This window comes from Ruegeria sp. YTSA144 (assembly GCF_059610125.1).
Window position 1 is genome coordinate 1 of sequence record NZ_JBXWNA010000013.1, and the last position, 57,164, is coordinate 57,164.

Sequence of the window (57,164 nt, forward strand, 5' to 3'; positions counted from 1 at the left end):
AAGGCCGGACACACGTCTGCTTCTGACAAGTGCGAATTACTTCAAAAATGTCTTGCTATGCAGGAGCTATCCACACACGACATTTATGACGCCATGGAAAAGAACCGGCATCGCGTCCGGTTCGCCAATTACATCCCGACCGCGATCAGCATGTTATCCAAAATGGCGATCCGCAAACGCTGGCGCAACGACAATCCCGCGATTGATATTGAGCCGTTGAAGGTTCCGAAGGACCGCAAGAAACCGCATTTGCCGTGGACCGACTGGGCGGTTGAAAAGATGCGGGAAGAGGGCCAGCCATTGCCCCGCCTGATTTTTGAGATTGGTGTGGGGAGTGTGCAGCGCCCCGGTGACTGGGTGGACTTCCAGTGGGGCGACTATGACGGGGATACCCTCAAGTTGCGCCAGAATAAGACAGATACTGTTCTTTCACTGCCCTGCACGATTGCGCTCAAGGCTGCACTGGACGGAGCGAGGGCCGATCTGGGATTCGCGCCGCACCCATCGCGCCACATCCTGACGCGCGCTGATGGTTCGAAGATGGACTACCATGCAATGGCACGCGTTATGGTACGGGAGCGCAAGCGCTTGGGCCTGATGGCCTTTGATCAGCACGCCTTACGCTATCGCGGCGTGATGGAATTGGCGTGGGCAGGGTGCACCGATGATGAAATCGCCAGCTACAGGGGCCACACATCCAAAGAGATGATCATCAAATATGCGGGGGAGGCTCGTCAGATCATGCGCGCGCGACAGGCGGCAGCAAAGCGCAAATGACCCCGAACAGAACAGGCACAGAACGAGAAACTGATACCCGAGGTGATACCCAATGAGCAAAGAAATTCATAACCCATTGATTTTATTGGAGGCGAGTACCGGAATCGAACCGGTGTACACGGATTTGCAATCCGCTGCGTCACCACTCCGCCAACTCGCCTTTTCAAGTAATATCAAATACTTGCCGTGGTGTGCGTGGGTTTTTAGCAGCTTTCCCAAGGGGCGTCCAGAGGATTGCGCGCAATTTTGACGACGAGATTGAAATTTGCCGAAGCCCGCAACCGAAAACGCTCAGGCGCAGGGGGGTTGCGTCAACAGGGCCGTTGCTGGGCGGTTCAGGATGTGGCACAAGCCGGTTAACTTTGGGAATGACTCGAGAGATCCTATGACAGATTTCGCTGCCCGGCGCCGCACTATGGTTGATACGCAAATCCGACCTTCGGATGTTACAAAGTTCCCGATCATTGAGGCGATGCTGAATGTCCCGCGCGAAAACTTCGTACCTGACGCACAGCGTGAGGCGGCCTATGCCGACACTGTGATCGATCTGGGCAACGGGCGCTGTATGCTCGAGCCGAGAACGCTCGCTAAAATGCTGGATGCGCTCAACATTTCAAACGACGAGATGATTCTCGATATCGCTCCGGCGACAGGGTATTCCACTGCGGTTGCCGCGCGTATGGCCCAGTTGGTTGTTGGTGTGGAAAGCGACGACTCGCTGGCGTCCGAGGCGCAAAGCCTGTTGGCTGAGGCGGATGTGGACAACGCCATCATCCACGTCGGTCCTTTGGACCAGGGTGCGGCTGAACACGGTCCTTACGATGCGATCATGGTGCAGGGCGGTGTTGAACGGGTTCCCGATGCTCTTTTGGATCAGCTCAAGGAACATGGCCGGATCGCCTGCCTGTTTGTTGAAGGAAATCTTGGGACCGTGCGGATCGGTCGAAAGACCGGAGGCCGGGTCAGCTGGCGGGATGCCTTCAACGCCAGTGCACCGATACTAGAGAGCTTTTCGGCGGAGTGTGCATTTTCGCTATAGTTCGCCGATAGATTCGGCTGGCGCCTTGATTAGTTGAAAAGAAGACCGCAAACTGCCTTCAGGGCAGTGTAATTTCGTTTGAGAGGATTTCGGTATGCGTGGTTCAGCGACAGGCAAGCTGGTCAGGGCATTCGCAGTGACCGCAGGACTTGCCATCAGCGTTATGCCAGGGCGTCCGGCGTGGGCTGACAACATAACAGACGCCTTCATCGGCGCATACAACACAAGCGGCTTGCTGGAGCAGAACCGGGCGCTTCTACGCGCGGCAGATGAAGACGTGGCGATCGCGCTTGCCGCATTGCGGCCGATCATCAACTGGACCGTGCAGGTCAGCCAGGACTATACCCGGTCTCGGACCAACAATGTGGTCACGACGACCGAGCCGTCCAGATTTTTTACCGGGCTGGGGCTGACCCAGCTTCTGTATGATGGTGGTGCCTCGGTTCTGGGCAAGCAATCGGCGCAGGAAACGGTTCTGTCGACACGGCAAACCCTGATCGATATTGAACAACAGGTGCTTATCCGCGCTGTGAATGCTTACCTAGGCGTGCTGCTTCAGGAAGAAACAGTCGCAATTCGCCAGAACAACGTGGATGTTTCGGCGGAAGAACTTCGCGCATCGAATGACCGCTTCGAAGTCGGCGAAGTGACGCGCACGGACGTTGCGCTTTCCGAGGCGCAGTTGGCAAGCTCGCAGGCGGATCTTGCGGTTGCACGCGGTGAATTGAGCATTGCGCAGGCTGAATATGTCAACGCGGTTGGCAAGGCGCCAGGGCGGACGGCTGGTCAACCAAGTCTGCCCAATCTGCCGCGGAGCGAGGCAGAGGCGATCAGCCTCGCGCAACGCAACCACCCGGCGATTCTGGCGGCGCAGCATCAGGTCCGGGCCTTTGATCTGATTGTGCAGCAACAGCGGGCCAACCTTGGGCCGAATGTCAGCCTGAACGCGGATGCGGGCGTGCGGGAAAGCTATGACAACAACGACTATGTGAATGACGCAACCGTTTCGCTGGACTTTACACAGCCGATTTACGCCGGTGGCCGGTTGGCCGCCAATGTGCGGCGCGCTATGGCAAACCGGGATGCGTCTCGTGCGAACCTACTCAATGTACAGAAGAACATCACGCAGGGTGTAACGGACCGGTATGCGGCTTTTCAGGCGGCCAGTGCCAGCCTCAGGGCATCTACGGAACGGGTTCGCGCCTCGCAAGTCGCATTTGACGGCATCCGGGAAGAAGCGACCTTGGGTGCCCGGACCACCTTGGATGTTCTGAATGCTCAGCAGGATTTGCTGGACGCGCAACTGGCCGAAGTGGCGTCACGAACGGAACGATCCCGCGCAGCGTTTCAGCTGTTGCAGGCGCAGGGCCTTTTGACGGCGGAACGTCTGGGCCTGGCGGTTCAGATCTATGACCCGACTTTGTATTATAACCTGGTCAAGAAAGCCCCCGCGCGTGTCAGCAAACAAAGCAAGGATCTGGATCGAGTCCTCAAAGCGTTGCGTCGGGATTAACCGGCAATACTATTTGTTGTAGGGCTCGGATTGTTTGGCTACACTCGATCCAACGATAGAGCGGTAGAGAACAATGTCTGATAATGTCGTGAAAGCAGGGATCGAAGACGTTCTGTCTTCGGTCAAACGTCTGGTCAGTGAAGACAGTCGCGGTAAATCCTCCTCGGATCAACAGGGTGCAACGCGCAAGCCGGGGCGTTTGGTGCTGACGGACGCGCTGCGCATCAGCAAACCCGCACAGCCCAAGGTCATGCCCGCCAAGCCGTCAACCGATGTTGCCGGGTCGGCCAAGCCGATGCTGCTGCGGGCCTGCGATATTGTCAGGGCAGGTGATCCGGCCAACACAGCGGATGACGCGACCGAGGCAAATGCCGCGGAATCCGGATCGACTGATGATCGCGCGATCAGCCTGAGTGCCAAGATCGAAGCGCTGGAAGCGGCGATCGCGCAAACCGAGGACCAATGGGAGCCGGATGGCGACAGCGCAGACGCCTATTCCGGCACACCGACGCAATCCCTGCCGTGGAATGTCGAAGAGGAATTCGCGGCCGCGAGGACCGTCGTTCTGACTGACCGGGAAGATCCGGAGGATTCGCAGCCTGAGGCCGATTCGGCACAAAACGCAGAGTTCATCCGGGCAGCGCAACCGGCTGAAACCGGTCGTGACACTGAAGTGGTGGAAAACGTCGCGACAACCGACTTGGACGAAGAGACATTGCGCGACATGATCGCGGAAGTTGTCCGCCAGGAGTTGCAAGGCGCGATGGGCGAGAGGATCACGCGAAACGTGCGCAAAATGGTGCGGCGGGAAATCGCCCGCGCGCTCGCCGCGAAAGATCTGGGATAAGATTCAGCCACGCTGTGGTGGCTGCGCCAGGCTCAGCATCAGGTCAAGATTCATGTGGCGCTCCAGATGATCGGCCAGATCATCCAGCGCCTGCTCTACACCGTCTTCGTAGGCAATGTCCGACGTCACGCCCAGCGTTGACAAATAGCGGGCGCGAAATGCGTCTGACGAGAAAATGCCATGCAGATAGCTGCCCTTGACCCGGCCGTTGCTGCTGGCGGCGCCTTCTGGTCTGCCTTCGATCTCAAGCCATGCGCGGGCGCGGTCCGGGCCGTCGGTATGGCCCATGTGGATTTCGTACCCGCTGACCGGTTCCCGGTCGGGCAGGGCATGGGCCGAACGCAGGATGACCTGTTTCTGGCCGCCCATGACGGTATCGACGTTCAACAATCCCAATCCATCAACCTTGCCCGGTCGGCCATCCACGCCATCGGGATCGGAAATGGTTTTGCCCAGCATCTGATAGCCGCCGCACAATCCCAGGACATGGCCGCCCCGGCGAACATGGGCATAGAGGTCGATATCCCAGCCCTGTGCGCGGAAATAGCTCAGGTCTCCGATCGTGGATTTGCTTCCGGGCAGCAGAACAAGATCCGCATCGCCGGGCAGGGGACGTCCGCCGGGAATGACCTCGACGCTCACGCCGGGTTCGGCGGACAACGGATCGAGATCGTCGAAATTCGCCATACGTTCCAGCTGAGGCACAACGACCTTGCACGCGCCGCCTGTATGGGAGCGGATGTCCATCATGTCTTCGGCCGGCAGTTTCCAGGCGTCGTGAAACCATGGCACGACCCCAAGGCAGGGCCAGCCAGTTCGGGTCGAGATATCATCACGGCCTTCGTCGAACAGGGACACGTCGCCCTTGAAACGGTTGATGGCAAAACCCCTGATCTGCGCCACGTCGCCTTCGTCCAGCACGGCCTGAGTGCCAACGATCTGCGCAATCACCCCGCCACGATGAATGTCCCCGACCAGCACAACAGGTATGTCCGCTGCACGGGCAAATCCCATATTGGCGATGTCACCTTTGCGCAGGTTGGTCTCAGCCGGGCTGCCAGCGCCCTCGATCAGAACCAGATCAGCGTCGGCGCAGAGCCTGTCAAAGCTTTCCAGCGCTGCGCCCAGCAGCTTGGATTTGTCCCTGCGATAGTCACCGGCCTTCATCGTGCCAGCGCGCTGCCCCTGAACGATGATCTGCGCGCCGGTATCGGTTTCAGGTTTCAGCAGAATAGGGTTCATGTCCGTGTGGGGTGCCCGCTTTGCCGCACGGGCCTGAAGGGCCTGTGCGCGGCCAATTTCGCCGCCGTTTTCGGTGACGGCAGCATTGTTCGACATGTTTTGCGGTTTGAACGGCGCGACCCGAAGCCCCCGACGCGTGTAGGCGCGCGCCAGCCCGGCCACCAGAACCGATTTTCCGACATTGCTGCCGGTGCCTTGAATCATGATGGCGCGAACCATGTTTTGTCTCCTATAAGTCTGGGCGCAGATGATCTGATTTGAGCCGAAAGGGAAAGCCCCGGATGAATACGCCAGCGCATCTTTTGATCGGGGCTGCCGTGTTTGCCCGGCCGCCGCAAGGACGTATCCTCTGGGCTGCGCTCCTGGGAGCGTTATTGCCGGATCTGTCCCTATACGTGATGGCGGGCGTGTCCCTGTTTGTTCTGGGCGTTCCCGAACAGGTGGTCTTCGGGCAGCTTTACTTTTCCCCGGCGTGGCAGACCGTATTCGCCATAGACAATTCCTTTATCCTCTGGGGGCTGGCATTCCTGCTGGCACTCTGGAGAGGTTGGCAGGTTCTGGCTGTCGGTGCAGCGGCGGGTCTGTTGCATCTTGCGACAGATTTCCTGCTTCATGCGGGCGACGGACGGCCACAGTTCTGGCCCGTCAGCGACTGGGTGTTCCACAGCCCTGTCAGCTATTGGGACAGCGATCATCATGCCTTGTGGGTGGCGCCGGTGTCAGCCTTTGTCTGTCTGGCTGCATATGTTCTGCTGTGGCAGCGTGGATTGCCGGTCTGGGGCAAAGCCCTGTTCGCAACCATGCTGGCGGCTGAGTTCTGGGTGGTGCAGCAATGGCTGTTGTTCTTTTGAGCCATTGGCTTCATGCCTGACGATCAGGCATAGAAAAACGCGCTCTGATAGGCAGAGCGCGTTTGTTCAATCCAAATCCGCCCTGATTCAGGCAGCTTCGGCTTGCTGTGCAGCGTTGCGGCGTTCGCTTTCTTCACGCGACAGGGCAACCGAGGTGCGGACACCGCGTCCAACGAATTCCATCAATCCGCTGACAACCCGCTCGTTCGGGTCAATTCCTGCGCAGGACAGCACTTCGCGCCCATCGCGCGAACGCGCCCAGCGGGCGATTTGTTCGGGGCCGTTGCCGTATTTCTTGTCATCGGCGATAGCATCATCAAGCGCAGCCAGGACAACGGCCGCGAAAAGTTTGCGCGCACGATTGCCTTGCTCATTGTTAAAGGCAGTGCCGTCAACGAAATCTCTCATCTCGTCTTCCTTGTTGTTCTTGCTCTTGCATTTTCGGCGTGAGGGTCCTTATGACCTATTAGGTGCGATTCGGATACAGCTAAAATGCATAGTTGCGTTGCGTCACTTGCATGGCTTGCTGCAAGTGCAGCACTAGGTGTCGTTGTCTTGTCAGGTGTGATCCCGCCAGATATAGGGACCGCAACTGATGCATCAACCGTTTGTGAAGGATTTATGTAATGCCCAAGATAAATGGGAACGAAATTCGCCCCGGCAATGTGCTTGAGCATAACGGTGGCCTGTGGGCAGCGGTCAAGGTTGACCATGTAAAGCCGGGCAAAGGCGGGGCTTTTGCACAGGTGGAACTGCGCAACCTGCGCAATGGCTCGAAGCTGAACGAACGCTTCCGCTCGGCGGACAAGGTTGAACGCGTGCGTCTGGAACAAAAGGATCAGCAATTCCTGTACGAATCCGACGGGATGCTGGTGTTCATGGATTCTGAAACCTACGAACAGATTGAATTGCCAGCAGAATTGCTGGGTGACCGCCGTCCGTTTCTGCAAGATGGCATGACCATTGTTGTCGAATTCTACGAAAGTGAGGCGCTGAACGCGACGCTGCCGCAGAAAGTGACCTGCAAGATCGTCGAGACCGAACCGGTGGTAAAAGGTCAGACTGCGGCGAATTCGTTCAAGCCCGCGCTGCTGGACAATGGCGTGAAAGTCATGGTTCCGCCCTTCATCGGCCAGGACGAAATGATCGTCGTGAACACTGAAACTATGGAATATTCCGAACGCGCGTGACGTTTCGTCACGTTACGCATCAGACCGCGCAGGCACCCGCCGCGCGGTCTTTTCTTATGCGTTGGGTCGATGGCGATAGCGGGTTGGATCCGGGCCGAACAATTCCAGCATCAGTTCGTACTTGATACGATTGGCACTGACCTGACGATAGAATGCGATCAGAAAGGCAGTGGGCCCCTGAATGCGGCTGAGCCCACTGGTGGCGGCAACCACGGTGCCGACATCCGTTTTCCCTTGCAGGACCAGATATCCCCCCAGCATCAGGATGCCGACGGTGCCGGCCCCGTTGATAACGCTCAGCAGGAACTTTGCCGACAGCTTCCACAGGAACATCCGCCGACGCGTGTCGTAAATGTCATCGAACATGGTGTTGATGTCCCGCTCGACGGCTTCGATATCCTCGGTCGTAAGCCGGTCCGTGGCACTGCGCAGAATGCGAACGCGTTCCGCCACGAACGCGTTCACTTTGCGCTGCGAGGCCAGTACGATGATGATCTGCGGAACGATCATCGACAACGCAATCAGCCCCAGACCTGGTTGCGTGGATGAGATATAGCCGATGACGCTGATCAACGTTCCGATCTGAACGACCGGATCCGAGAAAGCGCCGCCCGCAAATTTCCCCAATTCTTCAGCCTCAGCCGAGATGGCTGTGGTCATGGTGCCCTTGCGAAGGTCTTCGCCGGTTTCCTTCAGGTCGGTCGAGCGCCAAAGCAAGCGCTGGCGGATCAGGCGTATCATATCTTCACCCAAGGTTCCGGCGCGAAACCCCAGCACCCATTTCAGTGCCAGGCTCAGCAGGATGACCGCCATCATGCCAATGCCCAACTGGATCAGTTTCTCGATCCCGACATCATCGGAGGTCAGGTGGTTGATGATGTCGCGCTGAAACTCCAGCGGCACGGCGGCAAGGCCTGCAATGGCAATGGACAGCAGGATGAGTATGATTTGCCGCCCGGCACTGGCGCGCCAGATCGCGGAGTAAAGTCGAAACATGCGGGTATCCGGTTTGCCCTGTTGTCCTGCACTGTGGCAGTGCAGGACAACGGGTTCAAACTTTACGATACAAGCTGCTGTGCCGGACGTGCCGTTTAGGCAACAAGGTTGGTTTAGTCCTCAAGGCGAACGGTGGCATCACCGGCCTGCATCTCTCCGCTTGCGCGATCAAATCGCAGGTACGCAATCCCGTGCCCGCCTGACTGTGTGAACAAAGTTCCGATAGGTTTGCCATTTGCCGTGATTTCGGTCCTTGCCGGAGCAGAGCCCTGAACGGCGACACGTCGCAGACCTTTGCGCAATTCGGTTTTGTGCTTCATACGCGCAGTCACTTCCTGTCCGACGTAGCAGCCCTTTTTGAAATCCACGCCATTCAGTGCTTCGAACCCGGATTCCAGGATATAACTGTCCGGGGTCAGCTCAATGCCTGACTCGGGAATGCAGTGCCGGACGCGCAGCGCATCCCAGTCGGATCCGTCATCGCCCTCGGGTTCGGTGGAATAGGTGCGCCAGCCCATGTCCGGGTGGCGGGGATCGGGCAGGGCGGTTTCCGGCGCAGCCTTGGTGCCGCGTTGCAGGTTCAGATCGGTTCCCTCGATCGTCACATCCGCACGCAGCTTGTACATCGTCAGACGTTTGACCAGATCATCCGCAAGATGTTCGGCCACATCCAGAAGAACGCCATCGCCATCTCGTTTCAGGAAGAAATCCGCCAGGTACTTGCCCTGCGGTGTAAGCAGAGCGGCGTAGACCAGCCCGTTGTCCAACCCTTTAATGTTGTTTGTAATCAGATCCTGCAAAAAGCTTTCGGTATCCGAGCCGGACAGGCGCAGTATGCGGCGGGTGGGCATGGCTTGGTCCTCGTCATTTCCTCAGGCCTCGTGATATAGGAAGTTCCGATGCCAAGACCAGAGGTTATCAGACGTGCCCGCACCCATTTCCGTTGTGATTCCGACCTTTGATGCCGCTGACGCATTGCCGGCCTGCCTCGAGGCCCTGATGGAAGGGCTGCATGGCGGATTGATCCGAGAGTTGATCGTCAGCGACGCATGCTCAACCGATCACACGCTGGATATAGCGGAAGAGGCCGGCGCGAAGGTTGTGACCGGCCCGCCCTCCCGAGGTGGTCAGCTGCGCCGGGGCTGCGCGCAGGCCAAAGGGGATTGGTTGCTGATCCTTCATGCGGACACAGTGCTGCAACAGGGATGGAGCGAGACCGTGAGCGCCCACCTGCCTTCGGGCAAACCGGCTGCTTTTCGGCTGGCGTTCCGCGCGCACGGTGTCGCTCCGGCCTGGGTGGCTGGCTGGGCCAATCTGCGCAGCAGGCTGCTGGGACTGCCCTACGGAGATCAGGGATTGCTCGTTCCGCGTCACGCGTATCAATCGGCAGGCGGGTTTCCGGACCAGCCGTTGATGGAAGATGTGGCTTTGGTGCGCGTGTTGCCAAAGGTAACGGTGCTGAATACTCGCGCCTTTACGAGTGCGGAGCGGTATGAGCGGGCGGGGTGGATTCGGCGCGGTGCTCGGAACCTGTGGACTCTTCTGCGTTACTTTCTGGGGGCTGATCCGCAGGTTCTGGCGCAGGCTTATCGACGTTGAACGTGGTGCGCAGCTCGACCACGGATTTGCCAAGCCGAAACGGTGCCGCAAAACTGACAAGGCATAGGGCCACGATTTGCAGGACAAGAATATGAGCATTGTCCTGTAGGTATTCCCATTCTTCTTTCAACTTCCCGACCTGCGCGATCAGGTCGTCGTAGCTCTGCGCAAGTATCAGATAGTCGCCCGCAATCGCGGGAACCTTGCGACGCATGTTGTCAATGGCGGTCTGTGTGCTTTCGTCCAGTGAAGTGAAGACAAGGAACTGGTCGATGTCAAAAGCATCGGCCTTGGCGGCCATGTCACGTATGTCGTCCATTTCGTCCTTGGACTGACCCCCAACCAGGAAGTGAAGCCCCTGTAAGGGCGCCACTTCGTTCGTAACCGCAATGAACAGGGGCAGTTCCGAGTTGCTGGCGGTCGAAGCTGAAAGGAATTCAACCTTTTCGCATAAAACGGCGGTGTCCGGATCATAGGCCGGATCACAGAACCGCAGGCGAAACCGGGCCGCATCCCTGTCAAATGCCAGCGTTGCGGCATAGGCCACGTCGATCTGTCGGTCCAGACGCGAGCTGTCCGACGAATAAAGTCCGGCCAAGACAGCGACCAACGCCCCGATGCCACCCAGCACAACCCATACCAGATCAGCCAACTTCCACGCCCGGTGCCCTGCCGGTTTGCGAAACAGAAAGGCAGTGCCGATTGAGCCGATGACAAAGAACAGGATCAGCAGGGGCAATTGATTGTCGGTCACAAAACTCATGGGTCCGATCTTAGGACCTGTGACCCGTCCTGCAACAGGGATCACGGGCTGTTGTAACGTCTTTCCATATCCCCATACTGGAAACAGCGCAGGGGGGACTTCGATGACCAAGGAAATCGTTCTTATCCACGGAGCATTTGCCGGACCTTGGTGCATGCAGGATTACGCGGCCTTTTTGCGTGACCGAGGTTGGACGGTTCACGTTCCTGCCTTGCGTTACCATGACGGTGATCCAAAAGCAGACCCCGACCCGGGTCTGACCGATACCAGTGTCATGGACTACACCAATGATATCGCCGATTTTGTTCAGGGGCTGGACCGCAAACCTGTCATTTTGGGGCATGCCATTGCCGGGGTGGTGGCACAGCAAGTGGCGTCTCGTGGTTTGGCCAGTGCCATCGTTCTGATCAATCCCAATGCGCCCTGGGGCACCTTGCCCGAAACCGATGACGAACGGGCTGTACCGCGCACCTTGATGGAAGGCGGCCCGTTCTGGAAGCAGCCGATGCGGGTCGGGTTCGATTTGATGGCCCCGTTTGCTCTGAACAAGATGGATGAGGCGCAGCAACACGCTGTATTCGACCGATTGGGCGCGGAAAGCGGGCGCGTGATGTTTGAAATGTTCTTTTGGATGTTCGATGACCATCACGCAATCAAGGTTGATTTCGACAAGGTTGACTGCCCGGTTCTGGTGGTCTCGGGTGCCGAAGACAGGGCTGTCAACCCCGATACCTGCCGCGCACTGGCAACGCGCTATGGGGATCGCGGAACCTTTTTGCTGGTCGAAGATCATGCGCATTTTCTGTTCATGGAATCGGGTTGGGAAGGGCCGGCCTCGAAAATCGAGACCTGGCTGACAACCCAGGTGACCTGAAACGGGCTTGACAACAATCCACCCTTTGCAGACATGGCGCCGAGTGAATGGGGCAGTTGACCCTTTTGGCGCGAAACTTATGCGGGAAAGGTCCGGACATGACCCTGTTCGTTGTCCTTGTTATTCTTTCGGCTGCTTTGCTGCACGCGGTGTGGAATGCAATCGTGAAGACAGCGGCGGATCGAACCACCATGCTGGGTTTGGTCGCTTTGGGTCAAGTGCTGCCTGCGGCAGTCATGGTGATGGTGCTGCCGCTGCCGAACCCAGAGAGCTTTATCTACATCCTGCTCTCGACCATTGTGCATTTCGGCTATTACTTCATGCTGGGTAAAGCCTATCAGCATGGTGATCTGAGTGTGGTCTACCCCATTGCCCGTGGAATTGTCCCGGCGCTGGTTTCGCTTTGGGCAATGTTCCTGGTCGGAGAAGTGCTGCCATTTCAGGCCTGGACCGGTATCGCCCTGATTGCCGCGGGCATCCAGCTGAGCAGTTGGAAAGCTCTGCGCTCGGGCGTTGGGCGCAGCGCACTGATGTTTGCGCTGGGCACCGGGTTCTGCATTTCGATCTATTCGGTCGTTGACGGGATCGGCGTTCGGCTGTCGGGCAACACGCTCAGCTATTGGGCGTGGGGGGCGTTTCTGCACCTGTTCATTGCCGGGTTTGTCGGGGTTCGGAAACGTGCGACCCTCAAAGACCTGCCAGCCAAAGTTTGGATGATCGGTATTCTTGGAGGGCTGGTATCGATGACGGCTTATGGTCTGGTGCTGTACGCCAAGAATTTCGCACCGCTGGGCGCGGTTTCGGCGCTGCGGGAAACTTCGGTCATCTTTGCCGCACTGATCGGGTTCGTATTCCTCAAGGAAGGCAACTGGGCGCGACGGTTGGGTGCCGCGGCGCTCATGGCCGTGGGCGTCGCCCTGATCGGATTGGCTGTCTGATCCGGCTGAAAAGCCTTGGGCGACAGTGATGTCTCTGGCTTAGCGGCCGACCTGAAACGTGCTTTGTGGCTTCCAGTGCATGGTGCCCTTGTCGCTGCTCACGCATCGCAGCAAGCGTTCCTCGCGCGTGTTGATCGTTTCTGTGACGGTGTTGTCGCCAAAGATCACGATGAAGGAGTCCGGGGAATAAGCCAGCCCCTTGTAATAGCAAAACCGTGTTTCCGCCCCGTCCGGGATCGGAGATGCCAGGCTGAGCGTCTGTTGCGCCGGGGCCTGGGTTGCCAGCATGGCAAAGGCCAGCCCAATAGTCAGTGTTTTCATGTCGTCCTCTCGTCCTGCAAATCTGTTGTCGATCAAAAAGGGTTTGGACGCCCGGACCTCAATCATGGTTTTTTGTTTCAGCAAGTTTGAACGGGATCAACGGGTTAGGCAACGAAAATCCTACAAGCACAGTGACAACCTCAGGGGCCGGTTTTTTCGATCGGTCATTTCTGTGGTAACATGGCCGCATTGTTTCAGGAGAATTGAGAGATGTTCAGACCCTCTGTAGAAGCGATTATGGATGTCATGTCCCAAAAGGATTACGTGGTTTTCGACACCCCAACTGTCGATTGGAACCTGAACATAGTGGGCATTCGCGCCCATCCGGTTTCACCCAAGAAATTCGATGATGTCATGACGGTGTTCCACCGGTTTCTTGGCGTTTGGGATATTGCCTATTACCCGATGACGGCCGATCCCAGCGATCACTACCTGAAGAACCCGATAAACCCGGATGGGACGGCCATTCTGGCGCCGGGGCAATATCGGTCCTGCTACAAGATCGATATTCATAAACGAGGGCGGCCCGGAGGCCACAAGGCGCTGTGTCAAAGGCTGGGAAACGTTACCGTGTTTCGGGACAACAACAGGGATGGAAACCTGAACCTTGTTAATCCTCAAATTGGGATGTTCGGCATTAATCTGCACAAGGGGCCAAACAATGGTGACGATGACACTGCGAATTCGATCTATTCCGCCGGGTGTCAGGTATTCGCGGATCAGCGTCACTTTGCCGAGTTTCTGCTGAAATGCGAAGCCGGGCGCGACGCGTTTGGCAACAAGTTCACCTATACGCTGCTGGATCAGGCAGATTTCGAATAAAACGATGCCTTGCGAAGGTTCCGCAAGCGCCGGGGCAGGTCAGGGGCTTTGGTCGTGCCCGGACCCCAAACTGGGCCTTGGCCCTAGGTCTCGACTTCGGCCTGAAGATCTCGGAAATACCGGATGGTTGCGTGCAGCCCTTCTTTCAGTTGCACTTTGGGTTCCCAGCCCAGAAGGGTCCGCGCCAGAGTGATATCGGGCTGGCGCTGTTTCGGGTCATCCTCTGGCAATTCCTTGAAACTGACAGGGGTTTCTGCCCCCACAAGGGCCTGCACTTCGTGGGCCAGTTCGTTCATCGAGAATTCGTTGGGATTGCCCAGATTGACGGGGCCGGTGACGTCCGGGCCGGTCTCCATCAGACGGATGAATCCTTCGATCAGATCATCCACGTAACAGAATGACCGGGTTTGCGTACCGTCGCCAAAAATCGTGATCGGCTCGCCGGTCAGGGCCTGCATGATGAAGTTCGACACGACGCGCCCATCGGCGGGGTGCATTCTGGGCCCGTAGGTGTTGAAAATGCGGGCCACCTTGATCTCAAGCCCCATCTGCCGGTGGTAATCGAAGAACAAGGTCTCGGCGCAGCGCTTGCCTTCGTCATAGCAGGATCGCGGGCCAACCGGGTTGACGTTGCCCCAATAATCTTCGGTCTGGGGATGGATGGTCGGGTCGCCATAGACCTCGGAGGTCGAGGCCTGAAATATCTTGCATTTCAAGCGTTTCGCCAGACCCAACATGTTGATCGCACCATGCACGCTGGTCTTGGTCGTCTGCACCGGATCGTGCTGGTAATGCACGGGCGAGGCCGGGCAGGCGAGGTTATAGATCTCGTCCACTTCTACAAACAGAGGGAAGGTCACATCGTGGCGCATGAACTCGAAACGCGGGTTGTTGTGCAGATGGTCGATATTGCGCTTGGTGCCGGTGAACAGGTTGTCGACGCACAACACCTCGTGCCCCTGATCCAGAAGCCGGTCGCACAGATGCGAGCCCAAAAACCCGGCCCCACCGGTTACGAGAACACGTTTTCGACTGTCATAAAGGCGGGCCATTGCAAATCCTTAATCGTTAAATCCAAGCCAGCTTGTCATGGGGAAGCCGGTTCTTGGTTTGATTTGTAAACCGAAGGGGTTTGAATTGCAGTAGATTTTGGTTTTTTGAGGGCGCGTGTGGTATGGGTGTGTCTATTGCTTTCCCAACGTAGGGCGTGAAGGTTCATGTAAGCGCCCGCCCCGTCTCAGCGGTGGGTTAGAGGTTAACCGAGCTAGGATGGATGTTTGTACCCATCTAGAAATACAATCAAAGATTGGTGCGAGCACTCATCCAACACAAGCTAAGCGATTTCCGATGGCATTGGCCGGAAATCGATCTAGTCAAAAGGGTCCTTGTCTGGTGCGGAGCTACTAAAGGGGTCATTTGAGGAGCGAACAGCGTCTCTGTAAGACTTAGTACAGGCCACGACTTCTTCAAAAGCTCGTGACGACCCGTTTAGTTTAAAGATACCTAATGAAGTACCTTCATAATTCCAAACCATCTTGGTTTCTCGCATGAATTCGTTAACGAAGTCCCCCGCTTTCTCCGAATTTGCTGGAACTGATAGCTTCAACGAGCCAAACCCGTCCGAGTAATCACCATCCATTTCTAGATTCCAGTGAACTTCGTTTCCGAACTTAACCGAAACTTCGTACTCTTTCCCAGATTCGAGAGATTTCCAGTTCGAGTTAAGGAGCAGAACCTCAAGGTACAGTTCATCCGTTCCGGATAGCCCAATGAAGAATGATGTCCCGCCTTCATAAGTGGCAAATGCTGAGCAACCCTGCATGTTATTATAGAATGAAACATCCCACCAACCTACCGTCTTCCAAAGAGTTGTGTCAGCGAGCGAAGTCTTTGATCCAAAGAGAACTAAAAAAGTAGCTAGGAAAGGAACTAGTTTGGTAGGATTCATAAGCAATACCCAATAAAACTCGCTTCAAACCTATCTGTGATGTTCATTTGAATCAATCTGATAGAGCGGCACTCAAACATCCAACTCCTCCACAAACCGCGCGTTCTCTTGAATGTACTGGAACCGCAGTTCGGGCTTCTTACCCATCAGGCGCTCGACCAGATCGCCGGTCTCGCCGGGTTCGTCCTCGTCAATGGTGACGCGGATCAATTTCCGGGACGCGGGGTCCATCGTGGTCTCTTTCAGGTCCTTGGCGTCCATCTCGCCCAGACCTTTGAAACGCGACACGTCGATCTTGCCCTTGCCGCCCAGACCTTTTTTCAGCCATTCGTCCCGCTCGGCCTCGTCCAGACAGTAGACGCGTTTGGCACCCTGCGTCAGGCGGTACAAAGGCGGGCAGGCCAGGTACAGGTGACCCGCGTCAATCATCGGGCGCATCTGGGTGAAGAAGAACGTCATCAGCAAGGACGCGATATGCGCCCCGTCCACATCCGCGTCGGTCATGATGATGACCTTGTCATAGCGCAGGTCGTCGAGGTTGAACTTGCTGCCCAGCCCAACGCCCAGCGCCTGCGTCAGGTCGTTGATCTCGGCATTGGTGCCCAGTTTCGAACTGGCTGCGCCCAGCACGTTGAGGATCTTGCCGCGCAGGGGCAGCAGGGCCTGCGTTTTGCGGTCGCGCCCCATTTTGGCCGAGCCGCCCGCCGAGTCGCCCTCGACGATGAATAGTTCGGTGCCTTCGCGTGTTGAACTGGAACAGTCCACCAGCTTGCCGGGCAGGCGCAGTTTCTTGGTGGCCGATTTGCGCTGGGTTTCCTTTTCCTGACGGCGGCGCAGGCGTTCTTCGGCCCGCAGGATCAGGAAGTCGAGGATCGCGCCGGCGGATTTCGTGTCGGCGGCCAGCCAGTTGTCGAAATGGTCGCGGACCGCGTTTTCGACCAGCCGCTGCGCCTCGACCGTGGCAAGGCGGTCTTTGGTCTGGCCGACGAATTCCGGTTCAGAGATGAAGCAGGACACCAGCGCGCAGCCCCCGGTGATCAGGTCGTCGCGGGTGATCTGGGCGGCTTTCTTGTTGTTGATCAGCTCGCCATACGCCTTGATCCCCTTGAGGATCGCGGCCCAGAACCCGGCCACATGGGTGCCCCCTTCGGGCGTCGGAACGGTGTTGCAGTAGGACTGGATGAAGCCGTCGCGCGAGGGCGTCCAGTTGATCGCCCATTCCACCTTGCCTGGGGTTCCGAATTTCTCCTGAAAGTCCACGGTGCCGGCAAAGGGCTGCTCGGCATAGGTCGACGATCCGTTCATCGTTTCTTTCAGGTAGTCCGACAGCCCGCCCGGGAAGTGGAAGGTGGCCTCGGTGGGGGTTTCGCCGTCGTCTATGGCGGATTTCCAGCGGATTTCCACGCCCGAGAACAGGTAGGCTTTGGAGCGGATCGACTTGAACAGGCGGGCGGGTTTGAACCGGTGGTGTCCGAATATCTGGTCGTCAGCGTGGAAGGTGACTGTGGTGCCGCGCCGGTTGGGGGCGGCGCCGGCCTTTTCGACAGGTCCCAGCGGGACACCGCGCGAGAAACGTTGTTCGTACAGTTGCTTGTCGCGGGCGACCTGCACGACCATCGAATCCGACAGCGCGTTCACCACCGAGGCGCCCACGCCGTGCAACCCGCCCGAGGTCTGATACGCTTTGCCCGAGAACTTGCCGCCCGCATGCAGGGTGCACAGGATCACCTCGAGCGCGGATTTGTCGGGGAATTTCGGGTGCGGGTCGATCGGAATGCCGCGCCCATTGTCGCGCACGGTCAGAGAATAATCTTCGTGCAGTTCGACCTCGATCCGGTTGGCATGGCCGGCCACGGCCTCGTCCATCGAGTTGTCGAGGATCTCGGCCACCATATGGTGCAAAGCGCGCTCATCCGTGCCGCCGATATACATGCCGGGTCGCTTGCGGACCGGTTCCAAACCTTCGAGCACCTCGATCGAGGAGGCGTCATAAGTTGTGGTCGCTTCTGGCGTCAACAGATCGTCGGGCATGGGTGCTGCTCTTGTTTTTGAGTTTCCCCCATTATGGCAGGTGATGTGGTCCGGGGGAAGAGGGGCGCGAGGTGTTGTGGGTGGTTTAAAGGCGCGGGGCCGCGGTTTGCTTGCACAATTTGGCGGACGTCACGATCGGCGGTCTTGCTTGAAACCACCACCCCCGGCCATGGCGCGGGAAGGTTCTGTACTGCTGTTATCGCTAGATGGTCGGGGCCTGTATTCCCTTTGCATTTTTCACGGCAAACCCGTCCGATACAACCAGCGACACGTCAAATACCGTTATGCGATCGGATGCAAGTCAGCCTTGCGACGCCTCGGGCTCATTGACGGAATCGCATTAAAAATATATCGTGAAGGCAGACTCCCAAATTATCTTTCTATTGGTTCCAAGCGTTCAAGAGTTACGTTTATTCGTAATTGGAAGGCTGCTATGGCTACGTTTCAGGACGTTCAGGCAGCAGTGCATGATATTGCTGCCCGTTTGAATGTCACCCCAGAGCTTGCTCGTGCTGCGCTGATTAACCCCGTGTTGGCGCTTGAGGAACTTGGGTTCGATCTGGATCTTTCAGGTCGGCTCGAGCTGGAGGACAGGGCGCGGTTTTCCAAGAAACAGATCGTCGAACGCAAAAGCTTGCGGAAAAAGATTTTCGCCGCGTCCGGGCATGAATTTGACCCCGGGCAAGAACAGGATCTGGCTGTGGTGCTTTTCGACGAGTTGAAGCTGGTCGATGATGCTTCAAAACGCCCTGACCTGTCTCCGTTGTCCTTGCCGACGCGAAAAGTGCGTTCTTCCACCTCCAAAGTGAAGGTGGCCAGGGTCAAGGCATCGGAAATCGCGCGCCGGTTTCCCGTGAAAGCCAAGAGCAAATCCGTCGCCGGGCTCGATCCAAGTCTGATCGAGCCCGCGAAGATTCCCGACCCGCTGGAAGCACTGGGCAAGGCGCACAAAATCATCTCTCCGCTGCTCGCCTACCGGCAACTTGATGCGTCGAAACCGCGTTTTGCGACCGAGGCGCTGTATCGTGCCGTGCGAACCGGGAAACGCAGGCTGGTCAATATCACGCCCCGCGCCGTTGTTACCGGCACTGCTTGAAGACACCCGGGCGCGATTCCCTCGCGCCGTCACACCGAGGACGTCAGGATGGCAAATACAAGAGGATATGAAGTTGTCGTCGAAGCCTCGGAAGAGGTCCTGCGAAAGGTCATTCGGGGGGCGTGGAAGTCCGCGGAATGCGACGATGATCCCGGCGATGAAGGCCGCATTCCCGAATTCATGGATGTTCCCGCAGGTGAAACCTTTGGCGGTTTCGTTGTAGCTGACGGGTCGGTTCAGATTCCCGAAGACCAGTTGGACGCCAGCCTGCGCCCGGACATCACCGGTGCCGAAATTCAACTTGGTGTCCTGATCCAGATCGAAATCGAAAATCCCCCGGTTCCTTCCGCGCAAATGCTGACGATGACGGCCGATCTTGCTGCGGCTGCGCCGATCGGTCTGATCCCCGGGCGGCAGGATGTGGGATGGCTGTTGGACGGTCTGCCTCGCAGCCAGGTGTCCGCAACGCTGACCAGCGGCGATCCGATTGCGTCCAACATCGAATTGTTCGCAAGTGAATTCGTGGACAAAGCCTATGAGAACGGTGGCCCCGGCGGACCGATTGACCCGGCCTTCCCATCCATTCCCCATGTCATCGATGAGACCGCGCTGCCATTTGCCTTGGGAGCGTTGACGACGGATGTCCATGCGGAAATCTTCAACGACGACTCGGTTGCGGCGCACGATATTGAAACCACCGTGTCCGGCGGTGACATAACCATTTCGCTGCCGGTCTATCTGCGGATGTTCAACATTGTTGTCGGTCCGGCCGTACAGCTCTTTTTCAATCCGCAGGATCCCATGGGGATCGAAACGCGGATCAACATCACGGCACCTTTCAGCCGGGTCGGTTCAGAGTTCCGCACGGATTTGAATGCGGCCATCGTCACCGTGGACGCGATCAATCCGGCCGGTCCGGAATATGGGCCAGAGGGTGACAACTATATCGACAACCGCGATCAGCTTGCGGCGATCCCGTTGGTCGCGATTGACCTCGACGCCCAGATTTCCAGCGAACTGGTGTCGCGTGGGCAGGAACTGGCCAGTGGCCTGGGCGAGATTTCCATTGCTGCCCCGACCGTGGCCGAGATCGAAGAATTCATCGGCGACTTCTTTCACCGGGATCTGGAAGCACGCGACTTCGTTTACATCTGGGGACCGGAGGCAACGGACGAAGAGTTTGAAGTCGACAGTATCACCGTCGGAGTGACAAACGAGTTTCTGGCCATCGCCTTGAACGATGATGGTGGCGGTGACGTAGGCGGGCTTGCCAATTTCATTCCGGCCGACAGGGATTTTGCAATTGCCATCAGCGCGGCCCAGGTTGAAGCATCGATTGAAACGGCGCGCATCGAAGCTGAATTGTCGGATGATGACCTTCCGAAGACGTTTACACCTGACGGGCGCGAAGTCCGGCTGACCGATCTGGACGTGAGCCTCAGGGCGGGGGCGATCAGAATATCGGGCAAAGTGACGGTCGTGGATGCGATCCTGGGCAGCATTGATGTGGATGCCGACTTTTTCAACGACGTCGGTTTGCGCTGGCAGCCGAACGGTTCGCTGGGCCCAGACGGCGGGCAGCAAATGGATCACTTTGAAATCGACAGCGATGTCGATCCCGAAGAATCCGTGCTGCTTTGGGTGCTGACGGCAATCGCCGCGATACTGTCGTTCGGCGCTTTCGGAATTCTGGGCGCACTGGTCGTTGTGATCGTGGCCCTTGTCGTCCGCGGTATTGCCGAAAGCATGGGCAGCGAAATCCTGTCAGATGAAGTTACGAATACGGTTACGGGCATCACCGGCTGGCCGGAAAACCTTGCCAGGATCGGGCGGGTCGAAGCGGTATTCTCGGACCCGATCGTGATTGATACGGACGGTCTTGAAATCGCCGGAGATTTCACTGTCATAAGCAGTTGCGAAGCAACGGATGTCGTCCCGGCGGATTCGGGTGGGGGACGGTCGGGTGCGGCCGCATCGGCCATGTCGCTTACGGCTGTGAATGAACATCCTGACGCGGGATACGAATGGTTGCCGGGTGACGGGACACCGGCCGCGGTCTTGCCCTCGATTCAGCATGTCTATGCGGCAAGTGGTGTATATACCGCAAAACATGCGCTGACGATGAACCAGCCGGGCGGCGCGCGCAGTCGCAGTTTCTCGCTTGTTACCGTCGAAAACGTGCCGCCGACAGTGGATGCCGGACCGGATCTGACGGTGCAGGAGGGCGAAGAGGTCACTCTGGTCGCGCGGTTCCGAGACGTCGAATACCCCGACACCCACGAATCCATGTGGTATTTCGGTGATCACCACGCGCCGAAACCCGGTGTGATTTCCGAAACCAATGGTCCTCCTGCGGCGACAGGCACGTCGACCGTGACCCATGCCTGGTGCGACAATGGCGAATACACGGTCACGGTGCGTATTCGCGACGTCAATGGGGGCGAAGCCATCGACACCCTGCGTGTCACCGTTACCAATGTTCCGCCCAAAGTCGAAGCTGGCCCGGATCTTTATGCGTATGTCTGCACACCGATCACGCTTGTCGCCGATTTCCGGGATCCCGGCTGGTGTGACACGCATACAGCCAAGTGGGATTTCGGCGATTGCAGCGAACCCCGCACCGCCCTGATCGAGGAGACGAACGAGCCACCGGCAGCCGAAGGCACGGCGACCGCCTCACATATCTATGAAAACTGTGGTGACTTCCGGGCCATCTGTACCGTCATGGATGACGATGGCGCCTTTGGTCAGGATGACCTGACCGTCCGGGTCGTGCATCTGCTGAATCCCGGTTTCGAAGATGGTTTCCGTTCGCTTCCGGCGGGCAATGTCGGTCGGTTCTGGACACCCTATGCATGGCTGACCGACTTGGCAGCCTTTCACGCCGGAAAGGGAAATCCCGTTCCGCAATTGGCCCCGATCCCCGCCGATGCCTTTGACTGCGAAGGTTGCATCGTCCGGACCGGCGACAGATCCCAACGGGTCATCGCGCAGCGCGGTCTTCGTGTTGGCCTGTGGCAGTCGCTGGGTTCAAACCCGGGATGGGATTATGAGTTCTCGTGTTGGTTCACAACAGAAGCCCGCAGTGCAGGCAGCTATGCTCTGGGGTTGGACCCGCGCGGTGGTGATGATCCGCGGGCACCCTGGGTGGAATGGTGGACTGGTGACCTTGACGGTGCCTGGCGCCAATTGCGGGGCCGCGTGACGGCGGAAGCCGAAGCCGTAACGGTATTTCTGGAATTCAGCGGAGATGATCCGCGCAACGATGTGCTTGGATACATTGATGATTGTGCGTTCATCGCGATTCAACCGCATTGCCCTGACCAGCCGAAGCCCGATCCGGAAATTCCCCCGCGTGAACGTTGCATTGATTTTCGCGGCCAGAAACTGCCTTCCCGCCATCCGGTATTGAACGTTGGCGGAGTGCGGTTCCTGCCGACCAAAGGCAGCCTTCTTCAGATCATTGGTGGGTTCCAGCCGCAAGGCACACCCAAACTGTTGCTTTCTATCGCCGGTGTTTTTGCCCATCTGCCGGTCGTCGCTGACTGGGCCCGCCTCAAGCTGAGCTTTGCTGGCGGTAAGCCCATAACGGTCATCGCACTTGATGCGGCGGGCAATGTCCTGACGACCCAGACAGGAACGCAGCAGCAGGGAGTACAGGTCATCGAGGTTCAGGCAAGCGGCATGGTTACAATCGCCATGCGCGCGCAGGAAGCAGCGTTGATCGAACTGTGTTTCCGGCCGGAACACCCGCGCAGTACGCCTTCGGCAGAGCCTGAACCGGGGCCCGGCATTGTCGTTAACCCGCGCTTCGATCGTGCCGTCGCCCCGGCTATGTTCAGCGTGGCGGCGACCGAGGAGGACAAAACCTTGACCGAAACCAACAGCAACCGTCCGTTTGGTTTGTCCGAGGCGGCGTGGGGCAAGCTGGACACGCAGCTGCAATCGGAATTGGCGAAGGCCGTAACAGACGGTGATGATGGGCACTCGGTGCAGGTCATATTGCGCTTGGCGCCAGACACGGAAGGCAATGCGCCCTCTTTCCGGCGCGCCGAAACAAAGGCACGCGAAGATTACTTCCGCCGACGCACACGGCCCCTGGTCGGTACTCTGGAAAACCTGGGCGGGGTCGGGATAACCGAACTGTGGCTGATCGACAGTGTTGCCGTTGAACTTTCGCCCGGGGCCATCGCGACAATGGCCAACGATCCTTCCGTGGTGATGATCACCCACTCCACCGAGCGCCAGGCCATTCCTGAAAACCCCATAAGACCATGATCCAAAGGAGCACGAAATGACCGAGTTAAGCCGGGAACACGTTGATCGCTTCGAAAGAGCGGAACGTCGTGAAATCGAGAAGCTTCGTGCCGAGTTCGGCAGCGAGTCCATCTCCAAAATGGACAGCATTGTTCTGCGTGACCTCTTGGCCAACCGAAAAGAGGCGCGCCTGAACGCCCTGCTTGGGCAAACGGAAACCGCCCAGCTTCCCCGGCATCGTGTGCTGGTCTTGCTGCGCAGCGGCAGGACATCACCTGATCGCGCGCCCCGTGCGTTCGACCGACGCCAGCGCCGCCGTTCGATCATGCAACATCGCCGCCATGGCGAAGACGTGGTGGGAAAGATTGCCAAGAGCTTTGGCGAGCGTGAAATCGAGGTCGAGCAGACCTTTTGGCTGAACCACAGCCTGGTGGTCTGGGCCGACGACCAGCGCCTGACAGATATTGCCGGGCGCGCCGATGTTCTGAAGGTGGCTCATTGCAAGAATCAAATCCTGATTGATCTGGATAACAGCCGTCCGCTGATCAATGCCGATGTCGTGGAAGCCAGCGGGATCAACGGAGGCGAAGTGGATGTTGCCGTTCTGGATACGGGGGTGGACCAGACGCATCCTGAACTTGCCGGGAATTTTGGCACGCAACAGGATTTTACCGGCGAGGGGCTGGGAGACCTGAATGGGCACGGGACCCATTGCGCGGGCGTTGTTGCCAGCAATGGCGCGACGTTCCGTGGTGTCGCCACGGGGGCGGTCATTCACGATTACAAGCTTTTGAACCAATTCGGCAGCGGCAACGCTCCCAACTGCGTTGCGGCAATTCAACAGGCCGTGGCGGACGGGATGGATGTTCTTTCCAATTCCTGGGGCTTTTCCCACAGAAACGGCAATTGGGTCGATCCGGACGGGACATGCGTTTTATGTGTCGCCGCTGATGCGGCTTCGACCGCCGGGGTGACCTTCGTGGTGGCCGCGGGCAACGAGGGCAATGACAGTTGCGGCACCTATGACACGCGCATTCGCTGTCCGGGTATTGCGCAGAGCGTGATTACCGTCGGGGCAAGCGATGATAGTGACAACATGGCCGGCTTCTCCAGTCCCGGACCAACGCCGGATGGGCGCGACAAACCGGATGTCACCGCCCCCGGCGTGGATATCGTGGCATCGCGATCGGCGACCGGCAATGACATGAATGGCGGCGCGACGGTGATAGATCCGCTTCATCTCGAGGCCAGCGGCACCTCCATGGCGTGCCCTCATGTCGCCGGGGTCGCGGCGCTGATGTTGCAGCGAAACCCGACGCTGCTGCCGGCTGACATCAAGGCAGTTCTCATGGCCACCGCCGTCGATATCGGCGCACCGACCACGCAGCAGGGTGCCGGGCGTGTGGATGCTCGGGCGGCGGTCGGCTCGGTCTGATTTGGATATTTTGGAACGGAGGATACGAACGTGGCAGACTATGAACAGCGGATGCAGCCGGAAGAGGGTGCAAAGGCAGTCGAAAAACTGGCCGAAGATGCTTTGGCGGGTTTCAAGGCGGACGCCAAGAAGGAATATGCTGAACTGGTCAAGCAGTACGAGGGCGCCAGTGCAACGGTTGGTGTTTTTGGTATGGGGTCGGTCGAAGTTTCGGTGATGAGCGGTGAAGTTCATATCAACCCGAACCAAAAACACAAAGGGAAGGGCCGGGGCGTCGGCGCGATCTCACCGGAAGCACTTGTAGCCATTTCCGAAGGCAGGATGACCGTAATGGACGCCTTCCACCGTGGAGAGATTGTTGTTCGCGCCGAGTCCGCAGCGTTGCACGAAGGCTATGACAGTTTCATCAGGAACTCCGAAGCGGCGCTCAGGTCGAAGCGTTTGCAGAAGACGCTGGCGCAGTTCCGCAAGATCGCGGATGTCTGACTGGTTGCAAGACGAACAGGTCCGGGCCACGATACCCCAGGTTGAAGCATCCATGTTGGATGCCGTCGCCTCGGACCGGCCGGGGTTCGAAGAGATTGCACACTGGCTTATCGGGGCCGGCGGAAAACGGTTGCGGCCAATTCTTCTGCTGCTTACAGCACGAAGCCTCACCGACACAGAAGGCCGCAAGCGGGCAATTCAAGCGGCGGCGGCTGTTGAAATGATCCATGTGGCGTCGCTCTATCATGACGATGTCATGGACCGGGCCGAACTTCGGCGTGGAGCGGAAAGCGTGAACCGTCGCTGGTCTTCACCCATCGCCAGCTTCGCCGGAACATTCATTCTGGCCCGTGCAATAAACCTGTTGGATTCCGTCAGCCCCACAGCCTCTGAGCTGGCCGGCAAACACTGTGCCGCGCTGTGTCTTGGGCAGTTGCGCGAAGCAGAAAACGCTTACAACGCCGATTGGACCATTGAAGAGCATCTTGAAATGCTTGAGGGCAAGACGGCCGAACTGTTTGTCCTCGCCGCATCGCTGGGGGCGCTGTTGGCTGACGTAAGTGATCAGGATCGAGACGCACTGATCACCTATTCAAAGTGCCTTGGCCTGGCGTTTCAGCTTCGCGACGATGTTCTGGACTACATTGCAAGCAGTGCGGAACTTGGGAAAGGGTCCGCCTCTGACCTGCGCGAAGGGGCGTATACGATGCCGGTGCTCCTGTGCCTGGGTCAGAACGGTCAGGCCGCCGATGAATTGCGGGCCAGGTTGAGGCTGGCCGACATGCAGGATGCGGATATTTCGCGTGCTGTAGAGATCATTCGCAATTCGGGCGCGGTCGAAGCTACGGAACAGTTGGCGCGGCACAAATCTGAAGCAGCCGTCAGGGTCATTGCCGGGCTTGACGATCATGTGCTGCGCGACTCGCTGGCAAACCTCGCCCGGCTTTCTGTCGAAAGGCGGGCCTGACATGGACGGCTACGGCCCTTTTGCCGACGATCTGCCGCTTGCGACGCCCAAGGAGGCCGCGGCCGAGACTTGGGACGCCATCATTGTCGGTGCAGGGCCCGGCGGCAGCGCTGCCGCCATCGAACTGGCACGCAGAGGTCGAAAGGTCATTCTGGTCGACCGTGAGGATTTCCCTCGGGACAAAAGCTGTGGAGACGGAATCACCCGGTCCGGCATCTCTCAGTTGAAACGCCTCGGCATTCTGTCCGCGCTAACCGATCAGCAGGAGGTCGAAGGTGTGCGCGTCCATATGCGCAACAGGGGCCACCGGGATTTTCGATACGAGGGCGAAGACGACTATGGGCTGGTTGTGCCCCGTTTGATACTGGATGACTGTCTTTTGCGTCAGGCCCGTGCGGAAGGTGCGGCTTTCATGCCGAAATGCCGCGCCGACGATCTGGTAACGGATGAAAGCGGGACTGTCACAGGCGTCAGCGCGCACATGCAGGATGGCACGACAGTGGTTCTGACCGGGTATACGGTCATCGCCGCAGACGGGGCCGCGTCTCGATTGGCGAAAGCGGCGGGATTGCGGGAAACACCCGAGCAAGGCTATGGCACGGCGCTTCGCGGTTATGTCGACGGCTGCGGTGATACTCCGCCACTGCTCGAAATAATGCTGCCGTTGACTGATGTTACGGACCGGTATTTGTTGCCGTCCTATGGCTGGGCGTTCCCAACGGGGAAGGGAACTGCAAATGTCGGTGTCGGACTGTTCTGTCGGGCGTTTGACACCAATGTCAGGACCCTTTTCGATCAATTTCTGGACGTGCTCCGCAAGGATTATCCAGAATATTCGGGCATTCAATTGTCCGGTATGACCTTGGGGGCACCGCTGAGGTTCGATTTCGCACCGGAACGTGCCGCCAATTCGGGTCTGTTGCTGGTTGGGGACGCCGCCGGACTTATCAGCCCGTTTACAGGCGAAGGAATCAGCTTTGCGCTGGAATCCGGTGCGCTTGCGGCGCAAACCACTGATCGGTGCCTCCGCACCGGGGCAGGCCCCTGGGTGGCAGCGGAAGACTATGCGCTTCTGCTGGGGGATCGCTTTGCCGGGTACTTCACGCTCGGGAACCGCGCAAGCCGCCGATACGAGTTCATCTGGCGCGTGTTGGACGATACGTTCGAAAGCGAAAAGCCGGTTCACAACATGCTGCGCCGTGCCGTTTTGGTGCCTGAAGGCACTGGCGGTGATGTGGAAAGCGCCATGTTGGATGACGTATCGCCCCTTGTGCGAGTGCCCGAGATGCCGCTTGGGGACGACCTGCGCGATGTGGGCGCACGCCTCAATCACATCGTGCGCACCGATTGGCCGTTTCTGACGCGCATGTCCTTCGCGGGCAAGCGGGCTGACATGGTTGCCTTTCGACCTTCGCTGTTGCTTTTGCTGACGTCCTATCTGGGTGATGTCGAGGCAAAAAGACGTCGTGCCGCGGCCACGGCGCTGGAACTCGCGTATTTGGGATTTCTTGCCCAAAGCGGCATTCGAGGGATCGAGGCTGCCGCAGTAACAGCAGACGCCACGGCCAACTGGGGCGACAAGCTTGGGATACTGACAGGCGACTACTTGTTGGCGAAGGCGCACGAAGTCGGCGCACGGGACTGCCCGGATCTGGTGCCATCAATTCTGAGCGCCATGGCATCGGCATGTGAAGGCCGAGTGTCCGAGCTTCGGACCGCATGGCAACCGGATCTGGCGGTCGAAATGCGCATCGCGCAGATGCGGCAATGTATGGCTGCATTTTTTCGACTGCCTTGCGAACTCGGTGCGATGCTTGCCGAACAAAACGATCTGTCAGCCGCCCTTCGCGATTATGGCGAAAATCTTGGCCTGGCTTACCTGCTGACCGAGGATGAACTTGCCCTGGACCGCCCTGCGGGCAGCACACCTTTTGCGTCAGACCTTTCCAGCGGGCTATTCAGCGTGCCTGTTCTTGAGGCAGCCCAGCGGCAAACGGGGGGCGCGGCAGCCCGTGCTTTCCTCAGTCACCGCGACCCCGCGCGGTTTTTGGCAGAGCTTTCCCCGGCCACGCGCCATATCACGCGCCATATCAAGAGGCAGCAATTGCCAGAAGAATACCGCGATCAGGCAATCGCAGCGCTCAGCCCCGTGCCACGGGGCGGCGTGGCAAAATCGCTTTCGGCGCTCGCAGGCTACGCGGTCAGTCGGCAGGTTCCGAAACGCCGCGTGCTGTAAAGGTGAGATGCAGGTTCCGAGGTGTCCCGTCTTGGTCCGAAGCGCGATCCAGTCCTTGTTGGGCACTTAATTCGTGGGGCGAGATATCCGTTGATTGCACACACTTCAGAGGGGCAGTTCAGGTCCTGTTCTGATGCCGTTTGAATTCCGCCTGTGACGATTTCCAGCCGTGGTACAATTTGGTTCGATAGTGCCGACACAGCGCCTCAAGGATAACCGCCTCTTCTGCGGCAGTTCCCCAGTGAAGGATCCGGTTGATGGACATATGAGCGAGGCTTCCCAGAATGTCGGCCAAGCTGCTTCCCAACCGGCCATCCTGTTCTTCTCGTTGGAGACGTCCGAGATCCGGATGAAGCCTGGCCGCACGTGCGTTCCAGCGCGATGGCCGCGAATGAATGCCCTTGCCCACACCAAGTTCACTCAGAACAACGCATGCACTTTTCCATTCCTTTCCAGTGGCCCGCCGCGCAATCCGGCGCGACGCCGGGCCGCCGCCGTAGTATTGTGAACAGCGCTCGGAGATCGCCAGCCGAACACCTGTGGGCAGTTCCAAATCCTCAAACATGGCATCGATACTGGCGACTGACGCCATCCATCGCCGGGATCGGCTGATCTTCGGATCGTTAAGCACGTCAAGCGCAGCGATCGAGTCGGCGCCGAATATCCTCTCGCAGGCGCCGAGCCCCAGTTCGGGGCTCAGCACCACGCGGTTGAAGGCCTTTGCGTTTCTGACCAGCGCGTTCATCGCCGGTCTGGGTGGGGCGTTCTATGTCCATTACCTGGGCTCGCTTGCACCGCGGGCCCTGTTCGACATCAACTTTCTCTTCACCATCATAGTTGCGGCATTGCTGGGCGGAACATCGACCATCATCGGCCCCATGATCGGTGCGTTCTTCATGACGTTTCTTCTGGAATACCTGCGCCCCGTGCTTCCCGGGGCTGAACGGTATTTCGTCTACGGTGCCATCGCACTGCTTCTCTACATGTATCAGCCAAAGGGATTGGTTGAACTTGCTCAACGCGGCTTTCAACGGCTGCGGAAAGGGGGGCTGACATGACCGTTGCGCTGAAAGTTTCCGGTCTTGTCAAACGGTTTGGCGGGCTGGTGGCCACGAACGATCTGTCCTTTTCCCTGCAAGAAGGAGAGTCGCTGGGCCTGATCGGACCGAATGGCGCGGGAAAGACGACGGTTTTCAGCCAGATCATGGGTGAGCTGCGGCAGAACAGCGGTACGATCGAGCTGTTCGGGCAAGAAATCTCGGCGCTGTCGACGCCGCAACGTATTCGGGCCGGGGTCAGTAGGACCTATCAGATACCTCGGCCGTTCGGCGACATGAGTGTTGCAGAAAACATCAGGGTGGGCCTGATGCCGGACGATATCTGGCGCATGATCGTTTCGCCGCCGGATACGGACAGAGAAAAAGAGCTCGCGCTGAGTGTCGGGTTCACGGAAACCGATCTGAACCGCTCACCGTCCGAATTGGCCATGGGTGATTTGCGCAAGCTCGAAATGGCCCGAACCATGGCCACGGCACCGCGTGTCATGTTGCTGGATGAGGTGTTTGCAGGTCTGACAGTCGGTGAAATCGCGCAGATTTCCGATCTCATACAATCCATGCGCAAGGACGGGATGACCTTTTTGATCGTCAGCCATGACTTGCCGGCGCTGGAACCGCTGATCGACCGCGCCATCGCCATCGAGCGGGGCACCATGATTGCCGAAGGCGCGTTCAGCGACGTGATGAACGACACGGCCGTTCAGGCCTCGTACTTGGGGAGCGTCTGATGTCCTATCTGGAAATCGAGAACCTGTCCGCGTTTTACGGCAAGGCGCAGGCGTTGACCGATATTTCGATCACGGTGCAGCCCGGCGAGATTGTCGCCGTGGTCGGCCCGAACGGCGCAGGTAAATCCACCCTGTTGGACAGCATCATGGGCCTTGTGAAAATCGAAGGGGACATCCGGTTGCGCGGGCACAGCCTTGCTGGTCGTGCCCCTTCGGAAATCGTGCGTCACGGGGTTGGCTATGCGCCCGAGCGGTTCAACCTGTTTCCCTATATGTCAGTGCGCGACAACCTGATGGTGGGGGCCTTCACCGCACGAGACGACATCGAAAGCAACCTTGAGATGGTGCACAAGCTTTTCCCGCGTCTGCAAGAACGGGAAGGACAGGAGACATCGACCCAATCCGGCGGGGAAAGGCAGATGGTGTCCTTTGGCCGGGCCTTGATGACCAGCCCGGAACTGCTGCTTGTCGATGAGCCCACAATTGGCCTGGCCCCGAAAATCTGTCACGAGATTGCCGAGGTCGTGCGTCAGCTGAACAAGGAATACGGGCTGACCGTTGTGATCACCGAACAGAATGCCAATTTTGCCCTGTCGCTTGCCAGCCGCATTTATGTGCTGGAGTCCGGGCGGATGCAGACGTCGGGCACGGCTGACGAATTGAGAAATGACAAACGCTTGCTCGAGGCCTATTTCGGCGGCCAATGAGCGGCGTGGTTGGCAAGCCGGGCAGGTGCTGTCCGGCCATTCGATGGCGGGTGATTTCAGTTTCAGCCAAGCGCGTCCAGAACCTCGGCGCTCACTTCTATGCCATGGGCTTCGGCGGCTGCCCGTTTTTCAAGGCGACCGTCGCCCGGAACCCGGGCGGACCCGTTGCCGGAAATCTCGGCGCAGATGCGGGCGACATATTCGTTGAAGGCCGCGTTGCCGAACCGGCTGGGATCAATTGCAATCAGGGTCGCTCCTCCTTTGATGTTCAGGGCGCCGAAGGACTCGCGTTCTTCGTTGTCCACGGACAGGGTTCCACCGGCCAGTGCTGCGCCCAACACCTCAACCATGAAAGCGATCGCTGCCCCCTTATGCTCTCCGAATGGCAATAGGCTGCGGGTTTCAAGGATGGCATTCGGGTCTGTTGAGGGCGCGCCTTGGGGATCAAGACCGGCAGGGCGGGGCAGGTCGTGCCCCTCGGCAGCGGCCATGCGGATATCCATAAGGGCCACCATGGACGAGGCCTGATCCCAGACCACGGGCGCGTCGCCGTCACGCGGGCAGGCAAAAGACATCGGGTTGGTGCCAAAAACCGGGCGAACCCCACCTTGCGGAACCACCATGGACAATGAGTTGATCACGGCAAAGGCCACCAATCCGGCTTCGGCCAAGGGTTCGGTGTCAAACCGCAAGGCACCCAGATGGTGGCAGTTTGCACAGGTGAACGCGGCAATCCCGTTCTCCCGGGCCATCGCGATCAGATCCTCGCGGGCTTCTGCCGCTGCAACCTGATAATACCCGTTGTCGGCGTCACAGCGCAAAACGCCCGGGGCAACCTTTTCGGTCTTGGGCTTCGCGTGCCCGTTGGCATAGCCTGACATGAAGCTTTGGACATAGACCGGCAACATGCGCAACCCGTGACTGCGCGGGCCGTCCCGTTCAGACCGGGTGACGATATCGGCAAGTACATCACTGCTGCGCGAGTCCGCTCCGGCAGAAACAAGAACCGATTTGGCCAAGTCCCGAACTTCGGCAAGAGAAAGCGTTTTTGTCGGTTGTTCGGTCATCCGTTCGAGTCCAGTCTTTCTGTTTTCGCACTCAAGCGCGCGGGCGTGTGTTTGCGGGATCGACAGCACATGTGTCGATGACCACGGCGTCGCGCATCTCATTGTGGACCAGCACCTGCATTTTCGTTCCGGGCGCCATCATGTTCTGTGGCACTAGTGCCATCGCAATGTCGTGGTTGCAATAATAAGAGAACCCGCCCGAGGTGACACGGCCGATCAGCTTGCCCCGAGCGTAGACACCCTCGTCAAACATCACCGATGTTTCGCCAAAGGGCAGTTTCAGCGTGACCAGCCGCCGGTACGTGCCTTCCTTTTTCTGTTTCAAAAGAGCGGCCTTGCCTGTGAAGTCGCGACCTTCGGTTACCACGAACCGATCAAGGCCGGCCTCGTATGGGGTCATGTCCTTGCAAATCTCGCGATTGATGGCACGATATGATTTTTCAAGGCGCATGGATTCCAGTGCCTCAAGCCCGAAAGGTTTTACACCGGCCTTCAACAGCAGGTCGACAAGATGGCGGTTGTAACCGACCGGGTGATGCAGTTCCCACCCCAGCTCGCCGGTATAGGACACGCGAAGCAAATGAACGCCCTTGGCGTACCCCACTTCACCCATTTGCGCAGAAAGCCAGGGGAAGGTTCCGTTCGACAGATCATTGTCGGTCAACGGTTGCAGGATCTCTCGTGCCATGGGGCCTGCCAGAGCGATCACGCCCAGTTGTTCTGAAACATCTTCAAGAATGACAGAGCTGTCATCGGGCAGCAAACGTTGCAGTTGATCCCAGTTGTAGGCGCGCCAGTTCGGGGTGGAAACCAGGAAAAAATCATTCTCGGCGTAGCGGGCGACCGTGTATTCCGCATCCATGCCGCCCTTTTGGTTCAACAAAAGCGACAGGGTCATTCGCCCCACTTTGGGCAGCCTGTTCGCCATAAGGCCATCCAGCCATTTGGCGGCCCCCGGTCCGCGCACGGTGAACTTGGTCATCGGCGACATCTCGATGAACCCGGCCACGTCACGGGTGGTGCGCACTTCTTCCTGAACGCGTTCCATGTGGTTGGTGCGACGGAAGGAATGTTCCGGAACAGCTTCCTTGCGCGATTTGACGAACCAGCGCGGAAACTCATATCCGTTGAAGCTGGTCCAGACGGCGCCATGCGCGCTCAGCAGGTCGTAGGACCCCATCGTTTTCATCGGGCGCGCGCCGGGAAAATCTTCTCCGGGGATGTGCGCGTTCATGTGGGTGCCCCACGTTTCGCGCACCTTGTCCATGGTCCACCGTTTGGACGCGTAATCCGAAAAACGGCGGGGGTCGAGTTCGGACATGTCCATGCCCGGATCCCCATCGACAATCCAGCGGGCCAGACGTTCACCAACGGTTCCACCCCACAATATGCCGCCGGGCATGCCTTCGGCCAGCCACAGGTTTTCATGCCCCGGTGCGGGTCCCGCAAGCGGCAACTCGTCCGGTGTCATCTGGAACGGACCTCGGGTGTTGGCCTTGATACCCACCTCACCAAGTGTTGGAACCCGCTCGATGGCACTCTCCCACTGCGTTTGGACCGCGTCGAAATCTTCGGGCAAGAGGTCGGCGCCAAAGTCAGGCGGCACGTGATCTTCGGCGAATAGCTTGAGGTCTTTGGTGAACTCATAAGGGCCGAACTGAATGCCGCCCACATCTTCGCGCAGATAGGCGCCGTAATCTTCATCCCGCAGGATCGGGAACTCGGGCAACCCTTGTGCACGGCGTTCTTTCAGCAGCGGAACGGTTTCCGTTGTCCAGTATTGGTGAACGATTGGAATGCAAGGCAGATCCAGGCCAACACGGCGCGCGTTTTCGCGGGCATAGTTTCCGGTCGCGAAGACAAGATGTTCGCAAGTGATCTCACCCTGATTGGTTGTCACCTTCCAATGACCGTTTTCCAGTTTTTCATAGGCCAGCGCTTCGGTGTTCTGAAACACTTTGGCGCCTTTCTCGCGCGCCAGCTTGGCCATTGCCATGGTAATGTCGGCCGGGTTCACATAGCCGTCCTCGGTATGCAGGATGCCGCCGCGAATATGTTCCGATTGGTTGAGCAGAGGGTGAAGCTCGGCGATTTCTTCTGGCGTCAGCAGTTTGCAGGGTACACCGGCAGCTTCGGCAATCGAGACATAGGACAGGAACTCGTCCCAGCGTTCCTGCGTATTGGCGACGCGCAACTGACCCACCTGGCGCAGCCCGACCGAAGCGCCGATCTTCTTTTCGACTTCGGAATAGATGCGGATGGTCTCCATCGTCATCTTCGAAACGTTGTGGGACCGCACAAAGGTGACCAGCAGACCTGCCGCGTGCCAGGTGGAGCCGGAGGTCAATGTGGTTCTCTCAAGCATGACCGCATCGGTGCAGCCGTGCTGCGTCAATCCATAAAGAACCGAAGCCCCGACGCATCCGCCGCCAACGACGACAACCTTGGCATGTGATATCATTCGCTGAATTCCTTCTTGCGACTGATTTCGTTTTCAGACGGACCGTCAGCATGAAATCAGTAAACCCAGAACTGCTTGAACTGTTTACGTCAAGTCAGCGTCAGACAATTCGAAAAATTTTCGGGCCCAGCTTAGTTGAATTAAACCTTGGTCGTGTGTGCTGATGATTCCACGCGTTCTGTGAGGGTTTTCATAAAATTAAGTGCCATCTCTTGCTTGGCCTTGTTATGTTAGCGCAAACTGTGCTGATAAGGTCTGACATGGGTTCAAAGTGCTTGGTGGCACCATCAGCCTGTGCTGCATTTAGGGGGAAAACGCGTGTATCTCGGTCTGGATTTGGGGACGTCAGGTCTTCGGGGAATTGTGGTCAGCGAAGAGGGCAACGTCGTTGCCGAAGCCGAAGCAGGTGTCGTGACATCTACGCCGCGCCCCGGTTGGTCAGAACAAAATCCGTCCGATTGGGTAGAAGCCTGTCAAAACGTCGTTGCCCAATTGCGTGCGTTGAACGGTTCCGCGTTTTCCGCGGTGCGGGGCGTCGGTCTGAGCGGCCACATGCACGGTGCCACGTTGCTGGATCGGGATGGCAATGTGCTGAGGCCCTGTATCCTTTGGAACGACACGAGATCAGCACAGGAAGCCGCGGAGTTGGATGGTCTGCCATCGATGCGCGCGATCACCGGGAATATCGTTTTTCCGGGTTTCACCGCACCCAAGCTGGAATGGGTGCGCGGGCATGAGCCTGACATGTTTGCGAAGACATCCAAGGTGTTGCTTCCGAAAGATTATCTGCGTTTCTGGCTCACCGGTTCCTATGTCAGCGACATGTCCGACAGCGCCGGTACGGCGTGGCTGGACGTTGGAAAACGTGAATGGTCAGACACTGCGCTGGATCAAAGCCATATGCGCCGGGATCAAATGCCAGAGCTGGTTGAAGGCAGTTCGGCAGGCGGAGAACTGCGATCAGAGATCCTTCAGCAATGGGGCCTGACCGGGCCGGTCGTGGTTGCCGGCGGGGCCGGTGACAACGCAGCAGCGGCCTGCGGCATCGGAAGCATCGGTGAGGGCAGCGGATTTCTTTCATTGGGCACGTCGGGTGTGTTGCTTGTCGCAAAGGAAAGCTATGCGCCCGCGCCGGAAACAGCCGTTCATTGTTTTTGCCATGCGGTGCCAGATCGCTGGATTCAAATGGGTGTGATCCTGTCGGCCACCAACAGTCTCAACTGGCTGTCCCGTCACCTCGGTCAACCCGTCGGCACGCTGGCATCGACCCTGCCGGATTCGGTGAAGGGGCCGTCAAAGATCACCTTCCTTCCGTACCTGTCCGGTGAACGGACGCCTCATAACGACAGCGCCATACGCGGAGCATTCCTGGGCCTGGATATTGCATCGGAACCCGCTGATCTGACCCAGTCCGTGATGGAAGGAGTTTCCTTTGCCATGCGCGATTGTTTGGAAGCACTCAAAAGTACGGGCACCAAGCCCGAAAGTCTGCTGGTCGTCGGTGGCGGGGCGCGGTCGCGATTTTGGCTGGAGACACTGGCCACAGTTCTGAACACACCGCTTGCTCTGCCCAAGGGAAGTGAGTTCGGTGCCGCCATCGGCGCGGCCCGTCTTGCTGCCTGTGCTGTGCAGGGCGCCGACCCCGGGGATGTCATGCTTTCCCCGGAAATTGCTGAGCGTGTCGAACCTCGGGTCGAGCTGTCCAGCGCATATGAGGCGGAATACCAGCGGTATCGCGAGTACTATGCTGCTTTGTCCCCTCTGGCCGCGCGCTGATGGCTGATCCCAAATCCATGCCTGTCGAGCAGGTCCTTCTGGAAGACGGCAACATGTCCGTTTCCCTGTTGAATTATGGCGCAATCACGCAAGGATGGTGGCTTGGCAAAACGCCTTTGATATTGGGCTACGATAATCCGCAGGATTACCTGTCGGACCCGTTTTACCTTGGCGCGATAGTTGGGCGAGTGGCCAACCGCATCGGCGGGGCGCAGTTTGCATTGCAAGGGCGCGTTCATCACCTGACAGCAAACGAAGGGCCGACCACGCTGCATGGTGGTCCGGGCGGGCTGTCACGCAAACACTGGGATATCGTGAAAACCTATCTGAATCAGGCGGTTCTGTCTTTGACTTCGCCTGACGGTGAAGGTGGTTTTCCCGGAGAAGTCGAATTCGAGGTGCATGTCAAACTGACCTATCCGTGCCTGACTTACACGATCACGGCGCGACCGGATCGCCCCACGCCGATCAGCATCGCACAGCACAATTATTACTCTCTGGGCTGTCCAGGGGATATCCTGGGCTGTCGGCTCAGGCTAAGATCGAACCGGGTGCTGGAGTTGGACGCGCGTTCCGTTCCTTCCGGAGATATCGCCGCTGCCGGCGAAAACGTGCCAGATTTTGCGTTGTCCCGCACCGTCGGGGCAGAGGGGCGCGAGCTGGACCATTATTTTGTATTTGAGGAAAGTGGAAACCATGACCACCCGGTCGCACAGGTCAGGGCACCTTCGGGATTGAGGATGAATGTGTATTCAGATCAACCCGGGGCACAGGTCTATACCGGGGCTCATCTGTCAGGCCGATTTAGCCCGGGTGCGGGGCTGTGTATTGAACCGTCAGGATATCCAAACGCCGTGAATATCCCTGCGTTCCCATCCGTCATCCATACGCCGGACAACCCGTATCGACAAACACTGACACTTGAGATTTCCGAGGGACGATCATGAGATTTCAGATCGCAGCAACTGCCGTGGGCATCTGGATGTCTCTTTCAGTTGCTCAGGCGCAAGACCTTGGTTCGCGCCCTGAATTCATCGAACCTGACCTTTCCAGCGTAGAGTTGGGGCAACTGCTGTTTTATGATCCGATCCTGTCGGGGAACAGGAACATCAGTTGCGCAACCTGTCATCATCCGAAACTGGGAACGTCCGACGGTCTTTCGCTGGGTATCGGCGAAGGTGGGGTCGGCTTGGGGGAAAACCGCAAGCTCACTCAAGAGAACAAGCCCGAGCAGCGCATTCCCCGAAACTCACCCGCGATGTGGAACCTCGGAGCGCTGGAATTCACGACGTTTTTCCATGACGGCCGCCTCGAGACGGATACGTCACAGCCCAATGGCATCAGAACCCCGTTGGGGACGCATATGAGGCCGGGGTTCAAATCGGCTTTGGCGGCGCAGGCGATGTTCCCGGTGCTGTCACCTGACGAAATGGCGGGGCACTATTCTGAAAACGAAGTCAGCAAGGCCGTGCGTCTCGGCTTGCTGACCCAAGAGGGTGGCGCCTGGGATCTGATTGCCGCGCGTGTGGCGGCGATACCAGAGTATCAAAGGCGATTTGATGACATTGCGCCCGGAGAAGACATCACCTTTATCGCAATCGCCAATGTCATTGCCGATTTCATCGCGTTTGAATGGCGGGCTGACAACAGCCTCTTTGACCGAGCGATGCGAGGCGAAGACGCGCTGCCCGAACAAGCGCAACTGGGGATGGAGCTGTTCTACGGAAAGGCTGGATGCAGCACCTGCCATTCCGGCTGGTTCCAGACCGATCACGGATTCCATTCCATCGCCATGCCTCAGATCGGTCCCGGAAAAACAGCCCGTTTCGAAAATCATGTGCGGGATGACGGGCGACTGCGCGTCACCGGTGACAAGGATGATGCGTTCGCATTTCGCACGCCTTCGCTGCGCAACGTGACCCTGACGGCGCCATATGGCCACAGCGGTGCCTACACACGGCTTGAGGATGTCGTGCGCCATCATCTGGATCCGGTTTCCGCATTGCGGAACTACGCCATCGAAATGGCTGATCTGCCAGAGTTTGACGGGGCAGAGGATCAAAAGGCTTTGCTGGACCCCCGGCATGTCGAAGCCATAGCAGCGTCAAACGATCTGGCGCCCATCAATCTGAGTGAGGGCGAGGTTGACGCCATCCTGAGTTTTCTGGGCACGCTGGAAGATCCGTCAGTGCGACTGGGTGTTCCTCAATCGGTTCCCAGCGGATTGCCTTTGGATCAGTGATCAACGGCTGAGGCGGATCACCTGATTGGCATCTACCATCTGCCAATCTCCATGTTCTCCATCAGGCCAGATCACCCTTGTTTCCGCGGTTTCGAAGTCTCCTAGCCCAAAGTGGTGGAACCCGGCAATTCCGCTGGCGTGCCCCCCGCCAATGGTCACTTCACGGGTTTGAATGCCCTCGGTCGTCCTGACTTCGATAAAACTGCCGACTGCCTGTCTGTTGGGATGGCTCTGGCCGAGATCAATCATGAGCCAGTTGCCGGTCGTCGGTTCATTCTGAAAAACCTCAAGGTCCGAGCCACGATTGACCACCACCAAATCCAGCCATCCATCCCCGTTGAAATCCGCCAGGGCCCCGCCGCGGGACTTTGCCATGGACGCGACACCGGCTTGTGACGCTGTTTCGACAAACTGACCGTCGGCGGTCTGCATCAACAGGTTGTTGGGGTCGTCCTGCGCCGCGTCGGGCATCTGCTCAACATTGCCTTTGGCAACGAAAATGTCGTCCAGCCCGTCATTGTTGACGTCCCCGAACTGTGCATGCCAGCCGGTCGAGGGGCGGCCGTCTCCTCCCGCATGCGGCCTGTGTGCGGTAGTGCCTCGGTCATAGGTTGCATCCCGCCATGTCGGCCCATCCGTTGCGGGATCGAAAACCTGGAATTTCTGGTCCCCCATGGACGTCAGATAAACATCGGGAAACCCATCACCGGTCAAATCCCGCGAGGCAATCCCCATGCCCCAGATCGAGTAGGGCAGCCATCCATCGTCCTCGCTGTACAGGCGCGGGGGGTCTTCCATGGCCCACAGTTGCTCTTGTCCGCCACGCACATAGTAGTGGCGGTCATTGCTGACGCGCAGATCCGCGCGACCCGTGCGGGCCCAGTCGGAAAACAGGATGGACAAGGAACAATGACCGGGTTCCAAACGGATAGGATCGCCATATTCGCTCCCTTCCGGGCGGTACAGAAGCGTCGGCCCGCAAGCCTCGAAAGGTCCATCCGGATTGCTTCGGTCGACATAGGTCCCAAAGGCCAGCGTTGGCAGGGTTTGCCCGCTTTCCCAAGTGGCGGAAAAGCCGGTGGTCCAATGGTCCTGAGATTGAAAACTCAGTGCCGTGAAAGGCTCGAACGCGCAGTTCGGTTTGCCGCGCAGCAACAGGTCTTTGCCTACGCGCAAAACCGCAAGGTCCAGGATCCCATCGCCATCAATGTCTACCGGGTATGCGCCGGTCACACCGGTCAAGGATAACGGGCCGGGCGTATCCGGAAGAAAACTGACCTTTGTGTCGGATGTGTTGATGAACAATTGCGCTGGGTTTGATCCGCCTGCCACGAACAATTCAGGGCGGTCGTCATCATTGCAGTCGAAGACCGCGCCCCCCCCGCCGACGAAATGTTCCCAGCCGCCTTCGTAAACATGGCTGGGGGTTTCCACCTTTTGAAAGCTTGGAGGAACGGTTTCCGCAGCAGCAGCGGAAGCCACCGCAAGCAAGATTGTCATCTTAATTCGCATGAGCCGCCAGTTCCCTGACCTTCAGGATAGAGACCTGTTCAATTCCATAAGCCGCTGCCCCTTTTGCCCACATTGAATCACCCCAGTGGTTGACCTTGATTTCGGGCAAAGGCGCGTCGACGCTGACGACACCGTTTTGGACACGTGCCATCACCTCGTCTGAATGCAGGTAGTCAAAGCGGCCTCTGGCGCCGGACAGGATAATGCATTCGGGGTCGAACAGATTGATCAGGTTCGAAACCCCCATGCCGAACATTTGGCCCGCGCGGGCCAGAACGGAAATGGATCGGGCGTCGCCGGCTTTTGCTGCTGCGAGTATATCGACAAGAGTGCGGGGGTCCGTCGCTTCACTGGCGATCGTCGCTTCGCGGATCAGGGCGTATTCGCCCACATAGGCCTCGAGGCATCCGCGCTGCCCGCACTGGCACAACGCACCGTCCAACTGAACTTTGAGGTGCCCGAATTCTGCTCCGCATCCGCGTTCGCCGCGATAGAGCTTGCCGTCAAGAACGATGCCCAGGCCGATGCCGTGCTCGATCGTAACAACCAAGAAGTTCTTCAGCCCCTTTCCCAATCCGAAAAGCTGTTCCGCTTTTGCGACCAGATTGGCGTCGTTTTCGATGAAGGCAGGGCAGGGGAGCACCTTGGACAACAGCGGGCTCAAATCCACATTTCGTTCCGTCAGGGAAGATGACCAATGCACGAAGTTCTGATTTGCATCAATAAGGCCGGCGATGCCGATGCAGACACCGGACAAATCGGCAAGGGATCGGTTTGCCGAGGCGCAGGCCTGATCAAGCACGGCGCGGATCTTCGCGGCAAACGCATCCGGGGCCATGCGGGCTTGGTCCAGCGGATGCGTGTACGAAGTGATTTCGGTTCCTTCGAAGTCCACGAGAATGACTGAAACCTGCTGGCGGGCGACTTTCACGCCCGCGATCAGATGTGACGCGCCATTCAGTTTCAGCTGTACCCGCGGCCTGCCGCGGCGCGCTGATTTGGAAGGTGTTTCGCTTTCTATTTCCTCAATCAGACCAGCGGACAGCAGATCGGCAGTGGCGGACGTGATGGTCGCTGGGCTGGTCTCCAACGCGCTGGCGATGTCGATTCGTGAAATGGCCCCCCTGGCCCGGATTTTTTCCAGAACGCGCAGGCGAGTGATGTTCCTTTGGTCCGTGGCATTTGAAGAAGCTTTGCTTTTCAGCATCTTGCCCTCGCGAATCTAATCCCTGTTTCAACCTAGGTGGTTTTTTCTGTTACCGATAGCATAAATATTTTACCGACTGAAATAAATATGCTACTCAGAATTGTCGGGGCCACGAATCATGAAACGATGGCTCATTGAAACCGGGAGGAAATCATGAAACGAATTCTCAGCGCCTCTGCTGTGGCGGTCCTGATGGGGACAGTTGCATTCGCAGAGCCCACGGTCGGTGTAAGCTGGTCGAATTTCCAGGAAGAGCGTTGGAAGACCGACGAAGCGGCGATCAAGGCTGCACTGGAAGCGGGCGGTGCGGAATACATCTCGTCTGATGCCCAATCTTCTTCCGCCAAGCAATTGTCGGATATTGAAAGTCTGATCGCCCAGGGCGTTGATGCGCTGATCATTCTGGCGCAGGATTCCCAGGCCATCGGCCCGGCAGTGCAGGCGGCAGCAGACGAAGGCATTCCGGTCATCGCGTATGACCGTCTGATCGAAGATGACCGTGCCTTCTATCTGACATTCGATAACGTTGAAGTTGGCCGGATGCAGGCGCGCGCGGTGTTCGAAGCGATGCCCAAAGGCAACTATGTGATGATCAAGGGCTCGCCCACGGATCCGAACGCGGATTTCCTGCGCGGCGGTCAGCAAGAGATCATTCAGGCCGCCGTTGACAGCGGCGATATCGTCATCGTGGGTGAAGCTTATACCGACGGCTGGCTGCCTGCGAACGCGCAGCGCAACATGGAACAGATCCTGACTGCGAACGAAAACAACGTTGATGCCGTCGTGGCCTCGAATGACGGTACTGCCGGCGGCGTTGTCGCCGCGCTGACCGCGCAGGGCATGGAAGGCATTCCGGTCTCGGGTCAGGATGGCGATCACGCGGCGCTGAACCGGGTCGCCAAGGGCACGCAGACCGTTTCTGTCTGGAAAGATGCGCGTGAGCTGGGCAAAGCTGCCGGTGAAATAGCAGTTGCGTTGAGCAACGGAACCAGCCCCGAGGACATCGAAGGTGCCATCAAATGGACGTCGCCTGGCGGAACCGAGATGAACTCGGTCTTCCTTGCGCCTGTACCGATCACCAAAGACAACCTGTCCGTTGTGGTCGATGCTGGCTGGATTCCGTTGGAAGACCTGTGTCAGGGCGTCGAAAACGGCCCTGCACCCTGTAACTAATCCAAGTTCCAAACCATGATATCTCTGGCCCGCAAGGGTGGGCCAGAGATCATAGCTGAACATGAAAGATCGGATATGACCGAAACTTCGTCTCAGCCGGTACCCCAAAAAGCAAAGTCCAACCTGTTTCAGCAACTGGAACTGGATATGCGGCTATTGGGCATGATCGGCGCCTTCATCATCCTGTGCATCGGCTTCAACATCTTTACGGACGGCCGCTTTCTGACGCCCAGAAACCTGTTCAATCTGTCGATCCAGACCGTCTCGGTCGCCATCATGGCCTGTGGCATGGTGTTCATCATCGTCATGCGCCACATCGATCTGTCGGTCGGCGCACTTCTGGCGACAACATCTGCCGTCATGGCGATGACACAGACCGAGCTGTTGCCGAACGTGTTGGGGATGGGATTGAACCACCCCGCGACATGGGCGATCACGTTGGTGGTGGGTCTTGCGGTCGGGACAATGATCGGTGCGTTCCACGGTTGGATGGTGGGGTATCTGACCATCCCAGCCTTTATCGTGACGCTTGGTGGGTTTCTGGTCTGGCGCAACGTTGCCTGGTACATGACTGACGGCCAGACAATCGGCCCGCTGGACAGCACGTTTCTGATGTTTGGCGGCACCAACGGAACCTTGGGAACAACCGTCAGCCTCCTGTTCGGCCTTGCCGCCACCGCTATCGCGATCTGGGCGTTGTGGAGCGGTCGCCGGTCCAAAGCGGCTCATGGGTTCCCTGTCAAGCCAGTCTGGGCCGAAGCGACACTTGCCGGGATCGTTGGCATTGCCATCATGGGCTATGTCTTTATCGTCAACAGCTATGCCATCCCGACACGTCGGCTTGAACGCATGTTCGAAGCGCGCGGCGAGACCATGCCGGAAGGGCTGGTTGTGGGATACGGCATCCCGATTTCGGTCCTGATCCTGATCATTGTGGCGGTGACGCTGACCGTTGTGGCCCGCAAAACCCGCTTTGGACGCTATATCTTTGCAACTGGCGGCAACCCGGATGCAGCCGAATTGTCGGGCATCAACACCCGTTTGATGACCGTCAAGATCTTTGCCCTGATGGGGTTCCTGTGCGCGCTGTCGGCGGTCGTGGCCTCGGCCCGTCTGGCCAATCACTCGAACGATATCGGAACGCTGGATGAGCTGCGCGTGATTGCCGCCGCCGTGATCGGTGGAACGGCGCTGTCCGGCGGCATCGGAACGATCTACGGCGCAATCCTTGGCGCGCTGATCATGCAGGCGCTGCAATCCGGCATGGCCATGGTTGGCGTGGATGCGCCGTTTCAGAATATCGTCGTCGGCACCGTCCTGGTTCTGGCCGTCTATATCGACATCGTCTATCGCAAACGTCTGGGGGCGAAATGATGCAAGCACAAGAAACACAAAACCGGGCTTCGGGTCGCGGATCGGGCCAGCCTCCGCTGGTGGAAATGCGCGATATCTCGATTTCCTTCGGGGGCATCAAGGCGGTAGACCATGTGTCGGTTGATCTTTATCCGGGCGAGGTCGTGGGCCTTCTGGGGCACAACGGGGCCGGCAAATCCACCCTGATCAAGGTGCTTTCGGGTGCCTATCAGATGGACCACGGCGAAATCCTGATCGACGGCAACAAGGTCGAGATCAACAATCCCCGCGACGCGCGCGCCAACAATATCGAGACGATCTATCAGACGCTGGCGCTGGCGGATAACCTGGATGCCAGTTCGAACCTGTTTCTGGGCCGCGAAATGGTCACGCCCTTTGGTTTGGTCAACGACGCCGCGATGGAGGCGGAATGCCGCAAGATCATGGCACAGCTGAACCCGAACTTTCAGAAGTTCAACGATCCGGTCTCGGCCCTTTCGGGTGGTCAGCGTCAATCGGTGGCCATCGCGCGTGCGGTGTACTTCAACGCCCGTATCCTGATCATGGACGAGCCAACGGCTGCGCTTGGCCCGCATGAAACACAGATGGTGGCGGACCTGATCCAACAGCTCAAGGCGCAGGGAATCGGGATTTTCCTGATCGACCACGATGTGCACGCGGTGATGGAATTATGTGACCGGGCCTCGGTCATGAAGAACGGGCAACTGGTTGGAACGGTTGATATTGCAGACGTCACCGATGACGATCTGTTGTCGATGATCATTCTGGGCAAAAAGCCCGGTGAAAAGACGGAATGAGGTAAATGAAATGACGAGCGGTTTTTTTCAGGGAATTGAAAAAGTCCAATTTGAAGGCGAGGACAGCAAGAACCCGCTCGCGTTCCGTCACTACAACCCGGACGAGATCATCTTGGGCAAGCGCATGGAGGATCACCTGCGGTTTGCCGTGGCGTGGTGGCATTCCTTCGCCTGGGAGGGTGGAGATCCCTTTGGCGGCCCCACTTTCGAGCGCCCTTGGCACCCACAAGATGATATGGGCCGCGCCAAGATGAAGGCCGATATCGCCTTTGAAATGTTCCAGATCCTCGGACAGCCCTATTTCTGCTGGCATGATGCCGATATCCGCCCTGAGCAGGGGAACTTTGCCGACAATCTGCGCACTCTGAACGAGATCGCCGACTATATCGGTGAAAAGATGCAGGCGTCCGGTACCAAGCTGCTGTGGGGCACGGCCAATATGTTCAGCCATCGTCGCTGGATGGGAGGGGCCAGCACGAACCCTGACCCGGATGTCTTTGCCTTTGCCGCCGCCACGGTGAAATCCTGCATGGATGCCACCCACAAGCTGGGGGGCGAAAACTATGTGCTTTGGGGCGGACGTGAAGGGTACGAGACGTTGCTCAACACCGATATGAAAACCGAACTGGATCACATGGGCCGGTTCCTGAACATGGTGGTCGAGTACAAGCACAAGATCGGATTCAAGGCTGCAATCCTTGTCGAACCCAAGCCGCAGGAGCCATCGAAACATCAATATGATTTCGACGCCGCCACCTGCATCGGTTTCCTGCGCAAATATGGGCTTGAGGATGAGGTCAAGCTGAACCTTGAACAGGGGCACGCGATCCTGGCAGGTCACAGCTTCGAACACGAAATCGCTGTGGCTGCGGCCGAGGGGATGCTGGGATCCATCGACATGAACCGGAACGACTATCAGTCAGGATGGGATACGGATCAGTTCCCCAACAACACGCCCGAGGTTGCGTTGGCCTATTACCACATCCTGAAAGCGGGCGGGTTCACAACCGGCGGCACCAATTTCGATGCCAAGCTGCGCAGGCAGTCGATTGATGCCGAAGATCTGATCGCCGCGCATGTGGGCGGTATGGATATCTGTGCCCGGGGCCTGAAAGCAGCGGCAGCGATAATGGAAGATGGCGGACTGGAACAGGCGCTGGCTGATCGGTACGCGGGCTGGAATACGCCCGAGGCGCAGGCGATGCTGACCTCTGGTCTTGACGAGATCACCGCACGGGTTCTGGCCGAGGATCTCAATCCAAAACCGCGCTCGGGGCGTCAGGAAATCCTCGAGAACTACGTGAACCGTTTTGTCTGATCCCTGTGGGTTACGCCGGTCCGTAAAATAACTTGTGTACAATGCCCCGGAAACGCGTGAGTTTGCTTCAGCGTTGGCCGGGGTTTTTCCTGGCCGAGCGCAACGGAATCAGAGGCCCGTCCGGGTCGAACAGGTGGGGCGAACTGGGTTTTGGCGGATCGATCGGCAGGCAAAGCGGTGTTTTTGAGCGGCAGCCTGATGCTGCATGTGACCCGCATGTCGCTGACCACCAGCATTGGCCTGATGGCCATTTTTGCCGTCGACTTTGTCGATATGATCTTCATCTCGATGTTGGGCAAAGACGCCCTTGCGGCGGCAGTGGGCTATGCCGGTACGCTGCTGTTCTTCACCAACGCGATCAATATCGGATTGTCGATTTCGGCCGGGGCGCTGGTTGCGCGCGAACTCGGGGCCGGGCGGGCTGAACAGGCAAGGCATTACGCGTCCAGCGTGGCCGTTATCGGGCTGATTGCCGGGCTGATGACATCGGGCCTGGTCTTGTTGAATCTCAGTTACCTGCTGTCGTTGCTTGGCGCAGAAGGTGAGGTTCTGAGGCTGGCGACGCGATATGTGTCGATCATCCTTCCCACCATGTGCGTGATGTCGATTGCGATGGCGGCAATGGCGGTGCTGCGCGCCCACGGCGATGCGCGACGGTCGATGATGGCAACGATTTACGGCGGTGTGGTGAATGCTGTTCTGGATCCGATTTTGATCTTTGCTATCGGGTTGGGGCTGGACGGGGCCGCGATAGCCTCGGTCCTGGCGCGGCTGTGCATGTTGGGGGCGGCATTGTGGCCCGCGCTGCGGGTGCATCGGGGATTTGCACGCCCTTCACTGAAGCAGGTAGGACAGGATTTGCGCCCCGTGCGGGCAATAGCAATTCCAGCTGTTCTGACGAATGTCGCCACGCCGATCGGGAATGCCATCGTGGTGCGGGAGATCGCGCAATATGGTACGGATGCGGTTGCGGGCATGGCTGTGATTGGGCGTCTGTTGCCAGTGGCGTTTTCGGTCATCTTCGCGCTGTCTGGCGCGATAGGGCCAATCATCGGGCAGAATTTCGGGGCCGAAAAGTTCGATCGCGTGCGTGCTGCCTTTTTGGCTGGAATCAAGTTTACGGCCATTTATGTACTTTGCATGTCGGCCATTTTGTTTTTGCTGCGCGCACCGATTGCGGACCTGTTCGCAGCCGAGGGCGAAACCCGAAGTCTGATATATCTGTTTTGTGGCCCGCTGGCATTGGCTTCGTTCTTCAATGGTGTGATTTTCGTGACCAATGCCAGCTTCAACAACTTGGGGCACCCGGTCTATTCCACATGGATAAACTGGGGTCGCCACACAATCGGAACATGGGTTTTCGCGACGATTGGTTCACAGATCGCCGGGGCATCCGGCGTTCTGTTGGGTCAGGCCTTCGGAGGCGTCATCTTTGCGGTCATAGGTTGGGTTCTGGTCGCGCGGGTTGTGGCACGGTTGGAGCGCTCACAAGCGCTGGAGCCTTTTTCCGATCAAGGTCGACTCCATTCACTGTTCGGGCGTCGCGGATGGTGATCAGGTCGGATCAGTTCCCCTGATTGCGCGCTTCCAGCCGTTCCAGGTTGACCACGGTCGACAGCATCAGGCGATCATGGCTCCAATCCTGTGTTTGCTGTAGCGACGCAGACCCCAGTGCAAGAAGGGTGGCAAAGGTGAATGCCATCCCCAGAAACAGAGCGGGCAGGGTGGGCACCGTCGGTTGCGCATCAGTCAGCGCAAGCACGCGCTGGCGCAGCACACGCTTGGCCTTGCCGCCCGTCACAAAGGCAACATTCAGAACGCGGGGATTGTTAACCGAGATGGTACGTGCGCAATAATCCAGCAGGCACGCGGTGTACTCGCGCGCATCGATCCGTTTGCGGGCCACCACGGACTGGTCGCATGCCAGTTCACGCAAGCGGCCGAACTGATACTTGAGCATCAGATAGGCAGGGTTCCAGAACAACAGCGGGCGCAGCATTTCAAAGCCTAGTTCCCATTCCACGTCACCGGCCCGAACATGCTGAAGCTCGTGCGCCAACGCAAAGCGCAGTTCGTGCGGGGTATCCAGCAGGTGGCTTGGCAGAACGACATGGCGACGGCGCAATCCGCGCACGGCGAACGGTACGGTGATGCGATCAGAAAGACGGATGTCAACCTTGGCCGACTGCCGCCAAAGAAAGCTGGACTTGACTGTCTGACGGATCATTGCCGCATCCCGCAGCGCGCGGGCCGCAAACACGGCGGCGACCATAACAAGCAGGGTTGCAAGGGCAGTGATCACCGGCTGTTGCCCTGACAATGCAAGATCAACCCACCTTTCGCGGGTATTCAACAGGGCCTCGAACTGCGTGGCAGGCATGGCGATTTCGCCGCGCAGATAGGCGGCAACGGCGATGTCACCAAGCGCCATGGCGCTGCCCGGCCATGCGTAAGAGGCGAATGATGACACGCCGAACGCAAGAAACGGGCTGATCAGTACGCAAACGCACAGCGCCTTGAGCGCACGCAACTGCGCGACATAGCTGTGGCGCAGGGCTGTTCGGGTCAGGGCTGCGCGGGCCGCCAGCCAGATGACGGCTGACAAGGCCAGCACGATGTTGAGTTCGATAAACGTGTCGAGAACCGGTCTAACCGCTGTCATTTTGCAGTCTCCTTTCTACCAGCGCTCGAATTTCCTCAAGATCGGCTTCGCTCAGCCCCGCATCATCGACAAGCCGGGCCACCAATGTGGCGGGTGTGTCGTCGAACAGAGTGCGGGACAGGTTTTGCAGAGAACGGGCCTGATATCTGTCCTTTTCCAAAAGTGGCGTATAGATCAGGGTCTTTCCTGTCTTGCGGCTTTCCACAAAACCCTTCTCGTCCAGAATACGCAGGATCGTGGCGCCGGATGTGTAGGCCAGATTGCGTTCCGAAGGCAGGCGGTCAAGGACATCGCGCACCGAGCCTTGCCCGAGGGCCCAGAGCTCGTTCATGAACTCCAGTTCAACCTCGGTCAGCAAATTTGTTGTCTTTTTCTTTCGCATCGATCTCGGTGTTGTCATGTTTAGTATGCCTGACAGACAAGCATCCTTTCGCGATTTCTCAAAGTCTAAACTTTCCAGAACACAAAAACGCCCCAGCCGATAGACAGGAAAAGAGGTATCCAGACCGGTTGCCCGACAAGACCCAGCCAGGCAAGGAAGATATAGGCGGACCCCAGAAGGGTGATAAAAAGCCGATCGCCCAATGTGGTTGTCAGCCCCAGTACGCCGCGCCGTTCTATACCATCGCGATATTTGAAGCCCTCAAGAACGCCTATCACAGCGATAGCCGAAAAGATTCCGATGAATACGGCCAGTGTCGCCGGGGTCCAGGCCATCCAGAAATCGGGCCACAGTGGGGCCGTCCAGGAAAAGCCTTTTTCCTCTGGCTGGCCGACGCTGCCCCATCCGGCCTGCTGGGCAAAAGTGGTGGAAGGCAGGAAAAAGAGGGTGAGAAGAAGTTTGCGCATATCGAACCTCACACACGTCCCATCGCGAAACCACGCGCGATGTAGTTGCGGACAAACCAGATGACGATGGCGCCGGGGATGATGGTCAGGGTGCCAGCGGCGGCAAGCAGGCCCAATTCGTACCCCGCGCTGGATGCGGTGCGGGTCATCACGGCGGCGATGGGTTTGGCCTCGACCGCGGTCAGGGTCTTGGCCAGCAGCATTTCCACCCACGAGAACATGAAGCAGAAGAAGGCCGCGACGCCGACACCGGCTTTGATATTGGGCAGGAAGATCGTCACGAAGAAACGCGGGAAGGAATAGCCGTCGACATAGGCGGTTTCATCCAGCTCCTTCGGAATTCCCCGCATGAAGCCTTCCAGAATCCAAACTGCCAGCGGCACGTTGAACAGTGTGTGGGCTAGCGCCACGGCCAGATACGTGTCGAACAGACCGATGGAAGAGTAGAGCTGAAAGAATGGCAGCGCAAATACCGCAGCCGGAGCCATCCGGTTGGTCAGCAGCCAGAAAAACAGCTGTTTGTCACCGAGGAACCTGTAGCGAGAGAAAGCATAGGCAGCAGGCAGAGCGACACAAACCGAAAGTACCGTGTTCAACGTCACATAGGTGATCGAGTTGATATAGCCCCAATACCACGTCGGATCGGTGAAGATGGTGATGTAATTCTCTAGCGTAAAGGTCTGCGGGAACAGGGAAAAGCCCGACAGGATCTCGTTCGTTGTCTTGAAGGACATCGCCACCAGCCAATAGATCGGCAGCATCAGGAACGCGATATAGAGGATCGGGATAAGAGACCGCTTCTTCATTGCGCGTCATCCTTTGTCATCAGAGTGTAGAAGAGCCATGAGACCAGCAGCGTGATGGCGAAGTAGATCAGGCTCATCGCCGCCGCAGGACCGAGGTCGAATTGTCCCAGCGCGATCTTCACCAGGTCGATCGACAGCAGTGTGGTCGAGTTGCCGGGGCCGCCCCCGGTCAGTACGAAAGGCTCGGTGTAAATGTTGAAACTGTCCATGAACCGCAGCAGGACCGCGATGGTCAGAACCGTTTTCATCTTGGGCAGCTGGATGTACCGAAACACCGACCATGGGCTTGCGCCGTCGATCTTGGCCGCCTGATAGTAGGCATCCGGGATCGACACGAGGCCCGCGTAGCACAGCAACACGACCAGCGACGTCCAGTGCCAGACATCCATGACGATGACGGTGATCCAGGCCGAAAGCGGCTGTTGCGTCATGTCATAGTTGATGCCCAGAACGTCATTCAGGAAATATCCCAACAGACCGATCTGGGGCAGGGTAAAGATATTCCACATCGACCCAACGACGTTCCACGGGATCAGCATCGGCAGGGCCATCAGCACCAGGCAGACCGGAACCCAGAAACCTTTGCGCGGCATCGACAGGGCAACGATGATGCCAAGCGGCACCTCGATGATCAGGATCAGGAAGGTAAACAGGAACTGTCGTCCAAGTGCGGCCTGAAACCGGTCCGACCGCAGGATCTGTTCGAACCAACCCAGGCCCTCCCAGAAAAACTGGTTGTTGCCAAAGGTTTCCTGCACCGAATAGTTGACCACCGTCATCATCGGCACCAGCGCGTTGAACGCGACCAATGCCAGCACGGGCAGGACGAAGAACCAGGCTTTTTGGTTTTCTGTTCTCATCAGCTGCGCTCCTCGGTTGCGATCCAGCCGTCCCGATAGACGCGGGATTGTTCGGGTTTGAATTGAAGGAAAACCTGTGATCCGGGTTCGGGCACGCTGTGTTCGGTCACGGCCTTGAGAGCGGTATTGCCGACCATCGCGCTGACCACAAAGTGGCGACCGATGTCGGAAACCTTGGTCACATGCGCCGGGATGCCGGTCTCGCCAAATCCCACATATTCCGGGCGAATACCCAGATCGGTGCGGCCGCCATCACCGTGAATGGGACCTTCCAGTATGACTTCGTGCCCTTCGAACAGGGCGCGGTCGCCGCGCGCCTCGCAGGGCAGAACATTCATGCCGGGCGAGCCGATGAAATGGCCAACGAACGTGTGCTGCGGGCGCTCGAACAGTTCGACCGGCGTTCCGATCTGCACAACTTCGCCTTCCTGCATCACAACCACCTCGTCGGCGAAGGTCAGGGCCTCGGTCTGGTCGTGGGTGACATAGATCATCGTCGCCTTGACGCGCTGGTGCAGTTCTTTCAGCTTGGACCGCAGCTTCCATTTCAGATGCGGGTCGATCACGGTCAGGGGTTCATCGAACATCACCGCGTTCACGTCGTCGCGGACCAGACCGCGACCCATCGAGATCTTCTGCTTGTTGTCGGGGCTGAGGCCGCTGGCACGGGTGTTCAGCATGTCGGTGACATCCAGCATCTCGGCAATCTCGTCGACGCGGCGCTTGATCGTCGCCGGATCGACGCCGCGGTTCTTGAGCGGAAAGGCCAGGTTTTCGCCCACGGTCATCGTGTCGTAGATCACCGGAAACTGGAACACCTGCGCGATGTTGCGTTGATCAGGGGGCAGGGCGGTCACGTCGCGGTCGTCGAACAGGATCTGCCCTTCGGACGGGGTCAATAGGCCCGAGATGATGTTGAGCAGCGTGGACTTGCCGCAGCCCGACGGCCCCAGCAGGGCATAGGCCCCGCCATCGCGCCAGGTCACGTCGATTTCCTTCAGCGCATAGTCCTGCGGGCCTTGCGGCGACGGCATGTAGCTGTGTTTGAGGTTGGAAAGCTTGATCTGTGCCATGTCAGGCCACCCTTTTGCCGTCTTGGCCGAAATACCGGCAATGGGCCGGGTTCATGAAGAATGTGTGATCCTCGCCCACCTGATAGGGATGGACTCCGGCGGCCAGCGACACCCAGGCGTCCTCGCCATGCTGGAAATGCGCGCTGGAATCCGAGCCCGAAAGCTCGGTCACGATCACGCGGCCGGTCAGTTCCACGTCCGCGTCAGACGTACGGAACGGCGTCACACGATGCGGCCGCACCGCGACCATGTAATCTCCGTCGGCCATGTCGGTGACGGCCCAGCCACCTCCACCGGCCAGTTGCGCCTGCGCAGCGGAAACGGTGATGCGTGCGACATTGATCGGGGGGTCTGAAAAGACCCGCGCGGCGGCGATGTTCTCGGGGTTGCGATAGATGTCAGCGGTTGGCCCGAACTGGGTCACGCGGCCATCTTCCATCAGGGCGGTGTAGCCGCCCAGCAGCAGCGCCTCTTCGGGCTCGGACGTGGCATAGACCACCACGGCCCCGCGCCCGGCGAACAGCTCGGGCAGTTGCTCGCGCAATTCCTCGCGCAGCTTGTAGTCCAGGTTGGCCAGCGGTTCGTCCAGGAATACCGCGCGGCTGTCCTTGGCGATGGCACGCGCCAGCGCGGTACGCTGCTGTTGGCCGCCCGACAGCTCGTGCGGGCGGCGGTGCAGCATCGGGCGCAGTTGCAGCAGGTCGGCGGCCTCTTCCACGCGGCCCTCGATCTCGGACTGCGCCATGCCTGCCACGCGCAGGGGCGAGGCGATGTTGTCGAATACGGTCATATGTGGGTAGTTCACGAAGAACTGGTGCACGAGGCTGATTTTTCGCTTCTGCGTGTTCAGCCGTGTGACGTCCTGCCCATCCATCAGGACCTTGCCCGAGGCGATCGGGTCCAGCCCGGCCATCATCTTGATCAGAGAGGTCTTGCCCGAGCCCGTCGCGCCCAGCAGCACGTTGAAGTGGCCTGTTTGAAGGGTCAGGTTTGTGGGCTTGATATGGATGACGTTGCCGACCCTTTTGGTCGCGTCTTGAAGTTCGATCATGTCCGTGGGTTCCGGTCCTTCAGTGCAATGCACTGGTCTTGAAGTGGGGGTGCCTGATGCGGCACCCCCTGGGTTTCAACGGCTTACTGAGACTGCCAGCGCTGAACCAGTTCGTCATAGTTGACGGTCTGGCCTTGCGGCTTTTCGTTCTCAAGCTTGGCCTTGGGCGAACCCGGCTTTTCCAGCCAGAAAGACGGATCCTGCGGCTCGTTCAGGCGTGGACCACAGCCGCCGTAGACACCGGCGCTTTCATCCGCGGCCTGCATACGGGCCATGGTGATGTCCATCTCTTCGGCCAGACGGTCCATCGCCTCTTGCGGGGTGAAGGCGCCCGAGTTCACGTCACCGATCTGCTGCCACCAGATCTGGGCCAGCTTCGGATAGTCCGGCACGTTGATGCCGGTCGGCGACCATGCCACACGATCAGGCGAGCGATAGAACTCGACCAGACCACCCAGCTTGGGCGCGCGTTCGGTGAACGACTCGTGGTTGACCGAGCTGTCGCGGATGAAGGTCAGACCCACATGGGACTTCTTCACGTCGACAGTTTTGGAGGTCACGAACTGGGCATAAAGCCAGGCTGCCTGAGCACGATCCGCAGGGGTCGATTTCAGGAAGGTCCAGGAACCCACGTCCTGATACCCAACCTTCTGGCCTTCTTCCCAGTAGGGGCCGTGCGGGCTGGGCGCCATCCGCCACAGCGGCGTGCCTTCGTCATCCACGGTGTTGTTGCCTTCGGACTTCGGCTTCACCATGTCGGCAGTGAAGGCTGTGTACCAGAAGATCTGCTGGGCCACGTTACCCTGGCTCAGTGCCGGCAGCGACTGGTAGAAGTCATAAGACGCGGCACCCGGAGGCGCATAGGCCCGCAGCCATTCGTCCCATTTCCGGATCGCATAGACCGCAGCGGGACCGTTTGCAGCACCACCACGCGACACCGAAGCGCCAACAGGGTTGCAGGTGCCCGCTTCCATGCGGATGCCCCATTCGTCGACAGGCACACCGTTGGGTTCGCCCTTGTCGCCGGCACCGGCCATCGACAGCCAGGCATCGGTCATGCGCCAACCGAGGTCGGGCGCGCGCTTGCCGTAATCCATGTGCCCGTAGATCGTGGTGCCATCGATTTCTTTCACGTCATTGGTGAAGAACTCGGCGATGTCCTCATATGCGGACCAGTTGACCGGGACACCCAGATCATAGCCGTATTTTTCCTTGAACGCGGCTTTGTTGGCCTCATCATCGAACCAGTCCTTGCGGAACCAGTAAAGGTTCGCAAACTGCTGGTCGGGCAGCTGATACAGCTTGCCGTCCGGGCCGGTGGTGAACTGAATGCCCATGAAGTCATCCAGATCCAGCGTCGGCGAAGTTGTCGCCGCCCAGTCACCGTTCATCATGTCCGTCAGCGCATAGGCGAGCTGCAAACGCGAATGGGTGCCGATCAGGTCACTGTCGTTGACATAGCCATCATACAGGTTCCGACCCGTTTGCATCTGGGTCTGAACGGCCTGAACCACTTCACCTTCACCCAGAATCTGGTGGTTGACCTTGATACCGGTGATTTCCTCGAACGCCTTGGTCAGCACCTCGGATTCGTAGGAATGTGTCGGGATACCTTCGGACAGGACGTTGATTTCCATACCTGCGTAAGGCTGTGCAGCTTCGATGAACCACTGCATCTCGGCCATCTGTTCGTCTTTCGACAATGTCGATGGCTGGAATTCGTCGTCGATCCAGCGTTGTGCTGCGGCTTCGTCGGCCCAAGCAGGACCGTGCCCCGCAATGACGGCAGCCGCCGCCACTGCGGAAAGTAGATGTCTCCGCATCTGTCTCCTCCCAAAAATTATGGTTCTCCGGCAGAAACCGGATGCCGGACAGCATCAGCGATTTCTTGCGTATGTGTCAAACTAAAAATTTAGTAATTGACGTTCAGGCATCCCGAAAGAGGGGGGCTGAACTCATTTGCCAATTTTTGAATTCGCTGTAAGCTGGCATTGTTAATACAAAAATTACCGCTGAACCGTGCAGCGCGAATTACGAAAAACGACTTGGAACAGTGAGGATAAGCAATGTCCCGAAGTCTGTTGAAGTACACGCGTGTTCTGGAAATCGTCGGGGACACAATCAAGGTTCGAGTGCCAATCGGGGGCACTCGTGAACCGACTGTCCGGTTCAACGACCTCGCTGTGATCGAGACGGTGGATGGCCGAAAATCACTGGCCCAGACGATCTTCATCGACCGGGATGTCGTCACGTTGCAGGTGTTTTCCGGCACCAAGGGCATATCGACCGAAGCAACGGCGACCTTCCTCGGTCACCCGATGCAGACACCTTATTCGGACAATATTCTGGGCCGCGTCTTTGATGGCGCCGGTGTGGCAATAGATGGAGGTCCCGACCTGTCTGCGGAACCGCATATCGATATTGGCGGACCGACCGTCAATCCGGCGGAACGCGCGGTTCCAAACAGAATGATCCGCACGGATGTGCCGATGATCGACGTGTTCAACACATTGGTCGAGAGCCAGAAAATCCCGATCTTCTCGGTTTCAGGAGAGCCATTCAACGCGTTCCTCAGCCGAATCGGTATCCAGGCAGACGCAGATATCGTGGTCTTTGGCGGGCTGGGACTGATTTTTGACGACTACCACACGTTTCGCACCTCGTTCGAAGATGCGGGCGTGTTTTCGCGCACCGTCATGTTCGTCAACCAGGCGATGGATCCTTTGGTCGAACGTCTGCTGGTGCCGGACATGGCGCTGGCGGTGGCCGAGAAGTTTGCTGTGGAAGAGGGCAAGCGCGTGCTGGTCCTGCTGACCGACATGACCGCCTATGCTGACGCGATGAAAGAGGTTGGCATCAGTCAGGAGAGGGTGCCATCTCAGCGCGGCTATATGGGGGACCTGTATTCGCAGCTTGCGCGCCGATACGAGAAGGCCTGTGACTATGCCAAAGGCGGGTCGGTCACGGTTCTGACCGTCACGACCATGCCCGGAAATGACGTAACGCACCCGGTGCCTGACAACACCGGCTATATCACCGAAGGGCAGTTCTATCTGCATTCCGGTGTGATCGATCCGTTCGGCAGCCTGTCGCGCCTCAAGCAGAACGTGATCGGCAAGACCACTCGCGAAGATCACGGGCAGATCATGAACACGATGATCCGTTTCTATTCTGAAAGCCGCGATGCCGCGCAGAAACAGGCGATGGCCTTCGACCTGTCAGACTATGATCACCAGTTGCTGAAATTCGGCGGCCTGTTCCGGTCTCGGTTCATGGACATCAATGTTTCGATCCCGCTGGAAGAGGCGCTGGATCTGGGTTGGAAGACTCTGGCAGAGTGCTTTGCGCCTGAACAGTTGCTGATGAAGCAGGCACTGATCGACAAGTATTTCCCGAAGGATGCCAATGGCGCGGTTGCAGCTGAATAAATCGTCGCTTGCACGCGAACAGACACAGCTGAAAAGCTATGAGCGGTTCCTGCCGTCGCTGGACCTGAAGCGGCAACAGTTGATGGCTGAACGGGCCCGGGCCCGGGAAGAGGTCGACCGTCTTGAGCAAAAGGTGCAGGCACTGGTGCAACAGGTTGGTGAAAGGCTTCCGATGCTGGCCCAGCAGGGTGTCGTTCTGGATGGGCTGGTCACGCTCAGGGACTACAAGGTCAAAGAGGTCAATGTGGTGGGGGTCAAACTGCCTGACCTTGATCGGATCGACGTGGTGGTGCGCCCGTATTCCGTTTTGGCCAAGCCCCATTGGGTCGATGCTGCTGCGCTTTTGCTTCACGACGTCATCGAAGCGCGGGTGCGGGTGAAAATTGCCGAAGAACGGGTTCGCATCTTCGAAAGGGCGGTGGCCACCATTACCCAGCGGGTCAACTTGTTCGAAAAGGTTCTGATCCCGCGCGCCAAGGCCAACATCAAAAAAATCCGCATTTACCTGAGCGACGAACAGATGCAGGCTGTCGTGCGGTCAAAGATCTCGAAACGCAAGCACGCGCAGGAAGCTGTGACATGAGCGTTGCGCGTTTGAAAAAGATGTCCCTGATTGGGCCGGCTGCAAAAAAGGCGGACACGCTTGAGGCGCTTCAGACCCTTGGCTGCATGCATGTTTTGCCGCTTGTACCGCCGCCAAACGAACCGGAAAAGATCAGCGATCGTGGTGCAAGAGAGGCGTATAAGGCGTTGCGTTTCCTTGCAGAAGTGCCTGAACAACGCCGTC

General features: G+C 58.3%; 51 protein-coding genes, 1 tRNA gene and 1 pseudogene (1 of these 53 running past the window's edge). 30 read left to right on the plus strand and 23 right to left on the minus strand.

All coding sequences use genetic code 11. From position 1 onward, the window contains the following. A partial coding sequence (locus tag AC2FF8_RS18885; protein WP_496880455.1) for a tyrosine-type recombinase/integrase occupies nt 1–777 on the plus strand: 777 nt, incomplete at its 5' end. Between the two features lie 86 nt (nt 778–863). On the opposite strand, the gene AC2FF8_RS18890 is transcribed toward AC2FF8_RS18885, so the two are convergent. Then, nucleotides 864–937, minus strand: a tRNA-Cys gene (locus AC2FF8_RS18890). 225 nt (nt 938–1,162) lie between these two features. Between AC2FF8_RS18890 and AC2FF8_RS18895 the strand changes: the two genes are divergently transcribed. From AC2FF8_RS18895 to AC2FF8_RS18905, 3 genes are all read left to right on the plus strand, one after another. After that, entirely contained in the window at nt 1,163–1,816 is a 654-nt protein-coding gene (locus tag AC2FF8_RS18895) for a protein-L-isoaspartate O-methyltransferase family protein (RefSeq protein ID WP_170346475.1), read from the plus strand. Nucleotides 1,817–1,910: 94 nt separating this feature from the next. After that, nucleotides 1,911–3,329: a TolC family outer membrane protein gene (locus AC2FF8_RS18900; protein WP_425077963.1), complete on the plus strand. Its 1,419-nt coding sequence runs from the start codon at nt 1,911–1,913 to the stop codon at nt 3,327–3,329. A 73-nt stretch (nt 3,330–3,402) separates the two neighbouring features. Further along, nucleotides 3,403–4,176, plus strand: a complete 774-nt coding sequence (locus AC2FF8_RS18905; protein WP_496880456.1) for a hypothetical protein — start codon at nt 3,403–3,405, stop codon at nt 4,174–4,176. Nucleotides 4,177–4,179: 3 nt separating this feature from the next. On the opposite strand, the gene AC2FF8_RS18910 is transcribed toward AC2FF8_RS18905, so the two are convergent. Continuing rightward, complete coding sequence (locus AC2FF8_RS18910; RefSeq protein ID WP_496880457.1) at nt 4,180–5,637, minus strand: cobyric acid synthase; 1,458 nt, start codon at nt 5,635–5,637, stop codon at nt 4,180–4,182. Nucleotides 5,638–5,699: 62 nt separating this feature from the next. Between AC2FF8_RS18910 and AC2FF8_RS18915 the strand changes: the two genes are divergently transcribed. Then, nucleotides 5,700–6,269: a cobalamin biosynthesis protein CobQ gene (locus AC2FF8_RS18915; protein ID WP_496880458.1), complete on the plus strand. Its 570-nt coding sequence runs from the start codon at nt 5,700–5,702 to the stop codon at nt 6,267–6,269. Nucleotides 6,270–6,356: 87 nt separating this feature from the next. On the opposite strand, the gene AC2FF8_RS18920 is transcribed toward AC2FF8_RS18915, so the two are convergent. Continuing rightward, complete coding sequence (locus tag AC2FF8_RS18920) at nt 6,357–6,677, minus strand: DUF6280 family protein (RefSeq protein WP_037310273.1); 321 nt, start codon at nt 6,675–6,677, stop codon at nt 6,357–6,359. A gap of 218 nt (nt 6,678–6,895) precedes the next feature. Between AC2FF8_RS18920 and efp the strand changes: the two genes are divergently transcribed. Beyond that, a complete protein-coding gene (gene efp, locus AC2FF8_RS18925) occupies nt 6,896–7,459 on the plus strand; it encodes an elongation factor P (protein ID WP_170346480.1) in 564 nt (187 codons plus the stop codon). A 54-nt stretch (nt 7,460–7,513) separates the two neighbouring features. On the opposite strand, the gene AC2FF8_RS18930 is transcribed toward efp, so the two are convergent. Both AC2FF8_RS18930 and ygfZ read right to left on the minus strand, forming a co-directional pair. After that, the gene (locus AC2FF8_RS18930; RefSeq protein ID WP_257600394.1) at nt 7,514–8,455 is read right to left on the minus strand and encodes an ABC transporter transmembrane domain-containing protein; all 942 of its coding nucleotides are present in this window, start codon (nt 8,453–8,455) and stop codon (nt 7,514–7,516) included. 113 nt (nt 8,456–8,568) lie between these two features. After that, nucleotides 8,569–9,306, minus strand: coding sequence for a CAF17-like 4Fe-4S cluster assembly/insertion protein YgfZ (gene ygfZ, locus AC2FF8_RS18935; protein WP_496880459.1), 738 nt, complete (start codon nt 9,304–9,306; stop codon nt 8,569–8,571). Nucleotides 9,307–9,379: 73 nt separating this feature from the next. On the opposite strand from ygfZ, the gene AC2FF8_RS18940 reads away from it, so the two are divergent. Then, nucleotides 9,380–10,054 carry a TIGR04283 family arsenosugar biosynthesis glycosyltransferase gene (locus AC2FF8_RS18940; RefSeq protein ID WP_496880460.1) on the plus strand — a complete coding sequence of 225 codons (675 nt, stop codon included), beginning with the start codon at nt 9,380–9,382 and terminating at the stop codon, nt 10,052–10,054. Between the two features lie 7 nt (nt 10,055–10,061). Here the strand turns inward: AC2FF8_RS18940 and AC2FF8_RS18945 are convergent. After that, nucleotides 10,062–10,817, minus strand: a pseudogene (locus AC2FF8_RS18945) (hypothetical protein); the annotation flags it as partial. Nucleotides 10,818–10,920: 103 nt separating this feature from the next. Between AC2FF8_RS18945 and AC2FF8_RS18950 the strand changes: the two are divergent. Further along, nucleotides 10,921–11,691 carry an alpha/beta hydrolase gene (locus tag AC2FF8_RS18950; RefSeq protein ID WP_496880461.1) on the plus strand — a complete coding sequence of 257 codons (771 nt, stop codon included), beginning with the start codon at nt 10,921–10,923 and terminating at the stop codon, nt 11,689–11,691. A 98-nt stretch (nt 11,692–11,789) separates the two neighbouring features. Next, complete coding sequence (locus AC2FF8_RS18955; RefSeq protein WP_257600398.1) at nt 11,790–12,629, plus strand: DMT family transporter; 840 nt, start codon at nt 11,790–11,792, stop codon at nt 12,627–12,629. Nucleotides 12,630–12,668: 39 nt separating this feature from the next. Here the strand turns inward: AC2FF8_RS18955 and AC2FF8_RS18960 are convergent, their stop codons facing one another. Beyond that, nucleotides 12,669–12,950, minus strand: coding sequence for a hypothetical protein (locus tag AC2FF8_RS18960; RefSeq protein ID WP_170346485.1), 282 nt, complete (start codon nt 12,948–12,950; stop codon nt 12,669–12,671). A 210-nt stretch (nt 12,951–13,160) separates the two neighbouring features. Between AC2FF8_RS18960 and AC2FF8_RS18965 the strand changes: the two genes are divergently transcribed. Then, the gene (locus AC2FF8_RS18965) at nt 13,161–13,772 is read left to right on the plus strand and encodes a hypothetical protein (protein WP_496880462.1); all 612 of its coding nucleotides are present in this window, start codon (nt 13,161–13,163) and stop codon (nt 13,770–13,772) included. Nucleotides 13,773–13,855: 83 nt separating this feature from the next. Here the strand turns inward: AC2FF8_RS18965 and AC2FF8_RS18970 are convergent, their stop codons facing one another. The 3 genes from AC2FF8_RS18970 to parE form a co-directional block, all read right to left on the minus strand. Then, nucleotides 13,856–14,824: a UDP-glucuronic acid decarboxylase family protein gene (locus AC2FF8_RS18970; RefSeq protein WP_170346487.1), complete on the minus strand. Its 969-nt coding sequence runs from the start codon at nt 14,822–14,824 to the stop codon at nt 13,856–13,858. A gap of 317 nt (nt 14,825–15,141) precedes the next feature. Further along, nucleotides 15,142–15,720, minus strand: coding sequence for a hypothetical protein (locus AC2FF8_RS18975; RefSeq protein ID WP_496880463.1), 579 nt, complete (start codon nt 15,718–15,720; stop codon nt 15,142–15,144). A gap of 72 nt (nt 15,721–15,792) precedes the next feature. Continuing rightward, complete coding sequence (parE, locus tag AC2FF8_RS18980) at nt 15,793–17,751, minus strand: DNA topoisomerase IV subunit B (RefSeq protein WP_496880464.1); 1,959 nt, start codon at nt 17,749–17,751, stop codon at nt 15,793–15,795. Between the two features lie 148 nt (nt 17,752–17,899). Between parE and AC2FF8_RS18985 the strand changes: the two genes are divergently transcribed. From AC2FF8_RS18985 to AC2FF8_RS19010, 6 genes are read left to right on the plus strand one after another with little or no spacing between them, the layout of a single operon-like run. Beyond that, nucleotides 17,900–18,847, plus strand: a complete 948-nt coding sequence (locus tag AC2FF8_RS18985) for a hypothetical protein (RefSeq protein ID WP_496880465.1) — start codon at nt 17,900–17,902, stop codon at nt 18,845–18,847. A 48-nt stretch (nt 18,848–18,895) separates the two neighbouring features. Next, complete coding sequence (locus tag AC2FF8_RS18990) at nt 18,896–23,125, plus strand: PKD domain-containing protein (RefSeq protein WP_496880466.1); 4,230 nt, start codon at nt 18,896–18,898, stop codon at nt 23,123–23,125. Nucleotides 23,126–23,141: 16 nt separating this feature from the next. Further along, nucleotides 23,142–24,539, plus strand: a complete 1,398-nt coding sequence (locus AC2FF8_RS18995) for a S8 family peptidase (RefSeq protein WP_170346492.1) — start codon at nt 23,142–23,144, stop codon at nt 24,537–24,539. A gap of 30 nt (nt 24,540–24,569) precedes the next feature. Further along, nucleotides 24,570–25,025 carry a hypothetical protein gene (locus AC2FF8_RS19000; protein WP_170346493.1) on the plus strand — a complete coding sequence of 152 codons (456 nt, stop codon included), beginning with the start codon at nt 24,570–24,572 and terminating at the stop codon, nt 25,023–25,025. After that, complete coding sequence (locus tag AC2FF8_RS19005) at nt 25,018–25,992, plus strand: polyprenyl synthetase family protein (protein ID WP_496880467.1); 975 nt, start codon at nt 25,018–25,020, stop codon at nt 25,990–25,992. Before AC2FF8_RS19000 ends, AC2FF8_RS19005 begins: the two co-directional genes overlap by 8 nt. A gap of 1 nt (nt 25,993) precedes the next feature. Further along, a complete protein-coding gene (locus AC2FF8_RS19010) occupies nt 25,994–28,228 on the plus strand; it encodes a geranylgeranyl reductase family protein (protein ID WP_496880468.1) in 2,235 nt (744 codons plus the stop codon). Nucleotides 28,229–28,346: 118 nt separating this feature from the next. Here AC2FF8_RS19010 and AC2FF8_RS19015 read toward each other — a convergent pair whose 3' ends face one another. Further along, complete coding sequence (locus tag AC2FF8_RS19015; protein WP_257600404.1) at nt 28,347–28,859, minus strand: lantibiotic dehydratase C-terminal domain-containing protein; 513 nt, start codon at nt 28,857–28,859, stop codon at nt 28,347–28,349. Here AC2FF8_RS19015 and AC2FF8_RS19020 point away from each other — a divergent pair. The 3 genes from AC2FF8_RS19020 to AC2FF8_RS19030 are packed head-to-tail and all read left to right on the plus strand — an operon-like array spanning nt 28,792 to nt 30,721. Then, nucleotides 28,792–29,286, plus strand: coding sequence for an ABC transporter permease subunit (locus AC2FF8_RS19020; RefSeq protein ID WP_425077982.1), 495 nt, complete (start codon nt 28,792–28,794; stop codon nt 29,284–29,286). The genes AC2FF8_RS19015 and AC2FF8_RS19020 overlap by 68 nt on opposite strands. After that, nucleotides 29,283–30,014: an ABC transporter ATP-binding protein gene (locus AC2FF8_RS19025; RefSeq protein WP_496873636.1), complete on the plus strand. Its 732-nt coding sequence runs from the start codon at nt 29,283–29,285 to the stop codon at nt 30,012–30,014. Before AC2FF8_RS19020 ends, AC2FF8_RS19025 begins: the two co-directional genes overlap by 4 nt. Further along, nucleotides 30,014–30,721 carry an ABC transporter ATP-binding protein gene (locus AC2FF8_RS19030; RefSeq protein ID WP_496880469.1) on the plus strand — a complete coding sequence of 236 codons (708 nt, stop codon included), beginning with the start codon at nt 30,014–30,016 and terminating at the stop codon, nt 30,719–30,721. The genes AC2FF8_RS19025 and AC2FF8_RS19030 overlap by 1 nt, the downstream gene beginning before the upstream one ends. A gap of 62 nt (nt 30,722–30,783) precedes the next feature. Here AC2FF8_RS19030 and AC2FF8_RS19035 read toward each other — a convergent pair whose 3' ends face one another. Then, nucleotides 30,784–31,788 (minus strand): Ldh family oxidoreductase, encoded by a 1,005-nt coding sequence (locus AC2FF8_RS19035; protein WP_496880470.1) that lies wholly within the window; start codon nt 31,786–31,788, stop codon nt 30,784–30,786. A 31-nt stretch (nt 31,789–31,819) separates the two neighbouring features. Then, complete coding sequence (locus AC2FF8_RS19040; protein WP_496880471.1) at nt 31,820–34,249, minus strand: GcvT family protein; 2,430 nt, start codon at nt 34,247–34,249, stop codon at nt 31,820–31,822. A 318-nt stretch (nt 34,250–34,567) separates the two neighbouring features. Here AC2FF8_RS19040 and xylB point away from each other — a divergent pair, with 318 nt between their 5' ends. Genes xylB through AC2FF8_RS19055 form a run of 3 tightly spaced genes read left to right on the plus strand, consistent with a single transcriptional unit; the run spans nt 34,568 to nt 38,267 of the window. Beyond that, nucleotides 34,568–36,025 carry a xylulokinase gene (xylB, locus tag AC2FF8_RS19045; RefSeq protein ID WP_496880472.1) on the plus strand — a complete coding sequence of 486 codons (1,458 nt, stop codon included), beginning with the start codon at nt 34,568–34,570 and terminating at the stop codon, nt 36,023–36,025. Then, entirely contained in the window at nt 36,025–36,972 is a 948-nt protein-coding gene (locus tag AC2FF8_RS19050; protein ID WP_496880473.1) for an aldose epimerase family protein, read from the plus strand. Before xylB ends, AC2FF8_RS19050 begins: the two co-directional genes overlap by 1 nt. Next, on the plus strand, nt 36,969–38,267 hold the full coding sequence (locus AC2FF8_RS19055) for a cytochrome-c peroxidase (protein WP_496880474.1): 1,299 nt from the start codon (nt 36,969–36,971) through the stop codon (nt 38,265–38,267). The genes AC2FF8_RS19050 and AC2FF8_RS19055 overlap by 4 nt, the downstream gene beginning before the upstream one ends. On the opposite strand, the gene AC2FF8_RS19060 is transcribed toward AC2FF8_RS19055, so the two are convergent. Together AC2FF8_RS19060 and AC2FF8_RS19065 are read right to left on the minus strand one after the other, a co-directional pair. Continuing rightward, the gene (locus tag AC2FF8_RS19060) at nt 38,268–39,767 is read right to left on the minus strand and encodes a CRTAC1 family protein (RefSeq protein ID WP_496880475.1); all 1,500 of its coding nucleotides are present in this window, start codon (nt 39,765–39,767) and stop codon (nt 38,268–38,270) included. 1 nt (nt 39,768) lies between these two features. Beyond that, nucleotides 39,769–40,986: an ROK family transcriptional regulator gene (locus AC2FF8_RS19065; RefSeq protein WP_425077991.1), complete on the minus strand. Its 1,218-nt coding sequence runs from the start codon at nt 40,984–40,986 to the stop codon at nt 39,769–39,771. A gap of 153 nt (nt 40,987–41,139) precedes the next feature. Here AC2FF8_RS19065 and xylF point away from each other — a divergent pair, with 153 nt between their 5' ends. From xylF to AC2FF8_RS19090, 5 genes are all read left to right on the plus strand, one after another. Next, nucleotides 41,140–42,159 carry a D-xylose ABC transporter substrate-binding protein gene (xylF, locus tag AC2FF8_RS19070; protein WP_170346506.1) on the plus strand — a complete coding sequence of 340 codons (1,020 nt, stop codon included), beginning with the start codon at nt 41,140–41,142 and terminating at the stop codon, nt 42,157–42,159. Nucleotides 42,160–42,234: 75 nt separating this feature from the next. Continuing rightward, a complete protein-coding gene (locus tag AC2FF8_RS19075) occupies nt 42,235–43,533 on the plus strand; it encodes a sugar ABC transporter permease (RefSeq protein WP_171726624.1) in 1,299 nt (432 codons plus the stop codon). Continuing rightward, entirely contained in the window at nt 43,533–44,330 is a 798-nt protein-coding gene (locus AC2FF8_RS19080) for an ATP-binding cassette domain-containing protein (RefSeq protein ID WP_171614469.1), read from the plus strand. Before AC2FF8_RS19075 ends, AC2FF8_RS19080 begins: the two co-directional genes overlap by 1 nt. A gap of 10 nt (nt 44,331–44,340) precedes the next feature. After that, on the plus strand, nt 44,341–45,648 hold the full coding sequence (gene xylA / locus AC2FF8_RS19085; RefSeq protein ID WP_496880476.1) for a xylose isomerase: 1,308 nt from the start codon (nt 44,341–44,343) through the stop codon (nt 45,646–45,648). A 198-nt stretch (nt 45,649–45,846) separates the two neighbouring features. After that, nucleotides 45,847–47,202, plus strand: a complete 1,356-nt coding sequence (locus AC2FF8_RS19090) for an MATE family efflux transporter (RefSeq protein WP_496880482.1) — start codon at nt 45,847–45,849, stop codon at nt 47,200–47,202. Nucleotides 47,203–47,212: 10 nt separating this feature from the next. Here the strand turns inward: AC2FF8_RS19090 and AC2FF8_RS19095 are convergent, their stop codons facing one another. The 8 genes from AC2FF8_RS19095 to AC2FF8_RS19130 all read right to left on the minus strand — a co-directional run bounded on the left by AC2FF8_RS19095 (nt 47,213) and on the right by AC2FF8_RS19130 (nt 54,772). Beyond that, on the minus strand, nt 47,213–48,310 hold the full coding sequence (locus tag AC2FF8_RS19095; RefSeq protein WP_496880477.1) for a M56 family metallopeptidase: 1,098 nt from the start codon (nt 48,308–48,310) through the stop codon (nt 47,213–47,215). Continuing rightward, nucleotides 48,297–48,692 (minus strand): BlaI/MecI/CopY family transcriptional regulator, encoded by a 396-nt coding sequence (locus AC2FF8_RS19100; RefSeq protein WP_170346648.1) that lies wholly within the window; start codon nt 48,690–48,692, stop codon nt 48,297–48,299. The genes AC2FF8_RS19095 and AC2FF8_RS19100 overlap by 14 nt, the downstream gene beginning before the upstream one ends. 65 nt (nt 48,693–48,757) lie before the next feature. Then, complete coding sequence (locus AC2FF8_RS19105) at nt 48,758–49,159, minus strand: DUF2160 domain-containing protein (protein ID WP_496873625.1); 402 nt, start codon at nt 49,157–49,159, stop codon at nt 48,758–48,760. Between the two features lie 8 nt (nt 49,160–49,167). After that, nucleotides 49,168–49,965 carry a carbohydrate ABC transporter permease gene (locus AC2FF8_RS19110; RefSeq protein ID WP_170346512.1) on the minus strand — a complete coding sequence of 266 codons (798 nt, stop codon included), beginning with the start codon at nt 49,963–49,965 and terminating at the stop codon, nt 49,168–49,170. Next, a complete protein-coding gene (locus AC2FF8_RS19115; protein WP_257600416.1) occupies nt 49,962–50,825 on the minus strand; it encodes a carbohydrate ABC transporter permease in 864 nt (287 codons plus the stop codon). The genes AC2FF8_RS19110 and AC2FF8_RS19115 overlap by 4 nt, the downstream gene beginning before the upstream one ends. After that, nucleotides 50,825–51,898 (minus strand): ABC transporter ATP-binding protein, encoded by a 1,074-nt coding sequence (locus AC2FF8_RS19120; protein ID WP_496880478.1) that lies wholly within the window; start codon nt 51,896–51,898, stop codon nt 50,825–50,827. Before AC2FF8_RS19120 ends, AC2FF8_RS19115 begins: the two co-directional genes overlap by 1 nt. 1 nt (nt 51,899) lies before the next feature. Beyond that, entirely contained in the window at nt 51,900–52,949 is a 1,050-nt protein-coding gene (locus AC2FF8_RS19125) for an ABC transporter ATP-binding protein (protein ID WP_170346515.1), read from the minus strand. 83 nt (nt 52,950–53,032) lie between these two features. Further along, nucleotides 53,033–54,772: an ABC transporter substrate-binding protein gene (locus tag AC2FF8_RS19130; protein WP_170346516.1), complete on the minus strand. Its 1,740-nt coding sequence runs from the start codon at nt 54,770–54,772 to the stop codon at nt 53,033–53,035. Between the two features lie 243 nt (nt 54,773–55,015). Here AC2FF8_RS19130 and AC2FF8_RS19135 point away from each other — a divergent pair, with 243 nt between their 5' ends. The 3 genes in view from AC2FF8_RS19135 to AC2FF8_RS19145 are tightly spaced (each overlapping or abutting the next) and all read left to right on the plus strand, a layout consistent with a single transcriptional unit that may run on beyond the window. Next, nucleotides 55,016–56,377: a V-type ATP synthase subunit B gene (locus AC2FF8_RS19135; RefSeq protein WP_257600418.1), complete on the plus strand. Its 1,362-nt coding sequence runs from the start codon at nt 55,016–55,018 to the stop codon at nt 56,375–56,377. Next, a complete protein-coding gene (locus tag AC2FF8_RS19140; protein WP_170346518.1) occupies nt 56,355–56,960 on the plus strand; it encodes a V-type ATP synthase subunit D in 606 nt (201 codons plus the stop codon). Before AC2FF8_RS19135 ends, AC2FF8_RS19140 begins: the two co-directional genes overlap by 23 nt. Next, a protein-coding gene (locus tag AC2FF8_RS19145; protein ID WP_496880479.1) for a V-type ATP synthase subunit I crosses the window boundary here: on the plus strand, nt 56,957–57,164 show its beginning. Its footprint extends 1,589 nt past the window's final position; the window shows 208 of its 1,797 coding nt (coding positions 1–208); the start codon lies at nt 56,957–56,959; its stop codon lies off the right edge, out of view. Before AC2FF8_RS19140 ends, AC2FF8_RS19145 begins: the two co-directional genes overlap by 4 nt.

Coding starts and splice junctions, on each gene's coding strand:
- AC2FF8_RS19095 (WP_496880477.1), bottom strand. CDS start 48,310: ATGACAGCGGTTAGACCGGTTCTCGACACGTTTATCGAACTCAACATC.
- AC2FF8_RS19060 (WP_496880475.1), bottom strand. CDS start 39,767: ATGACAATCTTGCTTGCGGTGGCTTCCGCTGCTGCTGCGGAAACCGTT.
- AC2FF8_RS18975 (WP_496880463.1), bottom strand. CDS start 15,720: ATGAATCCTACCAAACTAGTTCCTTTCCTAGCTACTTTTTTAGTTCTC.
- AC2FF8_RS19125 (WP_170346515.1), bottom strand. CDS start 52,949: ATGATCGAACTTCAAGACGCGACCAAAAGGGTCGGCAACGTCATCCAT.
- AC2FF8_RS18930 (WP_257600394.1), bottom strand. CDS start 8,455: ATGTTTCGACTTTACTCCGCGATCTGGCGCGCCAGTGCCGGGCGGCAA.
- AC2FF8_RS19100 (WP_170346648.1), bottom strand. CDS start 48,692: ATGCGAAAGAAAAAGACAACAAATTTGCTGACCGAGGTTGAACTGGAG.
- AC2FF8_RS18960 (WP_170346485.1), bottom strand. CDS start 12,950: ATGAAAACACTGACTATTGGGCTGGCCTTTGCCATGCTGGCAACCCAG.
- AC2FF8_RS19075 (WP_171726624.1), top strand. CDS start 42,235: ATGACCGAAACTTCGTCTCAGCCGGTACCCCAAAAAGCAAAGTCCAAC.
- AC2FF8_RS19110 (WP_170346512.1), bottom strand. CDS start 49,965: ATGAAGAAGCGGTCTCTTATCCCGATCCTCTATATCGCGTTCCTGATG.
- ygfZ (WP_496880459.1), bottom strand. CDS start 9,306: ATGCCCACCCGCCGCATACTGCGCCTGTCCGGCTCGGATACCGAAAGC.
- AC2FF8_RS19065 (WP_425077991.1), bottom strand. CDS start 40,986: ATGCTGAAAAGCAAAGCTTCTTCAAATGCCACGGACCAAAGGAACATC.
- AC2FF8_RS19105 (WP_496873625.1), bottom strand. CDS start 49,159: ATGCGCAAACTTCTTCTCACCCTCTTTTTCCTGCCTTCCACCACTTTT.
- AC2FF8_RS18950 (WP_496880461.1), top strand. CDS start 10,921: ATGACCAAGGAAATCGTTCTTATCCACGGAGCATTTGCCGGACCTTGG.
- AC2FF8_RS19140 (WP_170346518.1), top strand. CDS start 56,355: ATGGCGCGGTTGCAGCTGAATAAATCGTCGCTTGCACGCGAACAGACA.
- AC2FF8_RS19020 (WP_425077982.1), top strand. CDS start 28,792: ATGGCATCGATACTGGCGACTGACGCCATCCATCGCCGGGATCGGCTG.
- AC2FF8_RS18990 (WP_496880466.1), top strand. CDS start 18,896: ATGGCAAATACAAGAGGATATGAAGTTGTCGTCGAAGCCTCGGAAGAG.
- AC2FF8_RS19090 (WP_496880482.1), top strand. CDS start 45,847: ATGCTGCATGTGACCCGCATGTCGCTGACCACCAGCATTGGCCTGATG.
- AC2FF8_RS19115 (WP_257600416.1), bottom strand. CDS start 50,825: ATGAGAACAGAAAACCAAAAAGCCTGGTTCTTCGTCCTGCCCGTGCTG.
- AC2FF8_RS19035 (WP_496880470.1), bottom strand. CDS start 31,788: ATGACCGAACAACCGACAAAAACGCTTTCTCTTGCCGAAGTTCGGGAC.
- parE (WP_496880464.1), bottom strand. CDS start 17,751: ATGCCCGACGATCTGTTGACGCCAGAAGCGACCACAACTTATGACGCC.
- AC2FF8_RS19120 (WP_496880478.1), bottom strand. CDS start 51,898: ATGGCACAGATCAAGCTTTCCAACCTCAAACACAGCTACATGCCGTCG.
- xylA (WP_496880476.1), top strand. CDS start 44,341: ATGACGAGCGGTTTTTTTCAGGGAATTGAAAAAGTCCAATTTGAAGGC.
- AC2FF8_RS18920 (WP_037310273.1), bottom strand. CDS start 6,677: ATGAGAGATTTCGTTGACGGCACTGCCTTTAACAATGAGCAAGGCAAT.
- AC2FF8_RS18915 (WP_496880458.1), top strand. CDS start 5,700: ATGAATACGCCAGCGCATCTTTTGATCGGGGCTGCCGTGTTTGCCCGG.
- AC2FF8_RS19030 (WP_496880469.1), top strand. CDS start 30,014: ATGTCCTATCTGGAAATCGAGAACCTGTCCGCGTTTTACGGCAAGGCG.
- AC2FF8_RS18910 (WP_496880457.1), bottom strand. CDS start 5,637: ATGGTTCGCGCCATCATGATTCAAGGCACCGGCAGCAATGTCGGAAAA.
- AC2FF8_RS19010 (WP_496880468.1), top strand. CDS start 25,994: ATGGACGGCTACGGCCCTTTTGCCGACGATCTGCCGCTTGCGACGCCC.
- AC2FF8_RS18895 (WP_170346475.1), top strand. CDS start 1,163: ATGACAGATTTCGCTGCCCGGCGCCGCACTATGGTTGATACGCAAATC.
- AC2FF8_RS18900 (WP_425077963.1), top strand. CDS start 1,911: ATGCGTGGTTCAGCGACAGGCAAGCTGGTCAGGGCATTCGCAGTGACC.
- AC2FF8_RS18995 (WP_170346492.1), top strand. CDS start 23,142: ATGACCGAGTTAAGCCGGGAACACGTTGATCGCTTCGAAAGAGCGGAA.
- AC2FF8_RS19050 (WP_496880473.1), top strand. CDS start 36,025: ATGGCTGATCCCAAATCCATGCCTGTCGAGCAGGTCCTTCTGGAAGAC.
- AC2FF8_RS18905 (WP_496880456.1), top strand. CDS start 3,403: ATGTCTGATAATGTCGTGAAAGCAGGGATCGAAGACGTTCTGTCTTCG.
- xylF (WP_170346506.1), top strand. CDS start 41,140: ATGAAACGAATTCTCAGCGCCTCTGCTGTGGCGGTCCTGATGGGGACA.
- AC2FF8_RS19025 (WP_496873636.1), top strand. CDS start 29,283: ATGACCGTTGCGCTGAAAGTTTCCGGTCTTGTCAAACGGTTTGGCGGG.
- AC2FF8_RS19005 (WP_496880467.1), top strand. CDS start 25,018: ATGTCTGACTGGTTGCAAGACGAACAGGTCCGGGCCACGATACCCCAG.
- AC2FF8_RS19135 (WP_257600418.1), top strand. CDS start 55,016: ATGTCCCGAAGTCTGTTGAAGTACACGCGTGTTCTGGAAATCGTCGGG.
- efp (WP_170346480.1), top strand. CDS start 6,896: ATGCCCAAGATAAATGGGAACGAAATTCGCCCCGGCAATGTGCTTGAG.
- AC2FF8_RS18965 (WP_496880462.1), top strand. CDS start 13,161: ATGTTCAGACCCTCTGTAGAAGCGATTATGGATGTCATGTCCCAAAAG.
- AC2FF8_RS18970 (WP_170346487.1), bottom strand. CDS start 14,824: ATGGCCCGCCTTTATGACAGTCGAAAACGTGTTCTCGTAACCGGTGGG.
- AC2FF8_RS18955 (WP_257600398.1), top strand. CDS start 11,790: ATGACCCTGTTCGTTGTCCTTGTTATTCTTTCGGCTGCTTTGCTGCAC.
- AC2FF8_RS19040 (WP_496880471.1), bottom strand. CDS start 34,249: ATGATATCACATGCCAAGGTTGTCGTCGTTGGCGGCGGATGCGTCGGG.
- AC2FF8_RS19080 (WP_171614469.1), top strand. CDS start 43,533: ATGCAAGCACAAGAAACACAAAACCGGGCTTCGGGTCGCGGATCGGGC.
- AC2FF8_RS19130 (WP_170346516.1), bottom strand. CDS start 54,772: ATGCGGAGACATCTACTTTCCGCAGTGGCGGCGGCTGCCGTCATTGCG.
- AC2FF8_RS19055 (WP_496880474.1), top strand. CDS start 36,969: ATGAGATTTCAGATCGCAGCAACTGCCGTGGGCATCTGGATGTCTCTT.